At 68.6% G+C, this 49,067-nt stretch carries 45 protein-coding genes, 1 tRNA gene and 1 riboswitch (1 of these 47 only partly in view); of the genes, 15 read left to right on the plus strand and 31 right to left on the minus strand.

From position 1 onward, the window contains the following. Nucleotides 1-153, plus strand: the end of a protein-coding gene (locus NE2_RS13710) for an SDR family oxidoreductase (protein ID WP_063026256.1). The gene continues 687 nt to the left of window position 1, outside the view; 153 of the gene's 840 nt are visible here — the last part of the coding sequence; the start codon falls outside the window, past its left edge; its stop codon occupies nucleotides 151-153. A 571-nt stretch (nucleotides 154-724) separates the two neighbouring features. Next, nucleotides 725-2,101: an amidase gene (locus NE2_RS13715; RefSeq protein WP_063026298.1), complete on the plus strand. Its 1,377-nt coding sequence runs from the start codon at nucleotides 725-727 to the stop codon at nucleotides 2,099-2,101. A gap of 22 nt (nucleotides 2,102-2,123) precedes the next feature. On the opposite strand, the gene NE2_RS13720 is transcribed toward NE2_RS13715, so the two are convergent. From NE2_RS13720 to NE2_RS13740, 5 genes are all read right to left on the minus strand, one after another. Next, nucleotides 2,124-3,005: a LysR family transcriptional regulator gene (locus NE2_RS13720; RefSeq protein WP_030517361.1), complete on the minus strand. Its 882-nt coding sequence runs from the start codon at nucleotides 3,003-3,005 to the stop codon at nucleotides 2,124-2,126. A 376-nt stretch (nucleotides 3,006-3,381) separates the two neighbouring features. Beyond that, on the minus strand, nucleotides 3,382-3,936 hold the full coding sequence (hpt, locus tag NE2_RS13725; protein ID WP_030517362.1) for a hypoxanthine phosphoribosyltransferase: 555 nt from the start codon (nucleotides 3,934-3,936) through the stop codon (nucleotides 3,382-3,384). Nucleotides 3,937-3,960: 24 nt separating this feature from the next. Further along, the gene (gene tilS / locus NE2_RS13730; protein ID WP_063026299.1) at nucleotides 3,961-4,893 is read right to left on the minus strand and encodes a tRNA lysidine(34) synthetase TilS; all 933 of its coding nucleotides are present in this window, start codon (nucleotides 4,891-4,893) and stop codon (nucleotides 3,961-3,963) included. Between the two features lie 173 nt (nucleotides 4,894-5,066). After that, complete coding sequence (locus NE2_RS13735) at nucleotides 5,067-6,203, minus strand: Rv3626c family coenzyme F420 biosynthesis-associated protein (RefSeq protein ID WP_084494019.1); 1,137 nt, start codon at nucleotides 6,201-6,203, stop codon at nucleotides 5,067-5,069. 14 nt (nucleotides 6,204-6,217) lie between these two features. Then, nucleotides 6,218-7,645, minus strand: a complete 1,428-nt coding sequence (locus NE2_RS13740) for a D-alanyl-D-alanine carboxypeptidase/D-alanyl-D-alanine-endopeptidase (protein ID WP_063026257.1) — start codon at nucleotides 7,643-7,645, stop codon at nucleotides 6,218-6,220. 268 nt (nucleotides 7,646-7,913) lie between these two features. On the opposite strand from NE2_RS13740, the gene ppa reads away from it, so the two are divergent. Then, complete coding sequence (gene ppa, locus NE2_RS13745) at nucleotides 7,914-8,405, plus strand: inorganic diphosphatase (RefSeq protein ID WP_030517366.1); 492 nt, start codon at nucleotides 7,914-7,916, stop codon at nucleotides 8,403-8,405. A gap of 129 nt (nucleotides 8,406-8,534) precedes the next feature. Here ppa and NE2_RS13750 read toward each other — a convergent pair whose 3' ends face one another. Beyond that, the gene (locus tag NE2_RS13750) at nucleotides 8,535-9,356 is read right to left on the minus strand and encodes a crotonase/enoyl-CoA hydratase family protein (RefSeq protein WP_063026258.1); all 822 of its coding nucleotides are present in this window, start codon (nucleotides 9,354-9,356) and stop codon (nucleotides 8,535-8,537) included. Between the two features lie 83 nt (nucleotides 9,357-9,439). Between NE2_RS13750 and NE2_RS13755 the strand changes: the two genes are divergently transcribed. Together NE2_RS13755 and NE2_RS13760 are read left to right on the plus strand one after the other, a co-directional pair. Beyond that, nucleotides 9,440-10,006 carry a flavin reductase family protein gene (locus NE2_RS13755; protein ID WP_063026259.1) on the plus strand — a complete coding sequence of 189 codons (567 nt, stop codon included), beginning with the start codon at nucleotides 9,440-9,442 and terminating at the stop codon, nucleotides 10,004-10,006. A gap of 107 nt (nucleotides 10,007-10,113) precedes the next feature. Then, nucleotides 10,114-10,227: riboswitch (SAM riboswitch) on the plus strand. A 212-nt stretch (nucleotides 10,228-10,439) separates the two neighbouring features. Then, nucleotides 10,440-11,741, plus strand: coding sequence for an aminotransferase class V-fold PLP-dependent enzyme (locus NE2_RS13760; protein WP_063026301.1), 1,302 nt, complete (start codon nucleotides 10,440-10,442; stop codon nucleotides 11,739-11,741). 16 nt (nucleotides 11,742-11,757) lie between these two features. Here NE2_RS13760 and NE2_RS13765 read toward each other — a convergent pair whose 3' ends face one another. From NE2_RS13765 to NE2_RS13780, 4 genes are all read right to left on the minus strand, one after another. After that, nucleotides 11,758-11,946 (minus strand): hypothetical protein, encoded by a 189-nt coding sequence (locus NE2_RS13765; protein ID WP_030517370.1) that lies wholly within the window; start codon nucleotides 11,944-11,946, stop codon nucleotides 11,758-11,760. Nucleotides 11,947-11,975: 29 nt separating this feature from the next. After that, complete coding sequence (locus NE2_RS13770) at nucleotides 11,976-12,410, minus strand: DUF2752 domain-containing protein (RefSeq protein WP_106958357.1); 435 nt, start codon at nucleotides 12,408-12,410, stop codon at nucleotides 11,976-11,978. A gap of 82 nt (nucleotides 12,411-12,492) precedes the next feature. Further along, entirely contained in the window at nucleotides 12,493-12,870 is a 378-nt protein-coding gene (locus tag NE2_RS13775) for a glyoxalase superfamily protein (protein WP_063026261.1), read from the minus strand. Between the two features lie 18 nt (nucleotides 12,871-12,888). Beyond that, nucleotides 12,889-13,512 (minus strand): TetR/AcrR family transcriptional regulator, encoded by a 624-nt coding sequence (locus tag NE2_RS13780; RefSeq protein WP_167356737.1) that lies wholly within the window; start codon nucleotides 13,510-13,512, stop codon nucleotides 12,889-12,891. A 99-nt stretch (nucleotides 13,513-13,611) separates the two neighbouring features. On the opposite strand from NE2_RS13780, the gene NE2_RS13785 reads away from it, so the two are divergent. Beyond that, a complete protein-coding gene (locus NE2_RS13785) occupies nucleotides 13,612-14,400 on the plus strand; it encodes an SDR family oxidoreductase (RefSeq protein WP_063026263.1) in 789 nt (262 codons plus the stop codon). 172 nt (nucleotides 14,401-14,572) lie between these two features. Beyond that, complete coding sequence (locus NE2_RS13790) at nucleotides 14,573-15,088, plus strand: L,D-transpeptidase (protein ID WP_051041826.1); 516 nt, start codon at nucleotides 14,573-14,575, stop codon at nucleotides 15,086-15,088. Between the two features lie 34 nt (nucleotides 15,089-15,122). Here NE2_RS13790 and NE2_RS13795 read toward each other — a convergent pair whose 3' ends face one another. After that, nucleotides 15,123-15,467 carry a YrdB family protein gene (locus NE2_RS13795; RefSeq protein ID WP_063026264.1) on the minus strand — a complete coding sequence of 115 codons (345 nt, stop codon included), beginning with the start codon at nucleotides 15,465-15,467 and terminating at the stop codon, nucleotides 15,123-15,125. Between the two features lie 229 nt (nucleotides 15,468-15,696). Further along, a complete protein-coding gene (locus NE2_RS13800) occupies nucleotides 15,697-16,059 on the minus strand; it encodes an ArsR/SmtB family transcription factor (protein ID WP_062962144.1) in 363 nt (120 codons plus the stop codon). Between the two features lie 94 nt (nucleotides 16,060-16,153). Between NE2_RS13800 and NE2_RS13805 the strand changes: the two genes are divergently transcribed. Beyond that, the gene (locus tag NE2_RS13805; RefSeq protein WP_063026265.1) at nucleotides 16,154-18,112 is read left to right on the plus strand and encodes a heavy metal translocating P-type ATPase; all 1,959 of its coding nucleotides are present in this window, start codon (nucleotides 16,154-16,156) and stop codon (nucleotides 18,110-18,112) included. Nucleotides 18,113-18,274: 162 nt separating this feature from the next. After that, nucleotides 18,275-19,132: a cyclopropane mycolic acid synthase family methyltransferase gene (locus tag NE2_RS13810; RefSeq protein WP_063026266.1), complete on the plus strand. Its 858-nt coding sequence runs from the start codon at nucleotides 18,275-18,277 to the stop codon at nucleotides 19,130-19,132. A gap of 129 nt (nucleotides 19,133-19,261) precedes the next feature. On the opposite strand, the gene NE2_RS36255 is transcribed toward NE2_RS13810, so the two are convergent. The 8 genes from NE2_RS36255 to NE2_RS13850 all read right to left on the minus strand — a co-directional run bounded on the left by NE2_RS36255 (nucleotide 19,262) and on the right by NE2_RS13850 (nucleotide 31,058). After that, a complete protein-coding gene (locus NE2_RS36255) occupies nucleotides 19,262-19,417 on the minus strand; it encodes a DUF6131 family protein (RefSeq protein ID WP_167356738.1) in 156 nt (51 codons plus the stop codon). Between the two features lie 248 nt (nucleotides 19,418-19,665). Continuing rightward, nucleotides 19,666-22,068 (minus strand): serine/threonine-protein kinase, encoded by a 2,403-nt coding sequence (locus NE2_RS13820; RefSeq protein WP_063026302.1) that lies wholly within the window; start codon nucleotides 22,066-22,068, stop codon nucleotides 19,666-19,668. Between the two features lie 130 nt (nucleotides 22,069-22,198). Beyond that, nucleotides 22,199-24,664, minus strand: a complete 2,466-nt coding sequence (locus NE2_RS13825) for an FHA domain-containing protein (protein WP_063026267.1) — start codon at nucleotides 24,662-24,664, stop codon at nucleotides 22,199-22,201. Nucleotides 24,665-25,478: 814 nt separating this feature from the next. After that, nucleotides 25,479-25,554, minus strand: a tRNA-Thr gene (locus NE2_RS13830). A gap of 57 nt (nucleotides 25,555-25,611) precedes the next feature. Beyond that, nucleotides 25,612-26,172, minus strand: a complete 561-nt coding sequence (locus NE2_RS13835) for a YdeI/OmpD-associated family protein (protein WP_233429775.1) — start codon at nucleotides 26,170-26,172, stop codon at nucleotides 25,612-25,614. Between the two features lie 97 nt (nucleotides 26,173-26,269). Further along, on the minus strand, nucleotides 26,270-27,481 hold the full coding sequence (locus NE2_RS13840) for a DNA polymerase III subunit delta' (RefSeq protein WP_063026268.1): 1,212 nt from the start codon (nucleotides 27,479-27,481) through the stop codon (nucleotides 26,270-26,272). Nucleotides 27,482-27,555: 74 nt separating this feature from the next. Continuing rightward, nucleotides 27,556-30,411, minus strand: a complete 2,856-nt coding sequence (gene topA / locus NE2_RS13845) for a type I DNA topoisomerase (protein WP_063026304.1) — start codon at nucleotides 30,409-30,411, stop codon at nucleotides 27,556-27,558. Between the two features lie 440 nt (nucleotides 30,412-30,851). Continuing rightward, a complete protein-coding gene (locus NE2_RS13850; protein WP_011206895.1) occupies nucleotides 30,852-31,058 on the minus strand; it encodes a cold-shock protein in 207 nt (68 codons plus the stop codon). A 435-nt stretch (nucleotides 31,059-31,493) separates the two neighbouring features. On the opposite strand from NE2_RS13850, the gene sftH reads away from it, so the two are divergent. Beyond that, the gene (gene sftH, locus NE2_RS13855) at nucleotides 31,494-33,869 is read left to right on the plus strand and encodes a DEAD/DEAH box helicase (RefSeq protein WP_084494024.1); all 2,376 of its coding nucleotides are present in this window, start codon (nucleotides 31,494-31,496) and stop codon (nucleotides 33,867-33,869) included. A gap of 353 nt (nucleotides 33,870-34,222) precedes the next feature. Here sftH and NE2_RS13860 read toward each other — a convergent pair whose 3' ends face one another. From NE2_RS13860 to ssd, 7 genes are all read right to left on the minus strand, one after another. After that, nucleotides 34,223-34,615: an Rv3654c family TadE-like protein gene (locus NE2_RS13860; RefSeq protein ID WP_063026269.1), complete on the minus strand. Its 393-nt coding sequence runs from the start codon at nucleotides 34,613-34,615 to the stop codon at nucleotides 34,223-34,225. Then, nucleotides 34,612-34,959: a TadE family type IV pilus minor pilin gene (locus NE2_RS13865; protein WP_063026270.1), complete on the minus strand. Its 348-nt coding sequence runs from the start codon at nucleotides 34,957-34,959 to the stop codon at nucleotides 34,612-34,614. Before NE2_RS13865 ends, NE2_RS13860 begins: the two co-directional genes overlap by 4 nt. Continuing rightward, nucleotides 34,956-35,168, minus strand: coding sequence for a DUF4244 domain-containing protein (locus NE2_RS13870; protein ID WP_030518817.1), 213 nt, complete (start codon nucleotides 35,166-35,168; stop codon nucleotides 34,956-34,958). The genes NE2_RS13865 and NE2_RS13870 overlap by 4 nt, the downstream gene beginning before the upstream one ends. A gap of 57 nt (nucleotides 35,169-35,225) precedes the next feature. Next, complete coding sequence (locus NE2_RS13875) at nucleotides 35,226-35,822, minus strand: type II secretion system F family protein (protein WP_063026271.1); 597 nt, start codon at nucleotides 35,820-35,822, stop codon at nucleotides 35,226-35,228. Further along, a complete protein-coding gene (locus NE2_RS13880; RefSeq protein ID WP_307617756.1) occupies nucleotides 35,819-36,475 on the minus strand; it encodes a type II secretion system F family protein in 657 nt (218 codons plus the stop codon). Before NE2_RS13880 ends, NE2_RS13875 begins: the two co-directional genes overlap by 4 nt. Nucleotides 36,476-36,606: 131 nt before the next feature. After that, entirely contained in the window at nucleotides 36,607-37,794 is a 1,188-nt protein-coding gene (locus NE2_RS13885) for a TadA family conjugal transfer-associated ATPase (RefSeq protein WP_063026273.1), read from the minus strand. Then, nucleotides 37,791-38,876, minus strand: a complete 1,086-nt coding sequence (gene ssd, locus NE2_RS13890; RefSeq protein ID WP_063026274.1) for a septum site-determining protein Ssd — start codon at nucleotides 38,874-38,876, stop codon at nucleotides 37,791-37,793. The genes NE2_RS13885 and ssd overlap by 4 nt, the downstream gene beginning before the upstream one ends. 489 nt (nucleotides 38,877-39,365) lie before the next feature. Here ssd and NE2_RS13895 point away from each other — a divergent pair, with 489 nt between their 5' ends. Then, on the plus strand, nucleotides 39,366-40,145 hold the full coding sequence (locus tag NE2_RS13895) for an HAD family hydrolase (RefSeq protein WP_063026306.1): 780 nt from the start codon (nucleotides 39,366-39,368) through the stop codon (nucleotides 40,143-40,145). A gap of 488 nt (nucleotides 40,146-40,633) precedes the next feature. On the opposite strand, the gene NE2_RS13900 is transcribed toward NE2_RS13895, so the two are convergent. After that, nucleotides 40,634-41,377, minus strand: coding sequence for a Fic family protein (locus NE2_RS13900; protein ID WP_063026307.1), 744 nt, complete (start codon nucleotides 41,375-41,377; stop codon nucleotides 40,634-40,636). Nucleotides 41,378-41,544: 167 nt separating this feature from the next. Here NE2_RS13900 and acs point away from each other — a divergent pair, with 167 nt between their 5' ends. From acs to NE2_RS13920, 4 genes are all read left to right on the plus strand, one after another. After that, the gene (acs, locus tag NE2_RS13905) at nucleotides 41,545-43,500 is read left to right on the plus strand and encodes an acetate--CoA ligase (RefSeq protein WP_063026275.1); all 1,956 of its coding nucleotides are present in this window, start codon (nucleotides 41,545-41,547) and stop codon (nucleotides 43,498-43,500) included. A gap of 210 nt (nucleotides 43,501-43,710) precedes the next feature. Then, nucleotides 43,711-44,922, plus strand: a complete 1,212-nt coding sequence (gene nhaA / locus NE2_RS13910; RefSeq protein WP_063026276.1) for a Na+/H+ antiporter NhaA — start codon at nucleotides 43,711-43,713, stop codon at nucleotides 44,920-44,922. A gap of 39 nt (nucleotides 44,923-44,961) precedes the next feature. Next, the gene (locus NE2_RS13915) at nucleotides 44,962-45,453 is read left to right on the plus strand and encodes a phage holin family protein (protein WP_063026277.1); all 492 of its coding nucleotides are present in this window, start codon (nucleotides 44,962-44,964) and stop codon (nucleotides 45,451-45,453) included. A gap of 21 nt (nucleotides 45,454-45,474) precedes the next feature. Continuing rightward, nucleotides 45,475-46,446 (plus strand): alpha/beta fold hydrolase, encoded by a 972-nt coding sequence (locus NE2_RS13920; RefSeq protein ID WP_063026278.1) that lies wholly within the window; start codon nucleotides 45,475-45,477, stop codon nucleotides 46,444-46,446. 162 nt (nucleotides 46,447-46,608) lie between these two features. Here NE2_RS13920 and NE2_RS13925 read toward each other — a convergent pair whose 3' ends face one another. The 3 genes from NE2_RS13925 to NE2_RS13935 all read right to left on the minus strand — a co-directional run. Continuing rightward, nucleotides 46,609-47,802 carry a MarP family serine protease gene (locus NE2_RS13925; RefSeq protein WP_063026279.1) on the minus strand — a complete coding sequence of 398 codons (1,194 nt, stop codon included), beginning with the start codon at nucleotides 47,800-47,802 and terminating at the stop codon, nucleotides 46,609-46,611. Continuing rightward, on the minus strand, nucleotides 47,799-48,548 hold the full coding sequence (locus NE2_RS13930; RefSeq protein WP_063026280.1) for an NUDIX hydrolase: 750 nt from the start codon (nucleotides 48,546-48,548) through the stop codon (nucleotides 47,799-47,801). The genes NE2_RS13925 and NE2_RS13930 overlap by 4 nt, the downstream gene beginning before the upstream one ends. A 57-nt stretch (nucleotides 48,549-48,605) precedes the next feature. Continuing rightward, nucleotides 48,606-49,067 (minus strand): TlpA family protein disulfide reductase (locus NE2_RS13935; protein ID WP_063026281.1); only part of this gene is annotated, 462 nt, incomplete at its 5' end.

Raw genomic sequence — 49,067 nt, forward strand, 5'->3', positions numbered from 1 at the left:
GCCGGCGCCATCTCGCAGGTGGTCGGGTTGCTGCCGGAATCGGTGGGCGATGCGATCGGGCGTGCCCTGGGCGCGCAGCAGACCTTCCTCGGCGACGTCGATTCGGCGGCCCGCAAGGCGTACGAGGAACGGGTCCGCAGCGGAACCGAATAGCGCGGAGCGAAACGAGCTGTCCGGCCGCGGTGTCCAGTGGGCGCCGCGGCCACCGTGCATTCGACGTCGACGCGGTCGTGGTTTCGCGGCGCCATCCGCCACGCCCTGTGATGATCGACGGTGTGCATCGCCGAAAGTGATAACTTGCGCGACAACATCGAAACAGCCCATATCGACCACAACGCGACGGGGGCTTTGACATATGCACAACGAGGGCACCGCACTAGCCGACGCGATATCGAACGCCGTCTCGCGCGCCACCCGGGAGGTAGCAGTGGACGCAGACGAAACCACCGGTACGGAACCAGCGGATCCGGCCTCCGGTTCCGAATCCGAAACAGTTGAGCTCCAGCAGGATTCCCTTGCCGACGCCGAGGCGACCGCCCCGGCCGACCCGTCGCGATCGCCCACCGCCGCAGTACCGGCGGAGGACGCGGCCGCCGTGCAAGCACAGGCCGCACCCCCCGAGCAACCCGGCGACACAGGGCAGTCGGCGGACCCGGACCAGCGCCCCGACGCGCCCGCGCCGGCCACGGCCCGCCCGCGGCCGGCGGACGATGAGCCGCTTCCCATGGGCCGTGCCGCGGACGCCGCCGAGACCGTTCCGAACCCGGCGACGTTGACCACCGCCACGGCGATCGCCGCCGCGGTGCGCGACGGTCTGGTCACGGCCGGGCAGGTCGTCGACGCCACGCTGGATCGCATCGCGGGGGGTGATACGCGAGTAGGCGCCTTCCACACCGTCCGCGCCGAGCGGGCACGGGCCGAGAGCCGGGCCCTGGCCGACCGCGCGGATCTCGACATCCTCCCGCTGGCCGGCGTTCCCGTCGCGGTGAAGAACAACATCGATGTGGCCGGTGAGATCACGGCCGCGGGGTCGCGCGCCGGGTCGGGCGTCCCCGCCGGCTCGGATCATCCGGTGGTGCGACGGTTGCGCGCCGCGGGCGCGGTCGTGGTCGGCCTGACCGAGATGCCGGAGGGCGGGCTCTGGGGCACGTCCGACACGCCCGAGCGAATTGTGCGTTCTCCGTGGAATATTCGCTACAGCGCCGGCGGCTCCTCGGGTGGGTCGGGCGCCGCGGTCGGCGCCGGACTCGTGCCGGTGGCCCACGGCAACGACGGACTCGGGTCGGTGCGCATACCCGCCGCGTGCTGCGGCGTATTCGGCATCAAGCCGGGGCGCGGCGTGGTCCCGGCCCAGGTCGGTGTCGACTCCTGGAGCGGCATGACCGAGAACGGAGTGCTCGCGACCACGGTCGCCGATGCGGCACTCATGCTTTCGGTATTGGCCGACCGGCCCGCCCTGGCCGATCTGGAACCGCCGACGCCGCTGCGCCTCGCGATCGCGGCGGGATCGCCGTCCCCGCTGGTACGGGTGGACAAGCATTGGGCGGCGGCCGCGCAGACCGCCGCCCGGCTCGCCGGGGAGGCCGGTCACGGCGTTGCTCCCGCCGCACTGCCCTACCAGGGCGCCACCACCGCGCTGGCGTGGCGCTGGCTGGCCAATGCGGCGCGCGAGGCAGGTGCGGTGGCGAATCCGGAACTGCTGCAACGCCGTTGCCGCGTGCATATCGCACTGGGCCGGGCGGTGCTGAAGGCCGGTCTGGTCCGGCCGGATCAGGTCGATCGGATCGAGGCGCGGTTGCTCGACTTCTTCGAGCAGCACGATGTGGTGATCACCCCGACCCTGGCCGCCCCCGCTCCGGCGGCACGCAACTGGCACGCCCGCGGCTGGCTGGCCAATGTCGTTGCCAACGTTCGCTTCTCGCCGTTCACGCCGCTGTGGAATCTGGTCGGCTGGCCCGCGGCGAGCGTCCCGATGGGACTGCATCCGCGCACCGGGACGCCGGTGGCGGCGCAGCTGGCCGGACCACCCGGCAGTGAATCGACGCTGCTCCGGCTGGCCGCCCAGCTGGAGGCGGCCCAGCCCTGGCAACGCACCGCCTGACAGCGCCTATCGGTCGGTCGCGTTATCGGTCGTCTTCGACGACGGAGAAGCCCCCGGCGACAACGCGATTGGCGAAATCGAGAATGGTCGGCCGGTCGTCGTCCGCGCGCCACACCATCGCGAGTTCACACGGTGCGAGGCCGGCGACCGGGCGGGCGGTGAGCCCGGGCCATCGATACATCGGCACGTTGTTCTCGGCCAGCAGGCAGACCCCGAGTCCGAGGCTGACGGCCTCGAGCCGCTCCTCGGCCGTGGCGGCCTCGCCGCCGATCTTGGCCTGGCGGCCGCCGCGGGCGTCGCCGCCGAGCCAGAAGTCGCGTGCCGCACCGGCTTCGGCGGGCATCGCGATGAACGGTTCGTCGATCAGATCGGCGAATTCGATCGTCTCCTGATCGGCCAGCCGGTGATTCTCCGGGAGGAGCACCCACCTCGCCTCGGTGCGCAGCACCTGCCAGCGGTAGCGCCCGGAATCGGGCACCGGCAGCCACATCAACGCCAGATCGGCCTGCCGGCCCGCGAGGCCGCTGGAGGGATCGGTCCACGACGCCGAATGCAGCGCCAGCCGATGTCCGCTGGCGCTTTCCAGTTCGGCGATCAGACCGCGTCCGATCGAACTCTGGATACCGACCCGCAACACCTCGCCGGCTTCCTGGAGAGCCACGTTGGTGACCTCCCAGAGCTCCAGAATGCGGCGGGCGCCCTCGAGCAGCTCTTTACCGGCGACGGTCAGCGCCACGCTGCGCTGATTGCGATCGAACAGGACCACGTCGAGCTGACGCTCGAGCTGGCGGATCTGCCGCGACAGGGTGGGTTGAGCGATGTGCAGCCGCTGGGCGGCATTGGTGAAGTGCAGTTCCTCAGCGACGGCGACGAAGTACCGCAGGTCGCGCAAATGCGGGTCCATAGCACCTTGCTATCAGAATCGGTCTTGGAAATCCAGCCGCTTTAGACCTTCGAGTCCGAATAGAGGGTCAGAAACAGCCAAACGGTTTGTTACCGACAGCATAGGGCTCCGCCATAACTCCAGCACAATCGCCTCGGAAAATTTCCAGCGAACGCGACTGTCGTCGCCGAGAGCCGATGAAACCGCTTCGCCGCGCGCGACGACCAGCGGCGATGTCACTTTCGGCGCAGCGCGTAGATCTCCGCCGCCGAGACGGCCCACTATCCGGGCCGACCAGCAACTTCCCTCGATAGCGATTGCGCAGGGAACATCTTCAAACGGTGATTTTCGCCACAGTCCGGCGGAATTCGGTCACCAATTCGGTCATGTGCCCAGTTCAGGCGCTGTAGACCCGCGGGTTCAAGGTGCCGATGTAGGGCAGATCGCGGTAACGCTCGGCGTAGTCGAGTCCGTACCCGACGACGAATTCGTTCGGGATGTCGAAGCCGACGTGCGCGACCTCGATGTGGGTGCGCAGGGCATCGGGCTTGCGCAGCAACGTCACCACCTCCAGCGAGGCGGGGTTGCGGCTGGAGAGGTTTCGCATGAGCCACGACAGCGTGAGACCGGAGTCGATGATGTCCTCGACGATCAGCACGTTGCGCCCGGCGATGTCCTTGTCCAGATCCTTCAGAATCCGGACCACACCCGAGGACGAGGTGGACGACCCGTACGACGAGACGGCCATGAACTCCATCTGAGTCGGGATCGGCAGCGCCTGCGCCAGCTCGGTCATGAAGAAGATCGCACCCTTGAGCACGCCGACCAGCAGCAGATCACCCTCGGGCGCGTCGGGGGGATATCGCTTCGCGATCAGTTCGGCCAGCTCGTCGACCTTGGCTCGGATCTGCTCCTCGGTGATCAGCACCGACGCTATGTCGTCCCCGTACACGTGTGCTGGCTTCCCTTCGGGTCGTTATCGTGCAAACGCCAACGTCAGCCTGCCACGTTCGCGCCTGGCAACCAACCTGATCCCCGGCATTCCTCCGCCGACCGCGACGCCGCCCTGGCCGTGCCACTCGGTAATCAAGGACTCGACCGCGCGTAAATGCTTGTCCGTCAAGGCTTTTGCACCGCCGTCGAGCAGCCAGGCCCGGATGACACGCCGACGAATCGCGGACGGCACCGTGGCGAGTGTCTCGACCGACAGCGACGAACCATCACGCGCGTCGATCAGCAATCGATCGGCAATCGCATCGAGCGCCTCGCCGTCCTCGCGCAGGTGCGCGGCCGTGCGAGCCAGCGCCGGCGCCACACCCCCACCCAGGACCTCCTCCAGCAGCGGGAGCACCTCGGTCCGCAGCCGGACACGGGTGAATTCGGGGGCGGCGTTGTGCGGATCCTCGTGCGGCACCAGGCCCAGATCCCGGCACATCTCCCGAGTGACCGCGCGCCGCACACCCAGCAGCGGCCGGCCCCAGGGCTCGTCGAATTCCGTCATCCCCCGAATCGAACGCGGACCCGATCCGCGCGCCAATCCGAGCAGCACGGTTTCCGCCTGGTCGTCGAGGGTGTGCCCGAACAACACCGGGAGCCCGGCGCGCGCCGCGTCCAGTGCCCGGTAGCGCGCCTCCCGGGCGGCGGCTTCCGGGCCACCCGCGCCGCTCACCCGCACCCGGCACACCCGCGCGGATCGGCATCCCAGTCGCCGGGCGACGGCGGCGGCCTCGGCGGCGACCTCGGCGGACCCGTCCTGCAGCCCGTGGTCCACGATGAGCGCGTCGACCGCCGTGGCCTCGGCCACCGCCGCAGCCGTCAGTGCGAGCGAATCCGCCCCGCCGGAGAGCGCGACGGCAACCACCCCGTCCGGCGCGTAGCGCACAAGCCAATCCCGCACCGCGTGCCGCATGACCAAGACGGCTCGGGTCTCGGGCAACCGCGCCGGGTCCGCTGCCCCCGCCTGCTCTGCGCCCAGCCGGACCGGCCCGGACGCCGACGGCGATTGCGCATCGTCGGGCGATCGGACCTCCGCCGCCGACACCGGATCCGTTCCCGGCGCCTCCGCGGGCAGATCCGCCGGGTTCATCCCAGGACTCGGTCGATCCATCGTTGCGGGGTGCTGATCTCGTCGGGCCGGGGCAGGGTGTCGGCGTCGGTCCAGACGGTGTTGAACCGCTGCATGCCGACCTTGCCGACGACGTCGTCGACGAACGCCTTGCCGCGCACGTACTGCGCGACCTTCGCGTCGACGCCGAGCAGGGCACGCAACAGGCGCTGGACCGGATTGGCCGGGCGCCGCCGGCGCTGATCGAAGGCCTCCCGGATCTGCGCGACGGTGGGGATCACGGCCGGGCCGACGGCATCCATCACGTGGTCGGCATGGCCCTCCAGCAACGTGCCGAGCATCAGCAGCCGGTCCAGCGCCTCGCGCTGCGGCGGCGGCTGGGTGGCGCGCAGCAGGCCGAGGATCCCGCGATCGGCCGGATCGTCGCTGACACCGTTGTCGCGCCGGCGGCGCAACTCCTCCATCAGCCGGGTCAGCACCTCGTTCACCGATTCGTCGCCGACGGCGCCGAGAGTGTCGACGTTGCGCTTCATGTAGTCGCCCAGCCACGGCGCCGAGGAGAACTGCACCCGATGCGTCACCTCGTGCAGGCACACCCACAGCCGGAAGTCGCTGGGCGAGACGCCGAGTGCGCGTTCCACGGCCATGATGTTCGGGGCGACCAGCAACAGGGTGCCGTCCGGTCCGCTGAACGGGTCGTATTGCCCGAGGATCGCGGTGGACAGGAAGGCCAGCATCGCCCCGGCCTGGACACCGGCCGGTTTCCCGGCGAAACGGCCGCGCTCGTCCTCGGCGGACCCGGTGAGTTCGGACATGGATTCGGCGGCCGCGCGGATCCAGCCGCGGCGATCGACGATCGTGGCCTGCGGGACGGGCTGGTCGTCGAGGAGCAGACTCACCTCGCGCACCGGGCCCTCGGCCCGCACGGACGCCTCGGACAGTTCCTGGACGACCTGTTCGGCCGAATACCGCGTGGTGCGGGGACCGGACGGCACGACGGCGCTACCGGCGCGTGCGGCCAGCTGCCAATCGACCGAGCCGGCCAGCACCGAGCGCTTCGCGGCCGAGTTCGTCGCCACCTCCACGGGTTCGCGACCGGCGACCGCGGCATCGTCGGCGGTACGGCCATCGGCGGGGTCACCGGATCCGGTCATCGCATTTCCACCCGTCAGGAGCATCCACAGTTGCGAAGCGTGGTGGCGACGGCGTCCAATGCCGGGCGGCTGGCCTCTGGGGGCCGGTCGTTCGACATCAGCGCGAAGGTCATGACCCGGCCGTCGCGATCCAACACATATCCAGCCAACGCGCTCGACACGGACAGAGTTCCGGTCTTGGCGCGCACCCAGCCCGCTCCGGAGCGTTCGGGGCCGCCGTCGACGAACCGCACGGCCAGCGATCCGGTACCGCCGGCGACCGGCAGATAGTCCAGCAGTGGCGCCAGCGGAGAGGCGACCGCGGCGCTGTCACCGGTGTCGATGACCGAGGGCGCGGCGGTCCCGCCCGAATCCGCACCGCCCGGCTGCGCGGACGCGGCCGACTCGGCGATGATCCGGTCGAGCAATCGCGCCGGAACCCGGTCGTCGGTGGACAGTCCGCTGTTGTCGATCTGGGTGACGCCCGCGGTGTCGAATCCCGCCGCCTTCAACGCCGTCAAGGTGGCGGAGGCGGCACCGGCGAACGACTGCTCGCCACCGGTCGCCGCGGCGATCTCCCGGCCGATCGTCTCGGCGAGCACATCATCGGAGTGAATCATCATGTCCCGCAACCGGTCTCGCAGCTGCGCGGATTCCACGTGGGCCAGTTCGGCGGCGCCGGGCGCGGCCTTGCCCAGCCGTACCTTCGCGGGGTCGGCGCCCAGCTCCAGCGCCAGCCGGCGACCCGCGTCCAAGGCGGGAGTGGCCGAACGCGGCGAATATTCGACGAGCGGGTCGAGGCGACCGCCATCGATCATCACCGGTTCGATCGGCGCCCATGAACCGCCCGCGATATCGGCCGGATCCCAGCCGGCCGGTGAGGTCGGGCCCGAATACAGCGAGGTGTCGACCACGACCGTGTCGACCGGATGGCCGGCGGCACGAATCTGGGCCACCAGATCCGACAACTTCGGCCCTTCCGGGTAGTACCCCTTGCCGTCGGCCTGCGCGGTCAGGGTGGGATCGCCGGCGCCGACCAGCACCACCTCACCGGGCGCCGAACCGGCCACCACCCGGGTGGTGAGCCGATGGTCCGGCGGCAGGACCAGCAGGGCCGCCGCCGTGGTCATGACCTTGAGGGTGGACGCCGGGATCATCGGCTTGTCCGGATCGGCGCTCCACAGCGTGGCGCGGGTGTCGGGGTCGGAGATCGATCCGGCGAAATTGCCCAGGTCCGGACTGGTCGCCACATGGGCCAAGGCATCGGCCAGGCCCTGGCGGCTGGGTTCGGGCGCGCTCGCCGAGGCGGGATTCAGCTGCGGAAAGGGCTTCACGGGGGCCGGGGGTGCGGCTATCGTCAAACCCCCGTGCCGGAATTCCTCGGTCCACGGGCGCACCGTCACCAGGGCGACCGTGGCCACGACGACGGCGACAACGGTTGCGACCAGCACCGCGACCCACATATTGCGGCGTCGGCGAGCGGCCAGCCCACCGATGTTCTTCCTACCTCGACCTACCACGTGACAGCTGTCTCCCTATTCACCCGTGTGAGGCGGACGCTCCCTGCCGCACCCATGCGCGCATCGACCACACTATCCTCACCTCGCCGGCGTTCCACCGAACGAGCTGGCGAGTCGGCAGCCCACCGAATCGGTCGGCGAGTCGGCCGCGGCACACGCCGGCGAGCAGCCGTACCGCATCAACGCATACGCATCGGACGAAGGAGATGACGTGGAGTTCGACGTCACCATCGAGATCCCCAAGGGGCAGCGCAACAAGTACGAGGTCGACCACGAGACGGGTCGGGTGCGGCTGGACCGCTACCTCTACACCCCGATGGTCTACCCGGCCGACTACGGCTACATCGAGAACACCCTGGGCTCCGACGGCGACCCGCTGGACTGCCTGGTGCTGCTGCCCGAGTCGGTGTTCCCCGGCGTGATCGTCGAGGCCCGTCCGGTGGGGGTGCTGCTGATGAGCGACGAGGCCGGCGGCGACGAGAAGGTCGTCGCGGTTCCGGCCGGTGACAAGCGCTGGGATCACATCCAGGACGTCAACGACATCCCGGAGTTCGAGCGCAAGGCCATCGAGCACTTCTTCGAGCACTACAAGGACCTCGAGCCCGGCAAGTGGGTCAAGGTCGACGGCTGGGATGGCCGGGCCAAGGCCGAGACTCTCGCCGATGAGGCGTTCAAGCGGCTGCAGGAGCAGGGCGGGCACTGAGTGCCGCTGGCGACCCGCGCCGCCGGGCCGCCGGGCATCCCTACCGAGCGAGAGCGCCCGCGGGCGTATGCGTCCCGCGGGCGCTCTCGCCGATTCGGCAGCCGTGTCGGCAGGCCGCCGGCCCGAGCGCTACTTGCCCTGGAAGTTCGGCTTGCGCTTCTCGAAGACGGCCTGGATCGCCTCGGTCAGATCCTCCGAGGGCAGGAAGGCCGCGTTCCACGCCGACACGTACCGCAGCCCGTCGGCCACCTTGCCGGCCTTGGGCTGATCGAGCACGTCCTTGATGCCCTGCACGACCAGCGGCGGGTTCGCGGCGATCTCCTCCGCCAGCGTGTGAGCGGCGGCCAGTACCGCCTCCTGGTCCGGGTAGACGTCGTTGATCAGGCCGATCTTCTCCGCGCGCGCGGCGTCGATGTCCTTGCCGGTGTAGGCGAGCTCGCGCACATGGCCCTCGCCGATGATGCCCGGCAACCGGTGCAGCGACCCGATGTCGGCGACGATGGCGACCTTGGCCTCGCGCAGGCTGAAGCTGGCCTCCGCGCTGGCCAGGCGGATATCCGCGGCGGCGATCAGATCGAGTCCGCCGCCCACGCACCAGCCGGAGATCGCGGCGATCACGGGTTTGCGGCAGTCGGCGACCGCGGTCACCGAGGCCTGCATGCGCCGGATCTCGTAGAGGAAATCGGTGCGCGGTGCGGCCAGGGCCTTCTCGGCCAGCAGCGGACCGAAGGTCGGGCTCATCGCGGGCAGATCGAGACCGTAGGAGAAGTGCTTACCGGAACCGGTGAGCACGATCGCGCGGATCTCCGGGTCGGCGTCCATCTCGCCGAAGATCAGCGGCAACTCACTCCAGAAATCCGGGCCCATGGCATTGCCCTTGCCGGGTCCGGTCAGCGTCACTCGCGCGACGTGACCGGTGCGCTCGACGTCGAAAGCCTTCCAATCACTCATTCGTACAGCGTATCGGGGCAGTTCGGCGGCACCGGGACAGCGGTCGGGATTGCGGGAGAGCGGGCAGGACGTAGGTTGGAAGCGTGAGCAGTTCCCAGCGACCCGACGCCGAGCTGGCCGATCTCGAACCCGAGCATCTCCGACCTCAGCACGATGGCATCACCGCAGCGCAGTACCGAGCCGCCATGCGCCACTACCCCGCGGGAGTGACGATCGTCACCCTGAGCCGGCCGGAACGCCCGGTGGGATTCACCGCCACCTCCTTCGCCTCGCTGTCGCTGGATCCGCCGTTGATCTCGTTCAACATCGCGCACACCTCCTCGTCCATCGACGCGATGACCGAGGCAGATTCGGTCGTCGTACACTTCCTCGGCGAACATCAACAGCATCTGGCACAGCGGTTTTCGCGTGCCGCCGAACAGCGTTTCGCCGACCCGGAGTTGTGGTCGACGCTCGACACGGGCGAGCCGGTGCTGCACGGCACCCCGATCTGGGTGCGCGCCACGGTGCACCGGTTGATCCCCATCGGCGACCACACCCTGGTCGTCGGACTGGTCACCCGCGTACACGACGACACCGGTGGCGAACCGATGCGCAACCCGCTGCTGTACTACAACGGCACCTATCATCGCCCGGCCGGATTAGACTGAGCCACAAGCTGTTTCACGCATTTCGCGATTGCGGGACGGCGCGGCGCACCTTCTCGCCGGATGCCGGCGCTTGACAATGCCCGGCGAATTCTGCCAATCTCGGCTCAGGTCACGAGTACCAGCGTCAAGCCCCGGCTAGCTGGTCGGCAACCCTCCTCCGCGGTGGGGTGCTCCGGGTGACGACCTGGCCGCTGCTCGACCGAGCACGGCAAGCGCGGACTCCGATCACCCTCCACATCCGGAGTCCCTGAACAAAGGGATCGCCCCGATGCGTACTGCTGTCTCGACAATTGCCGCCGTCAGCGCCGAAACCGTTGTCCCGGAACAGATTTGCTCTCACCGAGGCCGCGCCTCCCGCTCCGGCGCCGCCTGCACCTGCTCGGCGTCGGGCTGCGCCGGCAATGCCACCCGTTCCTGCCGCACCGGTGAACCGATCGCGCGTGTCTCCGGGTGCGATCTACGAGTTCCGTTGGTACAGGGCGGTTTCCGTACCTACGCCAACTTCGACTACGCCGCCAGCGCCCCCGCCCTGGCCCAGGTCACCGACCGTGTGAACGAGCTGCTCCCCTATTACGCCAGCGTGCACCGCGGCGCCGGCTACGCCTCCCGCATCAGCACCGACTGCTACGAGGCGGCACGGGTTTCGGTGGCCCGGGCGGTGAACTGCACCGACGACCAGGTCGTGGTGTTCACCCGCAACACCACCGACTCGCTGAATCTGCTGGCCTGCTGCGTTCCCGGCGACACCGTGGTGCTCGATATCGAGCATCACGCGAACTTCCTGCCCTGGACGCGCCGCGGCCGCCGGGTGGTCCCCGCCGCCGAGACGATCGCGGAGACGCTGCACCGGATCGAGGCCGAGCTGTGCGCCGAACAGGCTGCGCTGCTTGCGATTACGGGGGCGTCCAATGTGACCGGTGAGGTGCTGCCGCTGGCGGAACTGACCGCGCTCGCCCATCGCCACGGCGCCCGCATCCTGGTCGATGCCGCGCAGCTGGCCCCGCACCGACGAATCGACCTGCAGGCGTTCGCGGAATCCGGCGGAACCGGCATCGACTATCTGGCCTTCTCCGGGCACAAGCTGTACGCGCCCTTCGGCGCCGGTGTGCTGGTGGGTCGGCGGGACTGGCTGGACGCGGCCCCGCCGTATCTGGCGGGCGGCGGAGCGGTCACCGCCGTCACCACCGAACAGGCGCACTGGGCGCCCGCACCGCAGCGGCACGAGGCAGGATCACCGAACGTCTTGGGCGCGGCGGCCGTCGCGGCGGCCTGTGAAACGTTGAGCGCCCTCGACGAACAAGCCGTGGTCGAGCACGAACACCACCTGATTCGCTACCTGCGCGACGGACTGGAAACCGTTGCGGGAGTGCGGCAATTGCGAATCTTCTCCGACAGCGCCGACAGTGTGGGCATCGTGGCGTTCACCGTCGACGGGTTCGAGCCCGGACGCGTCGCGGCGTATCTGTCGGCCGAATTCGGCATCGGCGTCCGCGACGGGCGATTCTGCGCTCATCCACTGTTGCACCGGCTGGGCGTCGACGGCGCGGTGCGCGCGAGCGTCGGCCTGGGCACGTCGGTCGCGGATGTGGATCGCCTGCTCGAGGCGCTGCGTCGATTGGTTCGAGACGGCGCTGCGTGGAACTACACGTATGTGGGCGGACAGTGGTCGCCCCTGCCGGAGACCCGGCCGGGTTTGACCGAGGCGGCGCACGGCGCGGCGCCGTGCACCCTCTGATCCAACGCGATCCGATTCACGGCACCAGGTAGCGGGCGGCCAATTCCTCGATCAGCGGATCGCCGTCGGGAACGGACTCGATGGCCTCGAGGTCCTTCTCGATCGCAATCTGGCGCGGGTCGTCCTGCTCGGGGTCCGGCGCGCCGTCCTCGTTCAATTGGCGCAGCATCTTCTCGCGCACCCGAGCCTTCAGTGAATCAGCGATTTCCTGGGTCATACTTCCAGCATGCCTGACTAGACCGGGGCCAACCATGTACCCCAGGGGGTGTTGCGGGCGACGGTGAACACCACGAGCAGCCCGATCAACCACCATTGCGCCTGGCCACGAAGGGTGAACGGAAAGGCGGTGTCGGCTCTGCCGTGCCAGCGGCCCAGGGCCCACCGTCCCCACCACAACGCGAGGACGAGCAGCAGCGGAAGCACGAAGACATTGCTGTGCAGCGCGTCGAGCACCCGGCCTTCGGTGAGATTGTGCACAGCACGCAATCCACCGCATCCCGGGCACCACCATCCGGTCAGCGCATAGAACGGACAGATCCCGTACGCCCCCTCGCTGTGCGGATCGCGGAAGTGCAGCACCGTAACCGCGGCGACCACCGCACCGGCCGCCAGCAGCGGCCCGCCCTGAGTACGCCATCCGGTGCGCGGCACCGACCGTTCGCCGGGCAGCTCGCGCGCGATATCCACAGTGTTCACGGTAATCGGCGGCACGGGTGAGCCGCCAGCCGTCGCCCCGCCGCCGGATGTCGGTTCAGGCTGGTTGCGCGAATCGCAGGATGTTGCCGAACGGGTCGGTCACGGCGAAACCCCGGCCGCCGGGGCCGTCGTCCGGGCGCCCGGGTTTGGCGAACCGGTATTCCGCCGCGGCCAACTCGGATTGCCAGGCGTCGATATCGTCCACAGCGATCCACACCACCGATCCCGGGGTGCCGTCGCCGTGATGCTCACTGAGATGCAGCCGGGCCGCCGCGCGCGAAACCTGCGCGTACAGCGGGAAATCCGCGCCGAACCGATGCTCCCAGTCCACGGTGAAACCGAGGAAGTCCCGGTAGAACTCGTAGGCCAGGCCGACGTCGTAGATCCGCAATACCGGTATCGGAGCGGCGAATCCGATCGCGTCGCTGTGCATGGCCCGATCGTCACATATTCACCGGGCCCGCGTCGTGACCGGCGCGGTGAGGGTGCCGGCGAGCATGTCGATGACCTGGTCCCAGGCCTCGCGGTCGTCGGCGGCGATCCGGCCCGCCTCGACGGCCCGTTCGTGGTCGGCCAGCAGCGCGAACAGCACCGTGGTCAGACTGCGCAGCCGGCGATGCCGCAGGCGTGGCGGCAGGTCCGAGAGCGCGCGGTCCAGCCCACCCACGATCACCCGCACCGAGGTCCGTTCGGCGCTGTCCAGATTGGCCGCGTCCGACACCGCCGGATGGGTGCGGATCTGTTCGAGAAACCTTGCGTAATAATAACTCTCGTTCCGCGCTCCCAGTTCGAACATGGGGATGACCAGCGCGTCGAGCAGCGTGTGCACATCGTCGCCGGTCGCGGCCGGCCGCTGCGCCAGCAACTCCAGCCGGCGCACCTCCAGGGTCGCCAGCCGCTGCTGCACCACGGCCTCGACGAGTCCGTCGCGCGAGCCGAAGTGATAGGGGATCGCCGAGTTGTTGCGCTGCCCGGCCGCGGCGGCGATATCGCGCAGCGGGACCAGATATCCCCGCTCGGCGATCAACCGTTCCCCCGCCATCATCAACCGCTCCCGGGCACTTACTGCTTCCACCCTGAGCACGATACGTCCTACCAGCGAATTGAGCATCAGTCCTTGACAGTTAAGAGCTAATTCTTAACACTGCGAGGACACCCAACGAGAGGACTAGCGATGATCCTGGACAAATTCCGACTCGACGGCCGGGTCGCCGTCGTCACCGGCGCCGGCCGCGGTATCGGCGCCGCCTCCGCCCTCGCCCTGGCCGAGGCGGGCGCCGATGTGGCGATCGCCGCGCGCACGCAGTCACAACTGGACGCGGTCGCCGAGCAGATCCGCGCGACGGGCCGGCGCGCGCTCGCCGTGGCCTGCGATCTGTCGGACCTCGACGCCGTCACGGCACTGGCCGACGCCGCCGCCACGGAGTTCGGCCGCATCGACATCGTGGTCAACAATGTCGGCGGCACCATGCCGAACACCTTCCTGACCACCTCGCCGGAATTCCTCGAAGAGGCCTTCCGCTTCAACGTGTCCACCGCGCACGCCCTCACCCGCGCGGCGGTTCCGCACATGCTCGCCGGCGAGGGCGGCTCGGTGGTCAACATCTCCTCGATGATGGGCCGGGCGCCCGGGCGCGGCTTCCTCGCCTACGGCACGGCAAAGGCGGCGCTCGCGCACTGGACCCGGCTGGCCGCCGCGGATCTGTCACCGCGGATCCGGGTCAACGCCATCGCGGTTGGTTCGGTGCTGACCTCCGCACTCGAGGTCGTGGCACAGAATCCCGAGGTCAAGGCGAAGATGGAGGCGGACACGCCGCTGCATCGGCTGGGTGATCCGACCGATATCGCGGCCGGCATCGTCTACCTCTGCTCGCCCGCGGGCAGCTATCTCACCGGCAAGATTCTGGAGATCGACGGCGGTATCGCCGCACCCAACCTGGAACTCGGCCTGCCCGATTTGTGATAACAACGCGGATTCTTCCGTACCATCTGCGTGCTCGGCAGGTCACAATGATCAACTATGCACTGTGATCGAGCACACATCGGTCGCATACGGTGCCGTCCCAGCTTGTCGACGAATGTGCCCGCCGCCCGGCCCGGCCGGACAGCGGGCCGGGTAGAGAGGTCGGACGCATATGAACTGCACGAGCATCACCCGATGGACGATCCGAGCGGCGGCCGCGACGGCGATCGCGGCCGCCGGATTCGCTGTCACGGTGCCCGCGGGCGCCGACCCGGTGTGGCCCGGCGGCCCCGACATCCCCGGCATTCCGCAACTCGTCCCCTCCCCGCCGGGCCAGATCTCGGCTCCCTGTTCGGCCGCGGCGCGCGCGTGCCTGCGGCTGTCGACCAACGAGGGCTGGCTGATGGACAACGGCCGCGTGGTCTACGGCCCGACCCCCATCTCGCACGGGCGGCCCGGGTATGAGACACCGCCCGGCACCTTCCACGTCGCGTTCAAGGAGCCGTATCACTGGAGCACCATGCACAACGCCGAAATGCGTTGGGCCGTCTTCTTCAACGGCGATATCGCCACCCACATCGGACCGATCGAGGAGCAGTCCCACGGCTGCATCCGGATGACGCCCGAAGGCGCCAAAGCCTTCTACGACTACGTCAATCCGGGCGACGTCTTCGAAGTCGTGCCGTGACCGTACGCGCCGGCCCGGATTCCGGGTCGGCGCGCTACGAATTCAGGTGGCCCAGTTTGATCGCCAGCAGATTCGCGATCACGATGCCCGCGAAAACGACCGCGGCCACCCGGTGCCCCAGCCCCCACAGCGCGGCCGCGGCGCCTCCGAACACCACGATCTTGGTGATCACCGCGAGCAGCGGAATATCGAAACTCGCCTTCGGCGCCGCGAACATTCCCCACACCACCGCGGCGGCCAACGGGATGCCCAGCGCCAGCACGACTTTCACCATGGTGTTGTCGCCGACGCGCCAGCCCCACAGTCCCAGCACCACCAGCGCGCCCACCTCCGCGGCGAACGCGACGGTCAGATTGGCCCACTTCCACAGTTCCTGCATGACTGCCCTCTCGCTAACTTGAGAGCAGCGCTCTCTAATAAGAGCAGTGTGCGCTGGAGCGGAAGCGTTGTCAACCGCTGGAGATTGCGGCGCGTGACGGCGTTGGGAGAGGAGGCCCGCCGGGGAGATCGCAGGATCGACCCAATCCGCGCGAGCGCGACCGTCGAAGCGCCGGCGCAGACAAGGAAAGCCGGCGAATCCACCGGATCACTCTGCCGAGAAGACGTTCTCAGCCGGCCGTTCGCGGTCGATCGGACAGGCCGAGACGCAGATGCTCGCTGTGATACACCGCCTCGTCGAGCAGCTGGGCGACGTGCGTGTCGTACAGGCTGTAGACGATGCTGCGCCCGGCGCGGGTTCCGGTGACGAGCCCGAGGTTGCGCAGCAGACGAAGCTGATGAGAGACGGCGGACTGCTCCATCCCCACCGCCTCGGCGAGCTCGGAGACGGGCCGCGGCCCCTGGCGCAATTCACTGAGGATCAGCAGCCGGCTCGGCGTCGCCAGGGCTTGCAGGGTAGTCGCCACATGCGCGGCGGACTCACTGTCCAGCCGGGCGATCGGCCGATCGCGGCCCTCGACGCCATGTCCCATAACGGTGAAGTTTAGCCGACCAGGTATACATGAAGACCTCTTCACGTGTTCTGTTATTCTCAGGTTGCCCGCTCCCGATCCTCGGAGGTTTTTCGTGTCAGCACCGGCCGCCACGCGTCCCGCCGCGCTCACGGCGATACCCGCGCGGCGGACCCGGCTGTTCGCACTTCCCGAGATCCGTTGGGCCGCAGCGGCTCTCCTGCTCTTCGCGATCGGCTCGGTGGCCCGGATCCTGCACACACCCCCCGAGGTGTGGTGGTCGCTCTATCTGGCCTGCTACCTCACCGGCGGCTGGGAACCCGCCCTGGCCGGAGTGCGCGCCCTGCGCGAAAGGACGCTGGACGTCGATCTGCTGATGGTGGTGGCCGCGATCGGCGCCGCCGCGATCGGGCAGGTCACCGACGGCGCGCTGCTGATCGTCATCTTCGCCACCTCGGGCGCGCTGGAGGCGTTCGCGACCGCGCGCACCGAGGATTCGGTGCGCGGACTACTCGATCTGGCACCCGACACCGCCACCCGAATCGACGACGGTGTCGAAACGATCGTCAGGGCAGCCGATCTCGCGGTGGGCGACGTGATCCTGGTCCGCCCGGGCGATCGGATCGCGGCCGACGGCACGGTCGTCGCGGGCGCGAGCGAAGTCGATCAGGCCACCATCACCGGTGAGCCCATGCCGGTCGACAAATCGCCCGGTGACGACGTGTTCGCCGGAACCTCGAACGGCACCGGCGTCCTGCGGGTGCGGGTCGGTCGCCGCGCCGAGGACTCCGTCGTGGCCCGCATCGCCGCCCTGGTCGAACAAGCCGGCCGGACCAAGGCGCGGGCGCAGCTGTTCATCGAGAAGATCGAGCAGCGTTATTCGGTGGGCATGGTCGCGGTGACGCTCGCGGTCTTCGCTGTGCCACTGTTCTTCGGTGCGGTGCTGCGGGATTCGCTGCTTCGCGCCATGACGTTCATGATCGTCGCCTCGCCGTGCGCGGTGGTGCTGTCCACCATGCCGCCCCTGCTCGCCGCGATCGCCAATGCCGGCCGGCACGGCGTCCTCGTGAAATCGGCGGTCGTGATGGAACGGCTGGGCAGCACCACCCGCGTAGCCTTCGACAAGACCGGCACACTCACCCGCGGCGTGCCCGAACTCACCGACATCCGTGTGCTGCCCGATTGCCCGGGCACGGCGGAGGAGGTCCTGCGCTGGGCCGCTGGTGCGGAATATTCCAGCGAGCATCCGCTGGCCACCGCGGTCGTCCGGGCCGGTCGCGAGCGCGGACTCACGCTGCCGCCCGTCGAGGACTTCAGCGCGCAGCCCGGACGCGGGGTCACCGCCACGGTGGACGGTCACCGCATCGAGGTGGGATCGCCTGCTGCGCTTCTGGATTCGGCTGAAGCCGCTGCCGCGGCAGTCGCCGCCGAGATACAGAACGCGGGGCACACCGCCGTAATCGTGCGGCGGGAGCGCCGAACCATCGCGATACTGGGCATCACCGATCAGACGCGCCCCGAAGCAGCCGATTCCGTCGACGCTCTCACCGAAATCACCGGAGCCACACCGGTTCTGCTCACCGGCGACAATCTCGCCGCCGCCCGGCAGCTCGGCACCCGCCTCGGACTCACCGACATCCGGGCCGACCTGCTGCCGGAAGGTAAGGTCGCCGCGATCGCGGAACTGGAAGCCGCGGGCGACCGCGTCACCGCCGTGGGCGACGGTATCAACGACGCGCCCGCGCTCGCCGCCGCCCACGCTGGAATCGCCATGGGCGGCAACGGATCCGACCTCACCCTGCACACCGCGGACGCGGTCGTCATCCGCGACGACCTGACCACCGTCCCCGCGGTCATCGCCCTGTCCCGTCGCGCGCGCCGCGTCGTGATCGCCAACCTGATCATCGCCGCGACCTTCATCGCCGTCCTGATCACCTGGGATCTCGTCGGCCACCTTCCGCTACCGCTGGGCGTCGCCGGTCACGAGGGTTCCACCGTCATCGTCGGGCTCAACGGTCTGCGCCTGCTGCGCGGCCGCGCCTGGGAGAGCGGGACGGCACGCCGGGCCGATTGACGGCTTCGCCGGGCTCGGCCGATCCGCCGATCGCGCCACCCCACCGCAGCGAGAGGCGCATACTGGTCGAGCGCGCATGGTGCGGCGGGCGGGGCGAACCCACCGCCGGGGTATCTCGTTTTCAGAGGCAGAACGTTCCCGAACCGACCACCAGAGGTCACCATGACCGATCTGTCACCGTTCTACGCCGACGTGCAGGCCCACTACGACCTGTCCGACGATTTCTTCGCTCTCTTCCTGGATCCCACGCGCACCTACAGTTGCGCGTATTTCCGCGAACCGGACCTCACCCTGGAACAGGCACAGCTCGCCAAGATCGACCTGTCGCTCGGCAAATGCGATCTGCATCCAGGCATGACACTGCTCGACATCGGCTGCGGCTGGGGCTCCACCATGATGCGCGCCGTCGAGAAATACGGCGTGCGCGTGATCGGCCTGACGCTGAGCCGCAACCAGTACGAGCACGTGCGCGACCTGCTGGACGGCCTGCCGCCCGGCACCGGTGAGGTGCACCTGCGCGGCTGGGAGGAATTCGACCAGCCGGTCGACCGGATCGTCTCGATCGGAGCCTTCGAACACTTCCGGCGCGAACGCTACGACGCGTTCTTCGACCGCTGCCACGACCTACTGCCCCCGGACGGCCGCATGATGCTGCACACCATCATCGGCTTCCACCGCCACCAACTGCGTGAGATGGGCATCCCCGTCACCCACGAATATCTGGCATTCAGCAAGTTCGTCATCGACGAGATCTTCCCCGGCGGCCAACTCCCGCAGCCGCAGTGGATCGGCGAATACGCCGAACGGGCCGGCTTCACCCTCCACGACGTCCAATCCCTGCAACCGCACTACGCCCACACCCTCGACCTCTGGGCCCAGGCCCTCCGCGACCACCGCTCCGAAGCCATCGCCCTGACCTCCCCCACCGTCTACGACCGCTACGTCCGCTACCTCACCGGCTGCGCAGACCTGTTCCGCGACGGCTACATCGACGTCCGCCAGCACATCCTGCTGGCATGACGGACCCGCCACCGAACTCTGCTGCTTCGGTGAGTCCGCGCGGTACATGCGAAACCGCCCCGGAAGGAGTTTCCGGGGCGGCCGCGTGTTCACACCGCTACCGCGCGTAGTCCGCGGCGGCCGAGCGCACTAGAAGTAGTGCGCGCGGCCGGCCACCGGGCGCCCCAGCGCTCCCATCAGAGCCAGCACGGCCCCCACGACCAGTGCGATGATGCCCAACGTCCACAGGATCGGAATCCCGAGCAGGAAACCGAGAACCAGAAGGACAACCCCGAGAGTGATCACAGCAATCTCCTCACTTTCGCTCACCTCGCACCGATCCGGCGACCGGCTGCGATCAGCGGTGGCTCGAAACATCCGATACCCGGATATCTGGGAGTGAAACGAACTCTCTTCACCAGATTGGTGAGCTGCTGTACGGGGCGCAGGGGCACTTGCTTCGAAATGTGAAGAGACAGAACGGGCGACAACTGATAGAGCGCTCCATCGGCCCACCTCGGGATCACCCCGGTCCGATCCGATATCCGTGAAACTCAAAGCCGACCCGCAGCCTTCTGATGGTCAGGATCCACCACTCGCTCCAGTGCGCGCAGATCGGCCTCGAGCGCCCGGAACAGCACATAGGCGACCACGAAGGCGACGATGGACCCCACGCACAACACCCGCACCGCGTCGATGACCTTCGGAGTATCGTTCACCGGCAGGAATGTCACCCCGGCCACCGCCAGCAGTGGCACCGACGCCGCCACCGCGAGATATCCGTTGCAGCGGCGATCGAGCCGGCGCAGGTGCACCGCATCCTCGGGGCTGACGTCGCCGTGCCGGAGAAACTGCGGGTAGACGCAGCGGACCATGTAGAACGTCACCAGGAAGAACGGATACGCCACCGCCATCGCGCCGCACACCAGCAGCCCACCCAAGAAGTGCACGATCGCCTCTCCGGTGAGCTCGTGGGTCGCGAAGTGCAGCACGAGCGGGAACAGAATCGCCGCCAGGCTCCAGAGCGAGAACGCCACCACCACACACCGATCACCGAACATCAGGGCATCGGATCTGGCTCGGGCGAGTATCCGGGAGTCATAGTCGCGTCCGCGCCGCATACCGCGCCGAACGGCGAGTAGATAGCGCGACAAGTACAGCACGGTCACGACGCCCACCGGGAAGAAGACCGCGTTCACCGTGATGGTGAAAATCCACCACGTCTGTTGGGCGGGCACACTCATCCGGTCGATGATCAGGTTTCGATTGTGCACCGTGTTGTACACGGCCGCAATCACATTCGGGGCGCCGAAGGCCAGCACCACCAGCGGCACCAGCCACCTCCGCGCCCGGAAACGCCAGCTGGCGGGTGCCGGATCCACCAGTTCGCGGGCCCGCGCGTCCAGGCACAGTTCGAACTGCTGGGCCAGTTCGTTGCCGTTGGACCACCGCTTGTCACGCGTGGGCGCCAGACAGGTCAGCAACACCCTGCACAATGTCGCCGGACAATCGGGCGGAACCCGTTGCAGCGCAGCCGAATCCAAACCAGCACGACGACGTGCGAGCATCGCCCCCAGCGCGGTGGAGTCGCTGCGCTCACCCGCGGTGCTGTCGTCGAACGGCTTGGCACCGGTCAGCAGCTCCCACAGCACCACACCCAGCGAGTAGATGTCGGAACGGGTATCCAGATCGTCGGCGGAACGGCGGTAGCCGGGATGGCAGGCCTCCAACTGCTCCGGCGACATGTACGACAGCGACCCACCGAAGTACGCCACCGGATTGGCGCCGGCCACCTCGCGGCTGAAACTGATATTGAAATCGGCGAGTTTCGGCACCGCCTCCGCGGTGAGCAGAACGTTCGCCGGTTTGACGTCGCGATGCAGCACGCCGTGTTCGTCGGCGTAGGCCAGCGCCTCGGCGAGCCGGCGGCCCAGCCAGGCCACGGTTTCCGGCCACGACAGCGCCGCGATCTCGGCGCGCACGCTGGAATCGGTCGGGCGGATCTCACCCTTCTCCTCCATCGCGGCGTCGACCGCGGCCAGCAGCAACCGACCGCTGCGCTGGTCGGCAGGGGTGGACCGGACCCGGCGCAACACACCCAGCAGGGTGCCACCAGGCAGAAACTGCATGTACAGCAGCCGAAGTCGGCGGCTGCGGGAATCGCCGCGCGGGTCCGGTTCGCCCAGCAGCCGCTGGTCGAAGATCCGGACGATGTAGTCGTGGTCGAGCTGGGCCAGGGTCTGCGGTTCGGTGCCGCGGTCGGCGGAGATCTTCACCGCCACCAGCCGCTGCAACGAGCGCTGCCGGGCCAGGAACACCCGCGCGAAGGCTCCGCTACCCAGCCCGGTGAGCAGATCGAAATCATCGATGCAATCGCCTACCCGGATGCTGTCCAGCCGAGCGACCTGCGATCCCGTCGTCTCCTGTTCGGCGAACAGGTCGCCCGTGGTGCGGGTGCCTTCGGGGGAGACCATGGTCGAGGCGATGGCAGTCGGGTCCGCACCGGCGCGTTGAGTGCTCCGATCCTCGTCGTCGGCATTGAGCAACTCGCTCAGCTCGGGCGCTTGCGCGGGATATTCGCGCAGATATTCGCGCGGATCGACCCGCTCGCCGCTGTGCCGGCGGATCACGAACTCCTCATAGACCAGGCTGGCCGGAACGCGGTCCGGCGACAGCTCGGCGAATTCCGCGCAGTAGTCCCGCAGCCGCTTGCGGGGCGGCTCGGGTCCGCCGGACGGCGTGAGCGCGGGCCGGCGCAGCCAGCGCTGGCGCAGGTCGACGCGGATCAATTCGATCAACGCGTCCAAGCGCAAGGTCTCTGCGTCGGGCAGGTAATCGCTGATGGCCGGGGCCGGGTCAGCCGATTCCCACGCGGCTGCGAAGGCGGCCACCGCGCCGGATTCGAGTCCGGCCGTTGATCGTCCGAAGCCGCTGTCTGAGCCGGAGCCGTCGGTCATATCCGCTCCTGTCGAATCCGAACCGTAGACTGGCCGGTCGGTGAAGCGATGGATGCAATCCGCCACACCCAACACCATCATCCCCGAGAGGCGGTCCGATCGAGGAGAAATCGCACGGCTGCATCCGGCGTCAAATCCGCGCGGCGCGGGCGCCGCGCCGCCGTGGACGCAGCTGATACAGCCGGTATCCGGCCAGCGCGAGGAAGACGGCCCCCAGGCCGGCGACGACCCCCATGTCGAGCAGCCACGTGCCCAGGGTGTGTCGCCACAGCGGGTCGGGTGCGCCATTGTGCGGCGACAGGGTGTCCAGGTCGAGGGTGGCAGCTGTCGCAGCGTAGCCCCAGCGGGACGGCGACAGGTAGGACAGCTGGGCCAGAACAGGGGTGCCGGGCAGCCGTACCAAACCGCCTGTGAACACCAGTTGCGCCATGGACAGCACAATCAGCAGTGGCAGCGTCTTCTCCGAGGTGTTGACCGACACCGAGACCAGCAAGCCCAACGCCAGCGAGGCGATGCCGAGCATCGCCATCGCCAGGATCAACTCCAGCGGGACCGAGGTGAATACGCCTTTCGCCGGCATGCTCACCCCGATGGTGCCGATCAAGAACAGCACCGCCGCCTGCAGGATGGTGATCACGCCCAAGACCAGGAGCTTCGACATCAGGTAGACCCCTGCGGACAGTCCGGCCGCGCGTTCTCTGCGGTAGATCGTCTGCTCCTTGACGATCTCGCGAATCGAGTTGCCGGTGCCGATGAAACAGGCACCGAATACCAAGATCATGAGCTTGGTGGGGGCATCGGTGTTGGTTCCGGGCGCCCCGGCGAAACCCTCGCCCGAGGGCACCGCGGCGATCAAGCCACCGAGAATCAGCGGCATCACGCCGAGCAGCGCCAGGTAACTTCGGTCCGAGGCGATGACCGCCAGGTATCGCCGGCACACCGTACTGAGCTGGCTGAGCTTGGACTGCGACGCGGGCGGGGGTGCCGGTGCGTGTACGTCCGCCGGGCCGACATCGTCGGTCGGCCCGACCTCCACGTACTGCTCGAAGCGTGGCGATTCCCGGAATTCAGCAGCCCAGTCGCGGTCCTCCTCGCGGTCGAAGGACTGAAACACCTCGGCCCAACTGCGCTGCCCGAACTGCTGCAACCCCTCCGCGGGCGGTCCGTAATAGGCCAGTCGACCGCCGGGTACCAGCACGAGGAGGCGGTCGCAGGAATCGAGGTTTGCGACACTATGGGTGACGACGATCACGGTGCGCCCGTCGTGGGCCAGATCGGACAGCATATCCATGACCGTCTTGTCCAGGCCCGGGTCGAGGCCGGAGGTCGGCTCGTCGAGGAACAGCAGAGACGGTTTGGTCAGCAACTCCAGTGCGACGCTCACCCGTTTGCGCTGGCCACCGGAGAGCCTATCGATGCGGGTGTCGGCATGCCGGGCCAAGCCGAGCTCGGCGAGGACCTCATCGACCCGCTGCCCGCGCTCCTCGGGGCGCGTGTCACCGGGGAAGCGGAGTTCGGCCGCGTACAGTAGCGCGCGCCGCGTCGGAAGTTGGCTGTGCAGGATGTCTTCTTGCGGAACCAGTCCGATGCGGTGGCGGAGTTCGTCGTAGTCGGTGTAGAGGTCGCGTCCGTCGTAACGAACCGTCCCCTCTGTCGCCGGACGCAACCCGGTCACCGCGCCGAGCAATGTCGATTTGCCCGCTCCACTGGGTCCGATGACCCCGACGAGCGAGCGCTGCGGAATCGGGAAGCTCACCTCGTCGAGGAGAACCTTGCCTTCCGGTGTCCGCACGATGAGGTTCTGCACCGAGACCGACACGTCACCGGTGTCGACGTACTCCCGCAGTTCGTCGCCGACCAGCCGGTAGGTGGTATGCCCCATGCCGATCAAGTCGGATTCGGACAGGTCCGCCGAATCGACCCGGGCGCCGTTGACGTAGGTGCCGTTGTGACTGTCGAGGTCGACGACCCGATACCGGCCTGCGCCGGTCACTCGCAGTTCGGCGTGATGACGGGAGACCATGAGGTCGGGCACGACGATGTCGTTGTCGGAGGCCCGCCCGATCCGGAGTGTGTCCGAGACGATCGGGACGACCGCGCTGGGGCGAGCCGCCGGAGGCGACGACCGCGCAACCCGCCGGGGGCGGCCCCCCGGATGGACCGTCGTCATCGTGGCTTCATCATCGAGCTGGTAGCCGGGATCGGGGACGAGCATCGTGTCGCCGCCGGTATCGCCGGACGACTCGCGGCCGTGCTGTCCTTTTTGCCCCTCCACCGAACAGGCCAACTGCTCGCCGTTCACGGCGTGACCGAGCTGGAACGTCTCGTCATGATCGATCAGCATCCGATCGACGCGCTGACCGTCGAAAAAGGTGCCGTTGAGGCTGTGCGCGTCCTCGATTTCCCAACCGTCCGACCCGCGCTCCAAGACGGCGTGCACGGAAGATACCCGCGGATCGGTGACGACGATGTCGGCCGCCAGATCGCGGCCGACATTGTATGAACTTCCCGCGTGCAGCCGATAGACGCGCTCTCGCGTCTGCACCACAAGAACGGGCGCCTCGGGAAATTCTGTGGAGGACTGATCATCCGCCATAACGGAAGTATACGACTTGAAACGCCCTGCCGCCGCAAAGCCGGCCACCGGGAATTCCTTGGCAGTGTCCGCTCTGCTCCATTTTCGCACCGTCCTAACCCGCGCTGACCAGCGAGAACGACCTGCGAGTGGAGAGCCGCCACCACCCGGCAGCCGCTGATGAGGCAGTGCAGCCGCTGCACCGACACCCGACCGAACCAGCCGCGGAAATCACCGTGACGGGATCGGTAATACCAATTCGATCGAACCCGAACAGAATGTCGAAGCTGAATATTCCCATTGATTCATCGCGCCGGAATTCCGACACATCCCATATTTTTCCCACAGCCGTGACCGCGCCACGCGTCTTCCACGTCGACCACAAGGCAGTAGAACCGTGCAGGCCGCCGCTCCAGCGCGGCAACCGCACCGCACCCGACACGCTGCTCGGTCTCTGCAGAAAGGGCTTGCGCGGTGCGTATCACGAGCGGGGAGTACATCTCGGCGAACTCGCGCCTCGGGATGGTTGGGCGCCTTCACCCGGAAGCTCAGCGCAGCGTCTTCGCCGTCGTGGTTGGGCGAAGGGACATGAGACCTCAACCATGTACCTCAGCCGGCCGCGGGAAACCGTTAGTCCGGCGGACAGGTTGCGGGACAGTACATCTCGCAACCCAGCCGCGCGGGCGGCTGGAGGCTGCGCGGATCCGTCGATGCCCCCGACGAACACGTCGACAAGGTTCAGTGCATTCGAGCGCGGGCCGTAACACCGTCGCGTACCACGAGACTCATGCGGGCTTCGGCGGCAAAAGCGATCCGCTCGGCCCTACAGGGAGTATGGAGCCGCCTGGGGGAATCGAACCCCCGACCTTTTCATTACGAGTGAAGCGCTCTACCGACTGAGCTAAGGCGGCGTGCCTTTCGGCGGTGCGAGTCTATCGTCTTCGGCGACCGAACACGAAAACGGCAGGTCATCGGCGCAGTGTGGCCATGATTTCGGCCTGCCTGCGAGCCTTGGCGGCTGGGGTTCGGGCCTTGAGCAGCGGAAGGACCAGCAGGTAGCGGGCGGTTCGGTCCAGGGCGGCGAAGCGGTTCGCCGCACCGGCGTCTTCGGCCAGAGCCGCAGACAGCTCGGCCGGGACGGGTGCCGAGCGCTGTGGCGCGTAGGCGGCATCCCAGCGACCGTCGGCGCGGGCGGCCTCGACCGCACGGAGGCCGGGTGGGCGCATCCGGCCCGTAGCGATCAGGACCTCGGCTCGCACGACGTTCACCTGGGACCAGGTGCTGCCAGGTCGCCGGCGCGAATAGCGCTGGAGGAACGAGCGGTCGTCGTAGGCGCGCCGGTGACCGTCGATCCAGCCGTAACACATGGCCACCTCGGCCGCATCGTCGATGGTGATCAGGGGCGCGGACGATCCCTTGCGTGCGATCAGCAGCCAGGCGCCGCCGTCGTCGGCGTGGTGACCGTCCAGCCAGTCGGCCCAGGCGGCGGCATCGGGAAAGCGGTTGACAGCAGGAAGTTTTCGCACCACGGTTGGTCCTTTCGTCGAACACCATGCTGCCCGTTGAAGTGCTCGCCTTTTGAGCACTTTTCTCGGTGACATCGCCGAAGGTCGGTTGCGCGGTGATTCAAGCGGAGCGGGCCGCGATGAGCCCGGCGACCATCGAGGCGATGGCGAAGCGGGGTTTGACGTTCAGGTCGAGGGCCTCGCGGCAGGCGAGGACGGCTTCGATGGAACGCAGCAGTCCCTCGGGCCGCACCTCGTCGGCCAGATCGCGGATCTGATCGGACAGGTCCGGGTGGGTGAGAGTGATCGCCGGGGACGGATTCGCGGCGGACGTCCCGAAACGCAGGGCCAGCGCGTCGCGGTACAGGCCCGCGACGTCGATCAGCGCCCGGTCGAGGGCATCGCGGCTGGTGCGGGTGGCGCGGGATTTCTGGCGGCGCTCGAGGTCCTTCAACACCCCGGCGGAACCGCGGGTCGCCGAGGCGGCGCCTTTCCCGGTGCCGCCGGCTCCCAACGCGGTCGCCAGCTCGTCGCGCTCGCGCTCGTCCCGTTCGGCGCTGACCTGTTTGGCCTCCTCCTCGGCGGATTTGACCAGCTCGTCACCGGCCGCATAGGCGGCGGCCGGACGCGCGACGGCCGAGACCAGCGACAATGCCCGGGTACGGCGGGCGCGGGCCTGCTCGTCGGTCGCGAGGCGGCGGGCGCGACCGACATGTCCGCCGCTCACCGAAGCCGCCCACGCCGCCTGTTCCGGGGCCAGCCCGTCACGCTCGCGCAGCACCTGGGCGATGGCGTCCACCGACGGTGTCACCAGATGAACATGCCGGCATCGGGATCGCAGAGTGATCGAGATGTCCTCCGGGTCCACCGACGGCGCGCACAGCAGGAACACGGTCCGCTCGGGAGGTTCCTCGACCACTTTCAGCAGCACGTTGCCCGCGGCCTCGGTCAATCGATCGGCATCCTCGATCACCACCACCTGCCACCGCCCGGTGCTGGGACGCCGGGCCGCGACCTGCACGATCTCACGCATTTCCTTGGTGCCGATGCTCAGGCCCTCCGGAATCACCCGCCGGACATCGCCGTGGGTGCCGGCCAGGGTGGTGGTGCAGGCATGGCAGTGGCCACAACCGGGCATGCCCTCCGCCGTACATTGCAGCGCGGCCGCAAAGCACAGTGCCGCAACGGATCTGCCGGATCCGGGCGGCCCGGTGAACAGCCAGGAGTGCGTCATCGCCGAGGACGCGATTCCGGCGCGCGCCGCCACGGCGGCAGCGGTCAACTCGGACTCGACCGAGTCCTGGCCCACGAGCCGATCGAAGACACCTGCCACGCGCTACACCCTAATCGGCCGCACCGACAAGCCGAGCGGGCACCGAGACGCTGCCCGCTACGACTGGCTTCCCGCTACGACTCGGCCGGAGACTTCGCCACCGCCTTCTTCGCGGGCGCCTTCTTGGCTGCGGTCTTCTTCGCGGTGGTCTTCTTGGCGGTCGCGGTGGTCTTCTTCGCCGTCGACTTCGCCGCGGTCTTCTTCGCCGGTGCCTTCTTCGCGGCCTTCTTGGCCGCCTTCTTCACCGGTCCCTTGGCGCGGCGATCGGCGAGCAGCTCGGAGGCCCGCTCGTCGGTGATCGACTCCACCTCGTCACCCTTGCGCAGGCTGGCGTTGGTTTCGCCGTCGGTGACATACGGGCCGAACCGCCCGTCCTTGATCACCATCGGCTTGCCGGTGGCGGAGTCGTTGCCCAACTCCCGCAGTGGCGCCGCACTCGCCGCCTGCCGTCCGCGCCGCTTGGGTTCGGCGTAGATCTTCAACGCCTCTTCCAAGGTCACGGTGAAGATCTGGTCCTCGGTGGCGAGTGAGCGAGAGTCCGTGCCCTTCTTCAGATACGGGCCGTAGCGGCCGTTCTGCGCGGTGATCTCGTCACCGGATTCGGGATCCTTGCCGACCACCCGCGGCAGCGACAACAGCTTCAGCGCATCCTCGAGGGTGATGGTCGACAGATCCATCGACTTGAGCAGCGACCCGGTTCGCGGTTTGGGTGCGGCGGCCTTCTTGGCGCCCTTCTTGGCGTCGAGATCGGCCTCCGGCTCGGGCAGGATCTCGGTGACATACGGCCCGAAGCGACCTTCCTTGGCCACGATCCGATGTCCGGTTTCGGGATCCACACCGAGCGAGCGCCCCTCCTGCGGGGTCGCGAACAGCTTTTCCGCGACCTCGGGCGTCAATTCGTCCGGCGGCAGATCGTCGGGCAGATTGGCGCGCTGGGAGATCGGATCGCCATCCGGATCGTCCGGGTTCTGCACCATGCGCTCGAGATACGGACCGAAGCGCCCGACCCGGACCACGATGTCGCGGTCCTGATCGTCGGTGAACATCTTGATCGAGTTGACCTCGCGGGCATCGATATCGTCGAGCCGCTCCCCGACCATCCGCTTCAGTCCGCCGGAACGCGCCACCGAACCCTCGGCGCCGTGTTCACCACCGAAATAGAAGCTGGTCAACCAATTTCCGCGCTGCTCGCGACCGCCGGCGATGGCGTCGAGATCGTCTTCCATGGCCGCGGTGAAATCGAAATCGACCAGGCGGCCGAAATACTCCTCCAGCAGGCCCACCACCGCGAACGCCACCCAGGACGGCACCAGCGCACTACCGCGCTTGTAGACGTAACCGCGGTCCAGAATGGTCTTGATGATCGAGGCGTAGGTCGACGGGCGTCCGATGCCCAGTTCCTCGAGCGCCTTGATCAGCGAGGCCTCGTTGTAGCGCGGGGGTGGATTGGTGGTGTGCCCATCGGGCGTCAGCTCGGTGGCGTTGACGCCCTGGCCCTCGGTCAGCGCGGGCAGCCGCGATTCCGCGTCGTCGGACTGACCGCCCGCATCCTCGTCGACACTTTCCACATAGGCCTTGAGGAAGCCCGCGAACGTGATGGTGCGCCCGGATGCGGAGAACACGCATTCCTCGCCCGTACCGGCGCGGCCGGTGATCCGGACCGTCAGCGTGGTGCCGCGCGCGTCCGCCATCTGCGAGGCGACCGTGCGCTGCCAGATCAGTTCGTAGAGCCGGAACTCGTCCTGGTCCAGCCGGGCGTGCAGTTGGCCCGGGGTGGCGAAGGTGTCACCGGCGGGCCGGATCGCCTCGTGCGCCTCCTGCGCGTTCTTGACCTTGCGGGTGTACTGCCGCGGCGTCGGATGCACGAACTCGGGCCCGTACAACTGGGTCGCCTGCGCCCGCGCCGCGCTGATCGCCGACTCCGACAGTGTCGTGGAGTCGGTACGCATATAAGTGATGTAGCCGTTCTCGTACAGCCGCTGCGCCACCCGCATCGTGCGCTCGGACCCGAAGCGGAGCTTGCGGGCGGCCTCCTGCTGCAGCGTCGAGGTCATGAAGGGCGCATAGGGCCGCCGCGTGTACGGCTTGGATTCGACCGAGGTGACCTGGAAATCCGCCTTGTCCAGCGCCGCGGCCAGCCGCCGTGCCGCGGCCTCGTCGAGCACGGTGACACCGTTGCGGGTCTTGAGCTGACCGTCGGATCCGAAATCCCGGCCCCCCGCGACGCGTGCACCGTCGACCGTGACCAGCCGCGCGCCGAAGATGCGCGGGTTGGCCTCGTCGCTCTGCCCGCCGCCGGCGTCGAATTTCGCCGCGATATCCCAGTACTCCGCGGAACGGAACGCGATGCGCTCGCGCTCGCGCTGCACGACGATGCGGGTCGCGACCGACTGCACACGGCCCGCCGACAGCCGCGGCATGACCTTCTTCCACAGCACGGGGCTGACCTCGTAGCCGTAGAGGCGGTCGAGAATGCGCCGGGTTTCCTGGGCGTCGACCAGGTCGTTGTCGAGCTCGCGAGTATCGGCCGCCGCGGCGCGAATGGCCGGCTCGGTGATTTCGTGGAACACCATTCGCCGGACCGGAATCTTCGGCTTCAGCGTCTCGAGCAGGTGCCAGGCGATGGCCTCGCCCTCGCGGTCGGGGTCGGTGGCCAGATACAGTTCGTCGGCATCGCGCAGCAGCGTCTTCAGTTCCGAGACCTTGGCCTTCTTGTCCGGACTGACGACATAGATCGGCTCGAAATCGTGGTCGACATCGACACCCAGCCGGGCCCAGGACTGGCCTTTGTATTTGGCTGGCACATCCGCGGCACCGCGTGGCAGATCCCGGATATGGCCGACGGATGCCTCGACCGTATAACCGCGGCCCAGATAGGGCGCGATCTTGCGTGCCTTGGTCGGCGACTCGACGATGACGAGACGACGCAGGGGACGCCCCCGGCCGGATGCGGCCGCGTCGGGCCCGGCGGAGGCCGCATCGGGAGTCGGCGATGCACCGCGGTCTCGTGTTGCCACCGGCGAACACACCTTTCCTGTCGACCCGCGCGGCGCAGGCGCGCGGCGCGCGGCTGGGGCAAGAGGGAGAGACAAATGTCTCCCGCCAGAGACGTTTATACCGTGTTTCGCTGTCGTGGAGTCCGCACTGCGGGCCCGCGACCCTGGAGTCTCGGCTGTTCTGCGCGGTACTTCCCCGTCGGTACCGTCCGAACCGAAATGGCTGCGAACTGCAGAAAAACCCCCTTGTGGGCAACTCGATCACATCGAAAAGCCCCGGTTTTCGATCGAGTCTACTTCCCCCGCATATGACTCGTCCCTCACCGCGTGCTCGCGGTGAGGGACGAGAGATCGGACCTTGTTGGGTTACTCGCTCAGCTGAGCGCGCGAACTCCGGTGGCCTGCGGGCCCTTGGTGCCCTGGCCGACCTCGAATTCGACCTTCTGGTTCTCCTCGAGGGTGCGGAAGCCCGACCCCTGAATCTCGGAGTAGTGGACGAAGACGTCAGCGGAGCCGTCCTCGGGCGCGATGAAGCCGAACCCCTTCTCCGCGTTGAACCACTTCACAGTTCCCTGTGCCATTCTGTTCCTTCTCTTTCCATACCGGAACGGCGGACAAGTTAGGTTGGTCCACCGGGTCCGTTCCGACCGCTGTACTCTGTTCCCCCTGCAGGAAGCTTCAAGCACACCGTTCGCAACATCGATCCTGCTGATGGTTTGGACCTTTGATCCGTTCCCTCGAACACAGAAGCTTGCGACCGAGAACTAGTGAACCATGTCCGCGCGCAATTCGACAGCCGAGTTACCGACAATTTGCAAAAAAGATGATCTTGCGAATGTGCAGGTGAGGGGCACAATGCCCAAATCCAAACTTGAAGTAGGTTTGCTTAGCGATAACCGAGCGAGCGTCAGGCAAACAGACTGTGACGCAGGTCGCTACTCGGTAGTGAATTGGCAGCTCGGGCGAGGGCGGCACACACGGTTCACACTTTCTTCGCGTCGCACGGTCTCGGTCCGATGAATCCGAAAGGCCCGCGATCGGCCCCCGCGCCCGCAGAAGCGATCGGCTACGGGACATCGTTGCTGAATCGTGTCCTTTTCGGAGTGCCCGATGCGGAGAGTCGTATCACCCATGTGACCGAACTCCCGGCCCGGCCGGCGCGCATCACCGACTGGCCTTCCTGGGCTGCTCCGGAAGTGGTCGACGCCCTGCGGGAATCCGGTGTCGAGGCACCGTGGACGCATCAGATTCGAACCGCGGAGCTGGCCGCCTCGGGAACACACGTCGTGGTCTGCACCGGGACCGCGTCGGGCAAATCCCTGGGTTATCAACTTCCGGTATTGACCGACCTGCGGCGGGATTCGCGAGCGACCGCTCTGTATATATCGCCGACCAAAGCGCTCGGAGCCGATCAATTCCGCGCGGCCGCGCAGCTGACCCATGCCGGCGGCCTGCGCGATATCCATCCGGCCACCTACGACGGCGATACTCCGCCCGAGGTCAGGCAGTGGGTGCGGGCGAATGCGCGGTGGTTGTTCACCAATCCCGACATGCTGCACATCGGCATACTGCGGGCGCATCAGCGCTGGGCGCGGATGCTGCGGCGGCTGCGCTACGTGGTGGTCGACGAATGCCACGCGTATCGCGGTGTATTCGGGTCCCAGGTCGCGATGGTGTTGCGCCGGTTGCGGCGGCTGGCCGCGCATTACGGCGCGAATCCGACCTTCGTCCTGTGCTCGGCCACCAGCGCCGATCCGGCCGCGGCGGCCGCACGGCTGATCGGCGCGCCGGTGACCGCGGTGACCGAGGACGGCTCCCCGCAGGGTGCGCGAACGGTCGCCCTGTGGGAGCCACCGCTGCTCGGCGACCTCAGTGGCGAAAACGGGGCCCCGGTCCGACGGGCGGCTACCACCGAGGCCGCCCGGATCATGACCGACCTGGTCGTCGAGGGTGCCCGGACATTGACCTTCGTTCGCTCCCGCCGGGCCGCCGAAGTCGTCGCCATCGACGTGCAGCGCATGCTGGCGGAGGTGGATCCCGCGCTGGCCGGGCGAGTGGCGGCCTATCGGGCCGGATACCTGGCCGAGGACCGGCGGGAACTGGAGAACGGCCTGGCGGACGGGTCGCTGCTGGGCGCGGCCACCACGACCGCACTCGAACTCGGTGTCGACATCGCCGGGCTGGATGCCGTGGTGATGGCCGGTTTCCCGGGAACCGTCGCCTCGTTCTGGCAGCAGGCGGGCCGCGCTGGCCGTCGCACCCAGGGCTCGCTGGTGTTGTTGGTGGCTCGCGACGATCCGCTCGACACTTACCTCGTCCACCACCCGCACGCCCTGCTGGACAAGCCGGTCGAGGCGACCATCACCGATCCGCACAACCCCTACGTCGCCGGCCCGCACCTGCTGTGCGCGGCCTGCGAACACCCCCTGACCGACGCCGAGATCGACGACCTCGGCGTCCGGGACGTGGCCGCCGATCTTGCCGCGCAGGGCCTGATCAAGCGCCGGGAGAACGGCGGGGGTCCGGCTCGCTGGTATCCGACCTCGAGCGCCTACCCACACGACGACGTGGATGTGCGCGGCGGAATCGGCTCCCAGATCGCGATCGTGGACGCGACCAGCGGCCGGCTGCTGGGCAGCGCGGATTCCGGCCGGGCGCCAGCGACGCTGCACGCCGGGGCGGTCCACCTGCATCAGGGCGAGACCTACGTGGTCGACGAACTGGATCTCGAGGCCGGCGTCGCCTTCGTCCACGCCGAGCAGCCCGGATGGACCACCAGCGCCCGCATGGTCACCTCGGTGGCGATCGACGAGCGCACGCACGAGCGGGTGTACGGGCGCGTCACCGCCGCCCTGGCTCGGGTCCGGGTGACCCGCCAGGTGGTCGGTTATCTGCGCACGCTTCCCAGTGGAGAGGTTCTCGACCTCGTCGAACTCGATATGCCGGAGCAGACACTGCCGACCCAGGCCGTGCTCTACACCGTCACACCGCGCCTGCTGGCCGTGGCGGGGATCGAGCCGCGCCGCGTACCCGGCGCCCTGCACGCCGCCGAACATGCGGCGATCGGGATGTTGCCCCTGGTCGCGAGTTGCGACCGCTGGGATGTGGGCGGCGTTTCCATCGCCGAGCACCCCGATACCGGGCTACCCACCGTCTTCGTCTACGACGGCCATCGGGGTGGGGCCGGCTTCGCCGAGCGCGGGTTCACCCGCTTGCGGACCTGGTTGGCGGCGACGCGGGCGGCCATCACCTCCTGTTCGTGCCCGCAGGGCTGCCCCTCGTGCGTGCAATCCCCCAAATGCGGCAACGGGAATTCCCCGCTGGACAAGGAGGGCGCGGCCGCCCTGCTGACGGCCGTCCTCGCCGATCTGCCCGTCGATGCGCCCAGCTGACCCGCACGGACAACATTTCGGGCCATGACCTGCCCGAATCCGTTTCGTGACGATGCGGACACCGTCGGTAGACGTCGCCGCTTCCCGAACCCACGGACCGCCTGCCGCCGTCGAGGCCGACGGCGCTGCCGGGAATAAAAAGGAAGTCGATCATGTTAACCGGCACATTGCCCTAGCGAATAACGGCCATGTGGGCATTCACATGTGTGCATTTATCGGAATCCCGCAGCGTCGAATGCTTGCACAATTGCGCCGCTGGAATTGAATGCCGACCGAATGGGAAATCCACCGCACTTACCGCACTGCGGTGTGGCTCCGGTCACCCATTCTTTCTCACACCAACCGTCCGGTATTCATGATCGTTTTCCCGCACTCACCGGACCGGCCCGCGCGACCGCCACAACTGATCGCTTGCCCAAAAGGGCGAGTGTTACCGAACCATCGACCGTTACCGTCACATCCCAATCCCGGACCGAACACGCCCGTACCCGCATCCGCATTTGCCGCACCACCGAATCCGCTCGCTCGCAGGCCGCGTCAGCGCCGGAATCCAGTGCGCCCGCTGCGGCCAATGCCGCCGAATCGGCCGCGCTCTGCGCTCGATGTCGTGCACAGACCACCGCCGCGAACTGCACCATCACGACCGTCACCAGCAGCAGCGCGGTGAGTGCCAGACATGCCGTGACAGTGGCACCGCCGTCGCATCCGCGGCCGCGGCACGCGGCGGGCACTGTGGCCGGTGTCATTGCGGCTCGCCCGGCTCGCGTACCGCTACCGCTTCGGCCCGTAACCGCAGCATCGGCAGCAGCGGCGCCCGCGCCCGAACCGTGGCCACGATCCGATCGCCCTCCGCGCGCAACTCGATATCGGCGCCGGGCGGCGCCACCCGCTGCGCTGCCGGCAGAGCTTCCGCCCCCGCACCTCGCGCGGCGAGACGTGCCGCTTCGCGAGCGGCGTCGATACAGCGGATCTGCATCGACGCCGCCAGCAACGCCCCCAGACAGAGCACGACGACCACTATCACTGCCGCCAGCGCGATCGCCGCCTCGACCGTGACCGCACCCCGTTCGCCGGGACGAGCGGACCTCATACGGTGGTGTTCAGCGCCCTGTCGATGATCTTGGTCAGCGCGTTCACGATGGAATCGCCGGTGACCACGGTGTAGAGCACCGCTCCGAACGCCGCTGCGGCGATCGTGCCGATGGCGTATTCGGCGGTACTCATCCCATCGTCGGTCACCACTACCTGGATCAGCCGCGAACGTAGTTCTCGCACAACCGATTGCGTTGCCGCCAGCATCGGTCTCCCCTTTCTCTACGGTCGGCGCGGCGGATCCGCACCGAATCTCTGGTGTGGTCACAACAACCCACCGCCCAGTACTCGACCGGCCAGTCCGGCGATCACCGGGACGATGCCGAGGCAGACGAAGGCCGGCAGGAAGCACAGCCCGAGCGGGCCGCTGATGAGCACGCCCGCGCGTTCCGCCCGCGCGGCGGCCGCATCCTCGACCGCCGCGCGGCACTTTTCCGCGAGTTCGGAGACCGCGCCGGTCAGAGCCGCACCCGAGCGGGCCGAACGGCGCACCAGCCGGGCGAGCGCGTACATCTCCGCGACGGGCGCTTCCCGGGCCGCGCGCTCCCAGGCGGTGACCGGGTCCGCGCCGAGCGCCAGCAGTTCCGCCGCCCGCCGCAGCGCCGAAGCGAAGGGCTCCGGGGCGGTCGAGGCAACCGCGCGGGCCGCCGTGGCGGTCGGCAAGCCCGCCCGCAGACACGAGGCGAGCAGATCCAGGGCCGAGGCCACCCCCAAGGGGTCGCCGGTGGCCGGGCGCAGATCCTTCCGCGGCGTGGCAGCAACGCCGCGGGCCGCGCGGAGGCGGCCAACCGATGTGATTCGGCCCGGAAGGGCGAGCAGCGCGGCACCGGAACAGAGCAGTGCCATCGACAGACCGTTCATACCGAAACCCGTCGCGTGATGGCATCCGCCCACAGCAATCCCACCCCGATGAGCCCGGCGCCGAGCGGAAAGACGATGGTTCCGACCCCTCGGCTCATCAGCACCTGCAGGGGGTGGGCACCCATCAGCTGTCCGAGCGCGATGCCGAGGAGCGGGAGTCCGGCCAGCACCGCGGCGCTGGCCCGCGCACCCGCCAGGGCGGCGGTCGTGCGCTCGCTGAACCGCATTCGCCCGGCGAGGTCGTCGCGGGCCGCACTCAACAGTTCGGCCAATGCCAGGCCGTGCCGCTCGGCCAGCTCCCACGCAGCCGCGACGCGATCCAGTTCGGTCGTGACGGCGCAGGGACGCCCGCGCAATCCGTCCGCGGCCGAACCGCCGAGCCTGGCTCGTGCGGCGCTCACCGCGAAGGCCGCTCCGGCCGCTCCACCGATCTCCGCGGCCGCGACGGCGGCGGCAGCGCTGGGATGCGCGCCGGTGCGCAGTTCACCGATCACCACTTCCAGCCCTTCCAGCAGTTTCCGGCATTCGTCGTCGTGGCGGCGTTCCTCGCGGCGGTTCTTCGAGCGCACGGTCAGCGTGGTGACGAGCACCGCGGCCGCACCCGCGGACCCGGGACCGAAGACGACCGCCGCCCCCACCGCCGAAGCAGCCACGCCGCGAATAATCCAGCGGCACGGGTTGTTTCGCGTTTTCTCCGGTCGTCCGCACAGCGCACGCAGCCGGTGCCGCCGGGGCGTGGTCGGCAGGAGCAGCAGCGCTGCGGCACCGCACAGCAAGCTCAGGGTCATTGCCGCAACCGCTCGTTCAGCAACCGCTGCAGCGCGGTATTCGCCGGTGCCGCAACGGGATCCACAGACCAGGCCGTCTCGATGCGCACACCCGCCTCCCCTTCGCGGGTCACCAGCCCGATTTCCTGCAGGACTCGCCCACCGTCGGGGCGGCGCCGCATCGCGAGCACGACCTGGACGGCCGCGGCGAGCTGACTGTGCAGCCCCGCCCGCCCCATTCCGCCCAGTGCCGCAAGGGCTTCCAGACGAGCGGGCACCTCCCGTGGCGAGTTCGCATGCACCGTCCCGGCGCCCCCGTCGTGTCCGGTATTCAGTGCGGTGAGCAGGTCCACCACCTCGGCCCCGCGCACCTCTCCGATGACGATCCGATCCGGCCGCATCCGCAGTGCCTGACGGACCAGGTCCCGGACCGTGATGGCACCCGCGCCCTCCACATTGGCGATACGCGCGACCAGCCGGACGACATGCGGATGCGGCGGCGACAGTTCGGCGGCATCCTCGACGCACACGATGCGTTCGGCGGGGTCGACGTGCGCCAGCAGAGCCGACAGCAACGTTGTCTTCCCGGCGCCGGTGCCGCCGACCACGAGGAAGGCGAGCCGTGCGCGAATGATCCTCTCCAGCAGCAGTTCCGACTCCGGTGTGAGCGTTCCGGAGGCGGTCAGTCCGCGCAGGCTGTGGCCGACCGGGCGCAGTACCCGCAGCGAGATACACGTTCCGCCCTGTGCGATGGGCGCGAGGACCGCGTGCAGCCGCACGCCGAAGCTCTCGCCGGGCGCTCGCTCGTATTCCGGCAGCCGCCCGTCCACCCACGGTTGCGCATCGTCGAGCCGGCGGCCGGCGGCGAGCGCCAGACGCTGAGCCAGGCGCCGCACGGCCGCTTCGTCCGGGAAGCGGATCGAGGTGCGCTCCAGACCGCTACCGCGATCGATCCACACCGCATCGGGCGCGGTCACCAGCACATCGGAGACCAGGGCGTCGTGCAGCAACGGTTCCAGCGCGCCCGCGCCGGTCATTTCCGTCTGCAGCATGCGCAAAGCGCGCAGCAGGTCCGTATCACCGAGGACTCGGCCGGCTTCGGCGCGGATGGCGGCGGCCAGGCGGGCCGGATCGTGTTCACCCGCCTGGGCGGCCAGTCGCTCCCGAACCCGGTCCAGGAGTTCGGCACTCACCACCCCGCTCATCGAGCCCCCTCCGGCAATGCGGACAGCACCGACTCCGCTCCCGCCGCGAGCGGCCCGCGGCCGAGCGTCAGCCCACCGCGTTCCAGCTCGGCCGCGAGTCCGGGTTGGGCACGCATGGCGGCCAGCAGGGGCAGCCCCAATGCCTCCGCGATATCGCGACCGCGCAGTCCGCCCGGTGCGGGGCCTCGAACGACCAAGGCCTGGTTCGGGTTTCGACGACGGATATCCGCCACGACCGCCCCCGCGGCGGCCACCGCACGCAACCGGGCCGGCACCACGAAGACGACGAGATCGGCGGCACCGAGGAGATGATCGGTATGCGGGCCCCGACTGCCGGATATATCGCACACCACCAGATCGCCGGCGCCGCGGCCGGCCTCGACGACGGCGCGGGCCGCGCCGGTGCCGATATCGTCCGGTCCGGAGCCGGCCGGTCTGCTGCAGGCCAATACGCCGAGTCCTGGTGCGGCGGCGGGTAATGCGTCGTGCAGGGCTTGCGCGGCCACCCGGCCGTCCTCGACGGAGAGTTCGGGCCAACGCAGACCGGGCACCGACTCGATACCCAGCAGCAGATCGATGCCACCGCCGAGCGGGTCGCCGTCGATGAGCAGAACGTGCGGCCGGAACCGCCGGGCCGCGGCGGCCAGGGCCAGCGTCGCGGCGAAGACCGAGGCCCCGGCACCGCCCCCCGCGCCGACGACGGCCAGGACGAGTCCGTCCCCGGGATCGCGCCAGGCGTAGGCGGCGAAGGCCTCGATCAGTGTTTCGGTAGCGCTCGGCAACGCGATGACCTGCTCGGCTCCGACCGCCGCCGCGGCCTGCCAATGGTCGAGATCCGGTTCACCGCCGCCGACCAGCACGACGCCCGAGCGCCGCGGATATCCGGCGGCCGCACAGGTACGCGCCGCCGCGAGATCGATGATCACCAGCGCGGCCGCGGCCCAGGCATGCCTCCCGACGGGCATCGACCGTTCGTCCAGGCCACGGTCGGCGGCGGCCGCTATGCGACGCACCTCGTCGCGTAACCGGTGGTCACCGACCAGCACCAGTGCCGGAGGAGGAACTGCTGCAACGGAATTCATGTCAGCCAGCCTCACCCGGATCGGCAGGGCGAACCAGGGCCCCAACGCCGAATGTGGACAACTCGCGGGCTGTGGACAAACACTGCACGCCGAGTAACAGCTGAACGGTCCGGAAATAGAGGACGGCCCCAGCCGGGGGGGGAGGAGGCTGGGGCCGTCGGGGTTCAGCCCCGGGGGGTCGGGCTGAACGCGCCTGGACCATGTCCAGGTGCCAGCAATACTACACCCAGAAACCGGCGGCAATGCAAGTCCATCGCGCGACGAAGTTTCGGCCCGGAGCGGGCGGCTCCCGGGGCATCGGATGGGGCGTGCGGCCGGGCTGAACGCCGCATCACCGGGGAAGCTCCCTATTCTGGAGCCGTGACGGCCGAGGGCGACCAAACAGCTACGAACGATCGGGCCGCCGGGGATACCGGGCACCCGCGACACCGCAACGATGCAGCAGCGAATCGCGCGCACCGGACGACGGACGCTTCGTCCGCACCCCGGATCGCCGCATTCTTCGATCTGGACAAGACGGTCATCGCCAAGTCGAGCGCGTTCGTCTTCAGCCGGCCGTTCTTCGCGCAGGGCCTGATCGATCGGCGCACCGTACTGGAATCCAGTTACGCGCACTTCCTGTTCCTGCTCTCCGGCGCCGACCACGACCAGATGGAGCGGATGCGCGAACATCTGACGAAGATGACCGCCGGCTGGGACGTGTCGCAGGTGCGCTCGATCGTCGCGGAAACACTGCACGAACTGGTCGATCCGCTGATCTACGCGGAGGCCTCGGATCTGATCGCCGACCACAAGATCCGCGGCCACGACGTCGTGATCGTCTCGGCGTCGGGTGAGGAGATCGTCGCCCCGATCGCCGCCGCGCTGGGTGCGACGCACACCGCCGCCACTCGGATGGTGGTCGAAAACGGTAAGTACACAGGCGAAGTCGAGTTCTACTGCTACGGCGAGGGCAAGGTCGAGGCGATCGAGAAGCTGGCCGCGTCCGAGCACTACGACCTCTCGCGCTGCTACGCCTATTCCGATTCGATCACCGATCTGCCGATGCTGTCGGCGGTCGGACATCCCACCGCGGTCAACCCCGACCGGAACCTGCGACGCGAGGCGGTGGCCCGGGACTGGCCGATCCTGACCTTCTCCAATCCGGTGTCACTGTGGTCGCGGATTCCCGCGCCGTCGACCACGACGGTGGCCGCCACGGCAGTGGTCGGAGTGAGCGCGGTACTGGCCGGCGCCCTCAGTTACCGGCTGCTGCGCCGGCGCCGCTGAGGGTGGCGCTCCGAGCGCATCGCGGCTGGTCAACGACGCGCAACCCATCGATGTAACCACGATTCGTAGGACCACACGCCGATTATGAGTAATGTCCTTTCGACCCTTGATGTGAGGGGTCTCACAGAGTAACAATGGACGCACGGAGGGGCGGAAGGCCAAGATCGAAACGGAAGAGAAGGTTCGATCTCCCATCCGCACTTCCCAGCACGGACGCCAGGCACCCACGCGGAGCGCGCCGCGACAAGGGCAGAAGCGTTGTGGGCCTGCGAAATTCGAATTCACGTCGGCAATGGCCTCGCACAGGTTGCGGGGATGAACCGGCGGGGTTCGGATGATCGCCGAGGCCGCAGAACACAACCCGACAAGCACGCTTGGTAACCGGGTAGTCCGTGCTAGCGGGCGGTGAGGCCGACGACGGCTACGCCGCCCGCTTCGATGTGCGGACCCGTTTCGCGCTGGCTGTGATCAGCGCTCACGCGCCGCGTTCATGCCGCCGCATCGGCGATCGATCGAGCCTCGCGGGCACCGTCTTCCAGCGCGCCGCAGCAGAACACCACCCAACCGCCCACACCCTCGGCCGTCCCCTCGGCGAAGCCCGCCGCGGCGTCGAGGTAGGCCTGGCGGCGTCGCAACCAGAAAACCTCCGGTACGCCCAGACTGTGCGGATCCAGGCCGCTCGCGACGGCCACCAGCCGGGACGCCGCCCGCGCCACCACGCCGTCGGCCGAACCGAAGGGACGCAACGACATCAACTCACCGTGCACCACCGCGGCCAGCACGGGGGCCGGCGCGCTCGAGGTCAGTACGGTCTGAGCCAGCAGATCGAGTCGTTCGGCGACGCCCGGCTCCGGGCGCGGCCGGCCGAGTTCGTGTTCGTTGTCGACCAGATCGGCCGCGGCGAGCAGATGCAGACGAGCCAGCGCCTGCAGCGGTGCCCGCTGCCACACGCCGACCAGATTCCGCAGCGCGTCACCGTCGAGGGCCTGCCCGACCCGCAACGCTCCCGCCAGAATCGGATCGGCGACCCGGCCGTCGGCGGGCAGTTCGGTGGCCCCGCCGTCGATCGCCGCCGAGGAGCGCGCCGCGCGGACCGCCGCCTCGGCCGCCGTGGTCGGCCAGCCCCGCCGGTTCGCCTTGTGCCGGTGGACTTCGGCGAGCGCATCGCGGGCGCGGTCGGCCGCCTCGCGGACACCGGGCAGGTCGACCAGGGGTTGCAGCACGTCGCTCACGACCCACACGCTAGCCGAGCGCATCCCGCGGCCGACCGGGGTCCGCTTCCCGAGCCCACCGTTCGGGACCGGTACGCGGCGCAGGTCACAGTCCGTTAGGGTCACATCGTGGCCGCGGTCACGCTGCGGCCGACGCGTATCCGATGGACAGGCCCGATGGAGGCGAGATGACCGACACCACCGCTGAGCACCGAGACGTGTACCCGCCTACCGCCGCATTCGCCGCGGCAGCCAATGCCGATGCGTCCATCTACGAGCGGGCAGCGGCGGATCGCGAGGGGTTCTGGGCCGAGCAGGCGCAGCGACTGCACTGGCATCAACCATGGGATCGGGTGCTGGACTGGGACGATGCCCCGTTCGCGCGCTGGTTCACCGGCGGCAAGCTCAACATCGCCTACAACTGCGTGGACCGCCACGTCGCCGACGGCTACGGCGACCAGGTCGCCATCCACTGGGAAGGTGAGCCCGGCGATTCCCGCTCGATCACCTACGCCCAGCTGCAGGCCGAGGTGTGCCAGGCCGCCAACTACTTCACCGAACTCGGCCTGGTCGCCGGCGACCGGGTCGCGATCTACATGCCGATGGTCCCCGAGGCCATCGTGTCGATGCTGGCCTGCGCCCGGCTGGGCCTGACCCACTCGGTGGTCTTCGCCGGCTTCTCCCCCAGCGCCCTGCGCCAGCGCGTCGACGACGCCGAGGCCCGCCTGGTGATCACCACCGACGGCCAGTGGCGCCGCGGCAAGGCCGCACCGCTGAAGGAAGCCGTCGACGAGGCGCTCTACGCCCACGGCGACGTCCCGCACAGCGTCGAACACGTGCTGGTGGTGCGGCGCACGAATCTCGAGATCGCATGGACCGAGGGCCGCGACCGGTGGTGGCACGAAACCGTCGCCCAGGCATCAACGGACCATGCCTGCAGCGCTTTCGATGCCGAGCATCCGCTCTACATCCTCTACACCTCCGGCACCACCGGAAAGCCCAAGGGCATCCTGCACACCTCGGGCGGCTACCTGACCCAGGTCGCCTACACCCACCACTACGTCTTCGACCACAAACCAGGGCAGGACGTGTACTGGTGCACGGCCGACATCGGCTGGGTCACCGGACACTCCTACATCGTGTACGGCCCGCTGGCCAACCGCGCCACCCAGGTCGTCTACGAGGGCACCCCCAACTTCCCCGACGAGCACCGGCACTGGCAGATCATCGAAAAGTACGGCGTCACAATCTATTACACCGCGCCCACGCTGATCCGCACCTTCATGAAGTGGGGCCGCGACATCCCCGACACCCACGACCTGTCCTCGATCCGCGTACTCGGCTCGGTCGGCGAACCGATCAACCCCGAGGCCTGGCGCTGGTACCGCGAAGTCATCGGCGCGGGCACCGCACCCATCGTCGACACCTGGTGGCAGACCGAAACCGGCGCCATCATGATCTCGCCGCTGCCGGGCGTCACCGCCGCCAAACCCGGCGCCGCCATGGCCCCGCTGCCCGGCATCTCCGCGAAAGTCGTCGACGAGGAAGGCAATTCGGTCGAACGCGGGTCCACCGAAGCCAACGGTTATCTCGTGCTCGACCAGCCGTGGCCGTCGATGCTGCGCGGCATCTGGGGCGACGACGAACGCTACAAGGCCACCTACTGGGAACGCTTCGCCGCCCAGGGCTGGTACTTCGCCGGCGACGGCGCCAAGATCGACGCCGACGGCGCCCTGTGGGTCCTCGGCCGCGTCGACGACGTCATGAACGTCTCCGGCCACCGCATCTCGACCGCCGAAGTCGAATCCGCCCTCGTCGGACATCACAGCGTCGCCGAAGCCGCGGTCGTCGGCGCCAGCGACGCCACCACCGGACAGGGCATCGTCGCCTTCGTCATCCTCACCGGCGGCTCGAACAACTCCGGCCAGCAACTCGTCGACGAGCTCAAGGCCGAGGTCTCCCGCGAGATCAGCCCGATCGCCCGCCCCCGCGAAATCCACATCGTTCCCGAACTGCCCAAGACCCGCTCGGGCAAGATCATGCGCCGCCTGCTGCGCGATGTGGCCGAGGGCCGCGAACTCGGCGACACCTCCACCCTGGTCGACCCCAACGTGTTCGAAGCCATCCGCGCCTCCAACGCCTGATCGCCCCCGCTTGTCGAGCCCACGTCCGGTGCCGCACCGGGCGTGGGCTCGGCCGTTCGCCGCCGCGAAGCCCGGAGGCGGCCGTAAACAGCTACGCCTGAACCGGTAAAATTTTGTCAAGGAGTGCCGGGAAGTCTGGTCGGCGTGTGGTTGGTGAGCCCGTTGCGGGAGTGCCCGCCGCAGTCGCCGTCCGCTCCCGAAAGGAACTCCGTGATCGTCGCGCTGCGCTCCGAGCTCGCTCGTTATCTCCGCATCGAAACCGTCGGCGGCGCATTGCTGCTCGTCGCGGCGGCGGTAGCGCTGCTGTGGGCCAATTCGCCCTGGCGCGACGGCTATTTCGCGATGGTGGACACCACTCTCGCGATCCCACCGCTACATCTGAACCTCACTCTGGGCGACTGGACCAAGGACGGTCTGCTCGCGGTGTTCTTCTTCGTCGCGGGGCTCGAACTCAAGCGCGAACTCGTCGTCGGTGAGCTGGCGGACCGGAAACGGGCCACGCTCCCGGTGGTGGCCGCGATGGGCGGCGTGATCACCCCGGCGGTGATCGCCTTCGTCATCGGCTGGGGTGTGCCGGGGATGGATCGCGGCTGGGCGATTCCGGTCGCGACCGATATCGCCTTCGCGCTCGCGGTGCTGGCCATGACCGGTTCGCGAATTCCGGCCGGGGCCAGGGTGTTTCTGCTCAGCCTGGCCGTCGTCGACGATCTGATGGCGATCGTGATAATCGCGGTGCTGTTCACTACCACGGTGGTGCTGGTCTGGCTGGTCGGCGCCGCCGCCTGCTTCGCGGGCTGGGCGCTGGCGCAGCGGCTGCGTATCCGTACCCCGTTGGTGTACGTGCCGCTGGCGCTGCTGTCGTGGTATGCCCTGCACGAGGCCGGGATTCATCCCACGCTGGCAGGGGTGATCTGCGGGCTGCTGACCCGGGTACGCCCGGATCCGGAGGAGGACGAGGCGCCGGCCGCCCGGCTCGAGCATCTGTTCCAGCCGATCTCCGCCGGCGTGTGCGTACCGCTGTTCGCGCTGTTCGCCTCCGGAGTTCCGTTGTCCGCCAGCATTTTCGGCGAGCTGTTCACCTCGCGGCTGTCGTTGGCGATCATCGCCGGACTGCTGGTCGGCAAGACCGTGGGCATCTTCGGCTCGAGCTGGCTGGCGATCCGGTTCGGAATCGCCACTCGGCCCGCGGGTCTCGGCAATCGGGATATGTCGGCCCTGTCGGTACTGGGCGCGATCGGTTTCACCGTTAGCCTCTTGGTGGCAGAACTCGCGTTGCCCGACCGGGCCGCGACCGAACTGGCGAAAGCCGCCGTGTTGATGACGTCCTTGACGGCCTCTCTGCTCGGTTCGGCGCTACTGTTGCGGCGTGGGCGGGCGCATCAGGCGCGGCGAGACGCGAGTGCGGCCACCGAATACGAGTGAAGGCCGGACAGCACCGGGACATGGAGAAGGGTCGAGCAATTGAGCTTCACAAACGGCGGTAACGACGCGGGCCGAAACCGGACCATCACCTCGATTCCGCTGTCCGAGGTCGATACCACCGCGAATGCCAGCGTCGGGGATCTGGTGCGCGACGCCGCGGAGCAGATGTCGACCCTGGTCCGCGCCGAGGTGGAGCTGGCCAAGGCCGAGGTGACCGGCGAGATCAAGAAGGGCCTGCAGGGCAGCGTCTTCTTCATCGGCGCCCTGACGGTGCTGCTGTTCTCGTCGTTCTTCTTTTTCTTCTTCCTCGCCGAGCTGCTGGATGTGTGGCTGTACCGGTGGGCGGCGTTCCTGATCGTCTTCGTGCTGATGATCGTGGTGGTGGCGGTGCTGGCGCTGCTCGGCTACCGGAAGGTCCGCAAACTGCGGGCGCCGGAGAAGACGATCGAATCGCTCAAGGAAACCCGGACGGTGCTGCCGCACGGCTTCGGATCGCACGCCGACGGCCCGGCCGCCAAGCCGACGGCATAGTCCGGCTATTACGCTTTCGGCGTGTCGTCGAATCCGCTTCCCGATCCGTCCAGCGTCCGCTTCGACGGCCCGTGGAGGCATCGCGACGTGCACGCCAACGGCATCCGATTCCACATCGCCGAGGGCGGCCCCGACGATGCGGTGGGCGATCCCGCGCGGCCGCTGGTCGTCCTCCTGCACGGCTTCGGCGATTTCTGGTGGTCGTGGCGGCATCAGTTGACCGGGCTCACCCAGGCCGGCTACCGCGCGGTCGCGGTCGATCTGCGCGGGTACGGCGATTCCGACAAACCGCCGCGCGGCTACGACGGCTGGACGCTGGCCGGTGATATCGCCGGCCTGGTGCGGGCGCTCGGGCACACCGACGCGACCCTGGTCGGCCACGCCGAGGGTGGACTCGTGTGCTGGGCGACCGCGGTTCTGCACCCTCGGGTGGTGCGCTCGATCGCGCTGATCGCCTCACCGCATCCTGTGGCGCTGAGACGGGCCGTGCTGCGCGATCGTCGCCAGCGCGCGGCCTATCTGCCGAATTTCCTGCGGTATCAGCTGCCGCGGTACGGCGAGCGCCGGCTCACCCGCCAGGACGGATTCGAAATCGAACGTCTCGTGCGCGAGCGGGTGCGGCCGCAGTGGGCGGGCACCTCCGAATTCGTCGACACCGCCCAGCGCATGCGCTCGGCGATCCGCATACCCGGTGCGGCCCACTGCGCCCTGGAATATCAGCGCTGGGCCTTCCGTAGTCAGTGGCGTCCCGACGGCCGCCGCTTCTTGTCGGCGATGCGCGAACCCGTCCGCGTGCCGACGCTGATCCTGCGCGGCGACGCCGACCACTACATGCTCGAATCGACCGTGCGCGGCGCGGGCAAACTCTCACCCGATCGCCGGGTGGTCACGATCCCGCAGGCCGGGCACTTCGCCCACCAGGAGAATCCGGACGCCGTCACCGCGGAACTGTCGAAACTCCTGGGTGATCCGGCGACCGCGCAGTACGTCTAGCGCACGGCAGGCCCCGGTCCGCGCAGTACCGCTAGCGCACAGCAGCCCACGGTCCACGCAGTACCGCTAGCGCACGGCAGGCCCATGGACGCAGGCCCTCGACAAGTCCGCAGCGCCGGCGTCGGCGCCGCGACTTCGCCCTGAAAGTGGGCCGGCAGCGGGTCAGCTCAGGACACAGTCACCGGTGCCGACGGGCGCGGTCGAATTCGACGCGGCCTGCAGATCGGATTCGACTTCCTTCAAGGTGAGCACGTAGCCGGTGTCGTCGTCGGTGACCGCCGCGCCGAAGACCACGCCCAGCACCTCACCGTCGGTGTCGACCAGCGGGCCACCGGAATTGCCGGCGCGCACCCGGCCGCGCACGGTGTAGACCTGGCGTTCGACGGTGTTGCTCTTGTAGATGTCCGGACCGGTCAGCTCGAGCGTCTCGCGCACCCGGGCCGCACTGGCGGTGTAGGGGCCGCCGCCGGGGTATCCGAGGACGATCGAGCTCTGCCCGGATTTTCCGGCCGACGGGGCGAGCGGGATCACCGGCGCGTTGAGTCCGGGAACGGCCAGGATGGCGACATCCTTGGCCGGGTCGAACAGCACCACCGTCGCGTCCAGGCGACCGCGCGCGGTGTCGACCTGCACGGTGGAGGTGCCCGCGACCACGTGCGCGTTGGTCATGATGCGCTCGGGCGCCACGACGAAGCCGGAACCTTCCAGCGCGCGCTGACAACTCGGCGCGACACCGTTCACCCGCAACACGCTGTGCTGGAGATTCAGCGCGACAGGCGTGTCGAGAACGCTGGGGTCCGGCGGCTCGACCGCCGCGATCGGCGCCCGGCCGAACGGGCCGATCACCTCCGGCAGGCCCGAGGTGTTGAGCAGTTTGGAGAATTCGTTCGGCACCCGGCGCAGCCAGTTCGGCGCGACCTGGTTCACGTCGGCGAGCACCCGGGAGCCGTTGACCGCGGCCGCTATACCCGGCTGGGACGACGACGCCAGCGGCAACGCCAGCAGCCAGGCGGTGACCATTACGGCCACACACTGCAGCGCCGCACCCACCACGCTGTCGATACTGCGGGTGAACGGGTGCCGCATACCGCTGCGCGCGGCGCGGCCCAGCACCATGCCCGCCACTTCGCCGACGATCACCAGCGCGACGATCAGCACGACGCCGACCAGGACGCGCTTACGGCCCTCGCTGATGTGCTGCAGGATGTGCGGCGCGATCAGGATGCCGGCGACCGCGCCGAGCACCACGCCGAGAAATCCGAGCGCCGAGGCCACCGCGCCCTGTCTCCACCCCGAGGTGGCAGCCAGCAGCGCGATGATCAAGACCGCGAGGTCGAGCCACCCGGAACTACTCATAACGTCATCCCCACTGCCGCGAGCGAGGCCTGCAGATCACGCACATCGTGGTGATCCCAGTCCCGCTCCCATCCCGATACCGCAAGCAGACCGGCGAGCACACCGGCGGTGAAACCCCAGACGAGCATGCCATCGACCGCGAACGCCGGTCCCATGTACCCCAGCGGATGGCGAACGACGAACCGGTTCGCCGGGTCGATCAGATCCGTCAGCGGCACCCGCACCACGCGGGCGGCCTCGGTTTCGCTGACCACCCGCACCTCACCGGGCGTGCGCCAGTACGCGACCACCGGCGTGACGTCGAACCGCGACGGCGGGACGAAGATCTTGGGCAGGATGGCGAACGGTTCCACACCCACGGGGTCGAGACCGGTCTCCTCGCGCGCCTCGCGCAGCGCGGTGCCGACGGGACCGTCGTCACCCGGTTCCACCCCGCCGCCGGGAAAGGCGACCTGCCCGCGGTGCTGGCGCAGGGTGGCGGCGCGCTGGGTCAACAACACGTCGGCGTCGGCCGGGAGACCGCCGCGGGTTCCGGCATCGGGCTCCGGCGAACCGCCGAACAGGACGAGGACGGCGGCCTCGCGGGGACGCAGAGCGGCCGCGGCCACCTTGCCCGCGGTGCGTTTGAGTACTTGATTCACGCCCGTCGGATCGGCCGGTTCATGTTCGGCCACGCCGCGCAACCACCCCGGGATATCGGTGGCGAGCCGGTGCGGCCGGTCCTCAGCTGTCGAATTGTCGTTCATCTCGGATCTATCGGGCACGGACGAGGCCCTCCACGGTTGTACGCACTGCCTGCCCGTTCACACCCGCACCCCCAATTCCTGCGCGACGGTGGCGGCGACGTCGTCGGCGGTGTCGAACGGCCGGACCACCACCTTCGCGATCGAACCGTCGGCGCGAACCAGTACCGAGACCGGCAGCACGGCCGGCGCTCGCACCGCCGTGCGCACCTTTCCGGCACCGTCCTGCATACCCGGCAGACGCACACCGAGGTCGCGCAATCGGGCCAGCGCCTTGCCCTCGTCGGGATCGCTGTGCACGGTCACGACGGTCAGCGCGCTACCCGCGCGCGCCGAGAATTGCCGCAGCGCGGGCAGTTCCCGGGCGCACGGCTCACACCAATACGCCCACAGATTCACCAGCGCCGGGCGCCCGGCCAGCGCTGCGCCGAGATCGACCGGACGGCCGTCGGCCAGACATTCGAGCGTGATTCCGGCCAGCGGACCGGCGGCCGGCGTGGGCGGCTGCGCGGCCGCGGCGCC

It is taken from the genome of Nocardia elegans NBRC 108235 (genome assembly GCF_001612845.1).
Lineage (GTDB): Bacteria > Actinomycetota > Actinomycetes > Mycobacteriales > Mycobacteriaceae > Nocardia > Nocardia nova.

Coding starts and splice junctions, on each gene's coding strand:
- NE2_RS13810 (WP_063026266.1), top strand. CDS start 18,275: ATGACCGATCTGTCACCGTTCTACGCCGACGTGCAGGCCCACTACGAC.
- NE2_RS13720 (WP_030517361.1), bottom strand. CDS start 3,005: ATGGACCCGCATTTGCGCGACCTGCGGTACTTCGTCGCCGTCGCTGAG.
- sftH (WP_084494024.1), top strand. CDS start 31,494: ATGAATCCGAAAGGCCCGCGATCGGCCCCCGCGCCCGCAGAAGCGATC.
- NE2_RS13930 (WP_063026280.1), bottom strand. CDS start 48,548: ATGAACGACAATTCGACAGCTGAGGACCGGCCGCACCGGCTCGCCACC.
- acs (WP_063026275.1), top strand. CDS start 41,545: ATGACCGACACCACCGCTGAGCACCGAGACGTGTACCCGCCTACCGCC.
- NE2_RS13790 (WP_051041826.1), top strand. CDS start 14,573: ATGAACTGCACGAGCATCACCCGATGGACGATCCGAGCGGCGGCCGCG.
- NE2_RS13785 (WP_063026263.1), top strand. CDS start 13,612: ATGATCCTGGACAAATTCCGACTCGACGGCCGGGTCGCCGTCGTCACC.
- NE2_RS13875 (WP_063026271.1), bottom strand. CDS start 35,822: ATGAACGGTCTGTCGATGGCACTGCTCTGTTCCGGTGCCGCGCTGCTC.
- NE2_RS13775 (WP_063026261.1), bottom strand. CDS start 12,870: ATGCACAGCGACGCGATCGGATTCGCCGCTCCGATACCGGTATTGCGG.
- NE2_RS13740 (WP_063026257.1), bottom strand. CDS start 7,645: ATGTGGGTCGCGGTGCTGGTCGCAACCGTTGTCGCCGTCGTCGTGGCC.
- NE2_RS13860 (WP_063026269.1), bottom strand. CDS start 34,615: ATGACACCGGCCACAGTGCCCGCCGCGTGCCGCGGCCGCGGATGCGAC.
- NE2_RS13865 (WP_063026270.1), bottom strand. CDS start 34,959: ATGAGGTCCGCTCGTCCCGGCGAACGGGGTGCGGTCACGGTCGAGGCG.
- NE2_RS13750 (WP_063026258.1), bottom strand. CDS start 9,356: ATGAGTGATTGGAAGGCTTTCGACGTCGAGCGCACCGGTCACGTCGCG.
- NE2_RS13735 (WP_084494019.1), bottom strand. CDS start 6,203: ATGACCGGATCCGGTGACCCCGCCGATGGCCGTACCGCCGACGATGCC.
- NE2_RS13715 (WP_063026298.1), top strand. CDS start 725: ATGGGCCGTGCCGCGGACGCCGCCGAGACCGTTCCGAACCCGGCGACG.
- ssd (WP_063026274.1), bottom strand. CDS start 38,876: ATGAATTCCGTTGCAGCAGTTCCTCCTCCGGCACTGGTGCTGGTCGGT.
- NE2_RS13795 (WP_063026264.1), bottom strand. CDS start 15,467: ATGCAGGAACTGTGGAAGTGGGCCAATCTGACCGTCGCGTTCGCCGCG.
- NE2_RS13820 (WP_063026302.1), bottom strand. CDS start 22,068: ATGACCGACGGCTCCGGCTCAGACAGCGGCTTCGGACGATCAACGGCC.
- tilS (WP_063026299.1), bottom strand. CDS start 4,893: ATGCGGCACGCGGTGCGGGATTGGCTTGTGCGCTACGCGCCGGACGGG.
- NE2_RS13800 (WP_062962144.1), bottom strand. CDS start 16,059: ATGGGACATGGCGTCGAGGGCCGCGATCGGCCGATCGCCCGGCTGGAC.
- NE2_RS13825 (WP_063026267.1), bottom strand. CDS start 24,664: ATGGCGGATGATCAGTCCTCCACAGAATTTCCCGAGGCGCCCGTTCTT.
- NE2_RS13870 (WP_030518817.1), bottom strand. CDS start 35,168: ATGCTGGCGGCAACGCAATCGGTTGTGCGAGAACTACGTTCGCGGCTG.
- NE2_RS13925 (WP_063026279.1), bottom strand. CDS start 47,802: ATGAGTAGTTCCGGGTGGCTCGACCTCGCGGTCTTGATCATCGCGCTG.
- NE2_RS13850 (WP_011206895.1), bottom strand. CDS start 31,058: ATGGCACAGGGAACTGTGAAGTGGTTCAACGCGGAGAAGGGGTTCGGC.
- NE2_RS13885 (WP_063026273.1), bottom strand. CDS start 37,794: ATGAGCGGGGTGGTGAGTGCCGAACTCCTGGACCGGGTTCGGGAGCGA.